At 71.2% G+C, this 46670-nt stretch carries 45 protein-coding genes and 3 pseudogenes; 22 read left to right on the top strand and 26 right to left on the bottom strand.

The annotated features are described in order from the left end of the window. From AC069T_RS03920 to AC069T_RS03890, 7 genes and pseudogenes are all read right to left on the bottom strand, one after another. Positions 1–220, bottom strand: a pseudogene (locus AC069T_RS03920) (hypothetical protein); the annotation flags it as partial. A 212-nt stretch (positions 221–432) separates the two neighbouring features. Continuing rightward, complete coding sequence (locus tag AC069T_RS03915; RefSeq protein ID WP_478781191.1) at positions 433–1269, bottom strand: DUF1295 domain-containing protein; 837 nt, start codon at positions 1267–1269, stop codon at positions 433–435. Then, the gene (locus AC069T_RS03910; protein ID WP_478781190.1) at positions 1266–2576 is read right to left on the bottom strand and encodes a class I SAM-dependent methyltransferase; all 1311 of its coding nucleotides are present in this window, start codon (positions 2574–2576) and stop codon (positions 1266–1268) included. The genes AC069T_RS03915 and AC069T_RS03910 overlap by 4 nt, the downstream gene beginning before the upstream one ends. Further along, positions 2573–3853 (bottom strand): class I SAM-dependent methyltransferase, encoded by a 1281-nt coding sequence (locus tag AC069T_RS03905; RefSeq protein WP_478781189.1) that lies wholly within the window; start codon positions 3851–3853, stop codon positions 2573–2575. Before AC069T_RS03905 ends, AC069T_RS03910 begins: the two co-directional genes overlap by 4 nt. Next, complete coding sequence (locus AC069T_RS03900; RefSeq protein ID WP_478781188.1) at positions 3850–4581, bottom strand: DUF1365 domain-containing protein; 732 nt, start codon at positions 4579–4581, stop codon at positions 3850–3852. Before AC069T_RS03900 ends, AC069T_RS03905 begins: the two co-directional genes overlap by 4 nt. Then, entirely contained in the window at positions 4578–5900 is a 1323-nt protein-coding gene (locus AC069T_RS03895) for an NAD(P)/FAD-dependent oxidoreductase (RefSeq protein ID WP_478781187.1), read from the bottom strand. Before AC069T_RS03895 ends, AC069T_RS03900 begins: the two co-directional genes overlap by 4 nt. Before the next feature lie 309 nt (positions 5901–6209). After that, on the bottom strand, positions 6210–6410 hold the full coding sequence (locus AC069T_RS03890) for a hypothetical protein (protein WP_478781186.1): 201 nt from the start codon (positions 6408–6410) through the stop codon (positions 6210–6212). Between the two features lie 293 nt (positions 6411–6703). Between AC069T_RS03890 and AC069T_RS03885 the strand changes: the two genes are divergently transcribed. The 3 genes from AC069T_RS03885 (at position 6704) to AC069T_RS03875 (ending at position 10410) form a co-directional block, all read left to right on the top strand. Next, the gene (locus tag AC069T_RS03885) at positions 6704–7627 is read left to right on the top strand and encodes a helix-turn-helix domain-containing protein (protein ID WP_478781185.1); all 924 of its coding nucleotides are present in this window, start codon (positions 6704–6706) and stop codon (positions 7625–7627) included. A 159-nt stretch (positions 7628–7786) separates the two neighbouring features. After that, a complete protein-coding gene (locus AC069T_RS03880) occupies positions 7787–9328 on the top strand; it encodes a serine/threonine-protein kinase (protein ID WP_478781184.1) in 1542 nt (513 codons plus the stop codon). A gap of 143 nt (positions 9329–9471) precedes the next feature. Continuing rightward, entirely contained in the window at positions 9472–10410 is a 939-nt protein-coding gene (locus tag AC069T_RS03875) for an expansin EXLX1 family cellulose-binding protein (RefSeq protein ID WP_478781183.1), read from the top strand. Position 10411: 1 nt separating this feature from the next. Here AC069T_RS03875 and AC069T_RS03870 read toward each other — a convergent pair whose 3' ends face one another. Next, positions 10412–11614, bottom strand: coding sequence for a PP2C family protein-serine/threonine phosphatase (locus AC069T_RS03870; RefSeq protein ID WP_478781182.1), 1203 nt, complete (start codon positions 11612–11614; stop codon positions 10412–10414). Between the two features lie 134 nt (positions 11615–11748). Further along, positions 11749–12195: an ATP-binding protein gene (locus AC069T_RS03865; protein WP_478781181.1), complete on the bottom strand. Its 447-nt coding sequence runs from the start codon at positions 12193–12195 to the stop codon at positions 11749–11751. 210 nt (positions 12196–12405) lie between these two features. Here AC069T_RS03865 and AC069T_RS03860 point away from each other — a divergent pair, with 210 nt between their 5' ends. Further along, complete coding sequence (locus tag AC069T_RS03860) at positions 12406–12771, top strand: STAS domain-containing protein (RefSeq protein WP_478781180.1); 366 nt, start codon at positions 12406–12408, stop codon at positions 12769–12771. 243 nt (positions 12772–13014) lie between these two features. Then, positions 13015–13476 carry an ATP-binding protein gene (locus AC069T_RS03855; RefSeq protein ID WP_478781179.1) on the top strand — a complete coding sequence of 154 codons (462 nt, stop codon included), beginning with the start codon at positions 13015–13017 and terminating at the stop codon, positions 13474–13476. 26 nt (positions 13477–13502) lie between these two features. Here the strand turns inward: AC069T_RS03855 and AC069T_RS03850 are convergent, their stop codons facing one another. After that, positions 13503–13856, bottom strand: coding sequence for an ANTAR domain-containing protein (locus AC069T_RS03850; protein ID WP_478781178.1), 354 nt, complete (start codon positions 13854–13856; stop codon positions 13503–13505). 84 nt (positions 13857–13940) lie between these two features. Continuing rightward, entirely contained in the window at positions 13941–14357 is a 417-nt protein-coding gene (locus tag AC069T_RS03845; protein ID WP_478781177.1) for a hypothetical protein, read from the bottom strand. 392 nt (positions 14358–14749) lie between these two features. Here AC069T_RS03845 and ctaD point away from each other — a divergent pair, with 392 nt between their 5' ends. After that, a complete protein-coding gene (gene ctaD, locus AC069T_RS03840; protein ID WP_358850569.1) occupies positions 14750–16462 on the top strand; it encodes an aa3-type cytochrome oxidase subunit I in 1713 nt (570 codons plus the stop codon). An 8-nt stretch (positions 16463–16470) separates the two neighbouring features. Continuing rightward, positions 16471–16830 (top strand): hypothetical protein, encoded by a 360-nt coding sequence (locus tag AC069T_RS03835; RefSeq protein ID WP_478781176.1) that lies wholly within the window; start codon positions 16471–16473, stop codon positions 16828–16830. Between the two features lie 54 nt (positions 16831–16884). On the opposite strand, the gene trhA is transcribed toward AC069T_RS03835, so the two are convergent. From trhA to AC069T_RS03820, 3 genes are all read right to left on the bottom strand, one after another. Further along, on the bottom strand, positions 16885–17688 hold the full coding sequence (trhA, locus tag AC069T_RS03830) for a PAQR family membrane homeostasis protein TrhA (RefSeq protein WP_478781175.1): 804 nt from the start codon (positions 17686–17688) through the stop codon (positions 16885–16887). A 62-nt stretch (positions 17689–17750) separates the two neighbouring features. Beyond that, positions 17751–18083, bottom strand: a complete 333-nt coding sequence (locus AC069T_RS03825; RefSeq protein ID WP_478781174.1) for a MerR family transcriptional regulator — start codon at positions 18081–18083, stop codon at positions 17751–17753. Positions 18084–18907: 824 nt separating this feature from the next. Beyond that, on the bottom strand, positions 18908–19891 hold the full coding sequence (locus AC069T_RS03820) for a glycosyltransferase family 2 protein (RefSeq protein WP_478781173.1): 984 nt from the start codon (positions 19889–19891) through the stop codon (positions 18908–18910). A gap of 104 nt (positions 19892–19995) precedes the next feature. On the opposite strand from AC069T_RS03820, the gene AC069T_RS03815 reads away from it, so the two are divergent. Together AC069T_RS03815 and AC069T_RS03810 are read left to right on the top strand one after the other, a co-directional pair. Continuing rightward, positions 19996–21951, top strand: a complete 1956-nt coding sequence (locus AC069T_RS03815; protein WP_478781172.1) for a GtrA family protein — start codon at positions 19996–19998, stop codon at positions 21949–21951. Positions 21952–22133: 182 nt separating this feature from the next. Further along, complete coding sequence (locus AC069T_RS03810) at positions 22134–22949, top strand: sulfite exporter TauE/SafE family protein (protein WP_478781171.1); 816 nt, start codon at positions 22134–22136, stop codon at positions 22947–22949. A 49-nt stretch (positions 22950–22998) separates the two neighbouring features. Here AC069T_RS03810 and AC069T_RS03805 read toward each other — a convergent pair whose 3' ends face one another. Both AC069T_RS03805 and AC069T_RS03800 read right to left on the bottom strand, forming a co-directional pair. Then, positions 22999–23364 (bottom strand): STAS domain-containing protein, encoded by a 366-nt coding sequence (locus tag AC069T_RS03805; RefSeq protein ID WP_478781170.1) that lies wholly within the window; start codon positions 23362–23364, stop codon positions 22999–23001. Between the two features lie 140 nt (positions 23365–23504). Continuing rightward, on the bottom strand, positions 23505–24356 hold the full coding sequence (locus tag AC069T_RS03800; RefSeq protein ID WP_478781169.1) for an RNA polymerase sigma factor SigF: 852 nt from the start codon (positions 24354–24356) through the stop codon (positions 23505–23507). Positions 24357–24439: 83 nt separating this feature from the next. Between AC069T_RS03800 and AC069T_RS03795 the strand changes: the two genes are divergently transcribed. The 4 genes from AC069T_RS03795 to AC069T_RS03780 all read left to right on the top strand — a co-directional run bounded on the left by AC069T_RS03795 (position 24440) and on the right by AC069T_RS03780 (position 28269). Then, a complete protein-coding gene (locus tag AC069T_RS03795; protein WP_478781168.1) occupies positions 24440–24850 on the top strand; it encodes a LexA family protein in 411 nt (136 codons plus the stop codon). 141 nt (positions 24851–24991) lie between these two features. Then, positions 24992–25612 carry a hypothetical protein gene (locus AC069T_RS03790; RefSeq protein ID WP_478781167.1) on the top strand — a complete coding sequence of 207 codons (621 nt, stop codon included), beginning with the start codon at positions 24992–24994 and terminating at the stop codon, positions 25610–25612. 888 nt (positions 25613–26500) lie between these two features. Continuing rightward, positions 26501–27904 carry a PP2C family protein-serine/threonine phosphatase gene (locus AC069T_RS03785; protein ID WP_478781166.1) on the top strand — a complete coding sequence of 468 codons (1404 nt, stop codon included), beginning with the start codon at positions 26501–26503 and terminating at the stop codon, positions 27902–27904. Continuing rightward, positions 27901–28269 carry an STAS domain-containing protein gene (locus tag AC069T_RS03780; protein WP_478781165.1) on the top strand — a complete coding sequence of 123 codons (369 nt, stop codon included), beginning with the start codon at positions 27901–27903 and terminating at the stop codon, positions 28267–28269. Before AC069T_RS03785 ends, AC069T_RS03780 begins: the two co-directional genes overlap by 4 nt. A gap of 93 nt (positions 28270–28362) precedes the next feature. Here AC069T_RS03780 and AC069T_RS03775 read toward each other — a convergent pair whose 3' ends face one another. From AC069T_RS03775 to AC069T_RS03765, 3 genes are all read right to left on the bottom strand, one after another. After that, positions 28363–28602 (bottom strand): hypothetical protein, encoded by a 240-nt coding sequence (locus AC069T_RS03775; protein WP_478781164.1) that lies wholly within the window; start codon positions 28600–28602, stop codon positions 28363–28365. 134 nt (positions 28603–28736) lie between these two features. Beyond that, entirely contained in the window at positions 28737–29120 is a 384-nt protein-coding gene (locus AC069T_RS03770; RefSeq protein ID WP_478781163.1) for a winged helix-turn-helix domain-containing protein, read from the bottom strand. Further along, positions 29107–29703 (bottom strand): hypothetical protein, encoded by a 597-nt coding sequence (locus AC069T_RS03765; protein ID WP_478781162.1) that lies wholly within the window; start codon positions 29701–29703, stop codon positions 29107–29109. The genes AC069T_RS03770 and AC069T_RS03765 overlap by 14 nt, the downstream gene beginning before the upstream one ends. A 223-nt stretch (positions 29704–29926) precedes the next feature. On the opposite strand from AC069T_RS03765, the gene AC069T_RS03760 reads away from it, so the two are divergent. Continuing rightward, a complete protein-coding gene (locus AC069T_RS03760) occupies positions 29927–30115 on the top strand; it encodes a hypothetical protein (RefSeq protein WP_478781161.1) in 189 nt (62 codons plus the stop codon). Positions 30116–30137: 22 nt separating this feature from the next. Here AC069T_RS03760 and AC069T_RS03755 read toward each other — a convergent pair. Beyond that, positions 30138–30455: pseudogene (locus AC069T_RS03755) on the bottom strand (GNAT family N-acetyltransferase); the annotation flags it as partial. Between AC069T_RS03755 and AC069T_RS03750 the strand changes: the two are divergent. Together AC069T_RS03750 and AC069T_RS03745 are read left to right on the top strand one after the other, a co-directional pair. Then, a pseudogene (locus AC069T_RS03750) lies at positions 30454–30639 on the top strand (dTMP kinase); the annotation flags it as partial. The pseudogenes AC069T_RS03755 and AC069T_RS03750 overlap by 2 nt on opposite strands. After that, the gene (locus AC069T_RS03745; protein ID WP_478781388.1) at positions 30609–31157 is read left to right on the top strand and encodes an NUDIX domain-containing protein; all 549 of its coding nucleotides are present in this window, start codon (positions 30609–30611) and stop codon (positions 31155–31157) included. The pseudogene AC069T_RS03750 and the gene AC069T_RS03745, both read left to right, overlap by 31 nt. 84 nt (positions 31158–31241) lie before the next feature. Here AC069T_RS03745 and AC069T_RS03740 read toward each other — a convergent pair whose 3' ends face one another. Next, complete coding sequence (locus AC069T_RS03740) at positions 31242–32414, bottom strand: glycosyltransferase (RefSeq protein ID WP_478781160.1); 1173 nt, start codon at positions 32412–32414, stop codon at positions 31242–31244. 306 nt (positions 32415–32720) lie between these two features. On the opposite strand from AC069T_RS03740, the gene AC069T_RS03735 reads away from it, so the two are divergent. The 4 genes from AC069T_RS03735 to AC069T_RS03720 all read left to right on the top strand — a co-directional run bounded on the left by AC069T_RS03735 (position 32721) and on the right by AC069T_RS03720 (position 37706). Next, positions 32721–33956 (top strand): glycosyltransferase, encoded by a 1236-nt coding sequence (locus AC069T_RS03735; RefSeq protein WP_478781159.1) that lies wholly within the window; start codon positions 32721–32723, stop codon positions 33954–33956. Positions 33957–34215: 259 nt separating this feature from the next. Next, on the top strand, positions 34216–35958 hold the full coding sequence (locus AC069T_RS03730; RefSeq protein ID WP_478781158.1) for a bifunctional phosphatase PAP2/diacylglycerol kinase family protein: 1743 nt from the start codon (positions 34216–34218) through the stop codon (positions 35956–35958). Further along, positions 35958–36911, top strand: coding sequence for a YihY/virulence factor BrkB family protein (locus tag AC069T_RS03725; RefSeq protein WP_478781157.1), 954 nt, complete (start codon positions 35958–35960; stop codon positions 36909–36911). Before AC069T_RS03730 ends, AC069T_RS03725 begins: the two co-directional genes overlap by 1 nt. Then, on the top strand, positions 36912–37706 hold the full coding sequence (locus AC069T_RS03720; protein ID WP_478781156.1) for a phosphatase PAP2 family protein: 795 nt from the start codon (positions 36912–36914) through the stop codon (positions 37704–37706). A 120-nt stretch (positions 37707–37826) separates the two neighbouring features. Here AC069T_RS03720 and AC069T_RS03715 read toward each other — a convergent pair whose 3' ends face one another. The 5 genes from AC069T_RS03715 to AC069T_RS03695 all read right to left on the bottom strand — a co-directional run bounded on the left by AC069T_RS03715 (position 37827) and on the right by AC069T_RS03695 (position 45310). Then, entirely contained in the window at positions 37827–40115 is a 2289-nt protein-coding gene (locus AC069T_RS03715) for a lantibiotic dehydratase (RefSeq protein WP_478781155.1), read from the bottom strand. Between the two features lie 62 nt (positions 40116–40177). After that, on the bottom strand, positions 40178–40441 hold the full coding sequence (locus AC069T_RS03710) for an acyl carrier protein (protein ID WP_358850592.1): 264 nt from the start codon (positions 40439–40441) through the stop codon (positions 40178–40180). Next, entirely contained in the window at positions 40438–41502 is a 1065-nt protein-coding gene (locus AC069T_RS03705) for a threonine ammonia-lyase (protein ID WP_478781154.1), read from the bottom strand. The genes AC069T_RS03710 and AC069T_RS03705 overlap by 4 nt, the downstream gene beginning before the upstream one ends. Then, positions 41499–42986: an amino acid adenylation domain-containing protein gene (locus AC069T_RS03700; protein ID WP_478781153.1), complete on the bottom strand. Its 1488-nt coding sequence runs from the start codon at positions 42984–42986 to the stop codon at positions 41499–41501. Before AC069T_RS03700 ends, AC069T_RS03705 begins: the two co-directional genes overlap by 4 nt. After that, complete coding sequence (locus AC069T_RS03695) at positions 42986–45310, bottom strand: lantibiotic dehydratase (RefSeq protein WP_478781152.1); 2325 nt, start codon at positions 45308–45310, stop codon at positions 42986–42988. Before AC069T_RS03695 ends, AC069T_RS03700 begins: the two co-directional genes overlap by 1 nt. A gap of 256 nt (positions 45311–45566) precedes the next feature. On the opposite strand from AC069T_RS03695, the gene AC069T_RS03690 reads away from it, so the two are divergent. Both AC069T_RS03690 and AC069T_RS03685 read left to right on the top strand, forming a co-directional pair. Further along, positions 45567–45818 carry an MbtH family protein gene (locus AC069T_RS03690; protein ID WP_358850596.1) on the top strand — a complete coding sequence of 84 codons (252 nt, stop codon included), beginning with the start codon at positions 45567–45569 and terminating at the stop codon, positions 45816–45818. Between the two features lie 79 nt (positions 45819–45897). Next, the gene (locus AC069T_RS03685) at positions 45898–46593 is read left to right on the top strand and encodes a 4'-phosphopantetheinyl transferase family protein (RefSeq protein WP_478781151.1); all 696 of its coding nucleotides are present in this window, start codon (positions 45898–45900) and stop codon (positions 46591–46593) included. The last annotated feature ends 77 nt before the right edge of the window (positions 46594–46670 follow it).

Raw genomic sequence — 46670 nt, 5'->3', positions numbered from 1 at the left:
CCCCGCCGGTGTGCATGCCGCCCTTGGGCTTGTCGTGCTCGTCCTTGTTGTACTTGTCCTTGTCGTGCTCGTCGTTGTCGTACTTGTCCTCGTGGTCGCTGCTGTAGGAACGGTCGTCCTTGTCCCAGTCGCCGGTGCTGAGGGCGTAGGCACCGGGGGCCGCGATGGCGAGCGCTGCCGTGACAGTGGCCGCGGCGAGGAGAGTGCGAGCAGAACGCATGAAAAGATCCTTCCGTCGCAGCTGGCGTCAGCTGACATACTGTCGGCTGTGGTACCGCAGCGGCGATGTGGCTACTCTCAGCCAGGTACGGACCGCTCACCACTCGGGCGCGTATCCGGGTGACGACCTGTCCGGTGAACGGGCGAAGCACGGTCGTGCTTCAAGCGCTGCCGTGCCGTGAACAGGTCGCGTTCCCCACCGGACCGGGTTCCCTACAGGTGCGGTGGCCCTGTCCTGGGCGGGTCGGCGTGTTCACTTGGCGGCAGGGGGAAGAAGCCGCTGGTACGGGTCATGTATGCGGCGTATCCGGGACGGTTGGCCATGTGACTCTCGGTCAGCCGCTTTCCGCTGCCCTTGATCAGCAGCAGGCTCATCACCACCGGTGAGACGATCGTGAGTGCGGCGGTCGCACCGGAGTCACAGACCATCAGGTACAGGCCCCACCAGACGCAGAAGTCACCGAAGTAGTTGGGGTGGCGCGTGTAGCGCCACAGTCCGCGGTCCATGACCCGTCCCTTGTTGGCCGGGTCCGCCTTGAACCGGGCGAGCTGGCTGTCTCCGACCGCTTCGAAGAACAGCCCGACCGCCCACACCGCCACCCCGACCGCGGCGAGACCCGTCATGGGTGCGGAAATGTACTGGGCGGCCTGCACAGGTAGCGACACCAGCAGGACCAGCGTGCTCTGCAGCAGGTAGATCATGCGCGCGGCGTACAGGTTGCGGTTGCCGGGCGCCTTGGCCAGGAGCGCCTCATAGCGCGGGTCCTCGCCGTGCCCGCGGCCGCGTCGCGCGATGTGCCAGGCAAGCCGCAGCCCCCACAGCGCCGTCAGTGCCGTCACCAGATACCGGCGGTCGTCGTCTCCCTGCCCGGCCGAGGCCGCGCAGGTGACCCCGGCGACCGCCGCGAAGGCGACACCCCAGGCGACGTCGACCACACGATGCACCTTCCATCGGACGGCGATGAGGAAGGTCACCAGCATGACGGCGAGGACCGTGAGCGCGGCCCAAGCGAGATTGACCGTGAAGGCCCCCCAGTCGAATCCGCTCACAACCGGTCCAGTCCCTCGTACCAGTACGCCGGTGTCGCCGGCATACCGGCGTCCCCGCCGGACGCGGGCCGGACGCTGAGAATCTGGTCGACGCCCATACGCCGCTCTTCGAACGCGAGGGCACCACCGGCGAGGTACAGACGCCACACCCGGGCTGTCTCCTCCCCGACGAGCCGGACGAAGTCGTCCCAACGCACTTCGAGAGTGCGGTGCCAGGCGGCGACCGTGCGCACGTAGTGCTCACGCATCGATTCGACGGAGCGGACCTCCAGGCCGGCCTCCTCCAGCAGCGCGACGGTCTCGCCGAGCGGCCGCATGTGCATGTCCGGCGCGATATAGGCCTCGATGAATGCCCCGCCGCCGGGCGCCTTGCTGCCACGGGACATCTGCTGCACCAGCACGCGGCCCCGCGGCCGGACCAGCCGGTGCAGGGAAGCGGCGAACGCCGGATACTCGGCATCCCCCACGTGCTCGCCCATCTCGACGGTGGCGACGGCGTCATAGGCACCTTGCGTGATGTCGCGGTAGTCCTGGCACACCACCTCCACCCGGTGCTCCAAGCCGCGTTCACGCACCTGCTTGCGAACATGCGCGGCCTGTTCCCGGGCGAGGGTGACCGCCGTGACCTGTGCCTTGTACTGCTCAGCCGCATGGAGGGTGAGGGATCCCCAGCCGCAGCCGATGTCCAGGAGGCGGGCGCCGGCGGTGAGGCCGAGCTTGCGGCAGATCAGCTCCAGCTTGGCCCGCTGGGCGTCTGCCGGGGCGAAGTCGGGTTCCTCGCTCGCCCAGTAGCCACAGGAGTAGGCCATCGTGTCGTCGAGGAGAAGCTGGTAGAAGTCGTTCGACAGGTCGTAGTGATGGCTGATGGCGGCCCGGTCGCGTGCCTTGCTGTGCAGGCCGCCGCGCAGCCGTGCCTGTGAGGCGGGCGTGGCGGGACGCGGGCCCACGGCGCCCAGGCGCACGGCTGTGCCGACGGCGCGGGCCCGGTCGGCGAGGGTGAGGTGCGGAGGGTGCAGCCGCTGCTCGCGTGCCGCGGCCCACAGGGCACGCAGTCCCTGAGTGAGGTCGCCTTCGACATCGAGTTCGCCGGTGACGTACGCCTGGGCCAGGCCCAGCTCGCCGGGCTCCCACAGCAGGCGGCGCAGCGCGCGCCTGGACCGTACGACGACCACCGGTGCCTCGGGCGGGCCTGCCTCGCTCCCGTCCCAGGTGCGCAGCCGTACCGGGAGCGGACCGCCGAGCGCGGTGGCGGCGAGTGCGGCCAGCCGGTGGGCGGCGCCGGGCCGTGCGGGGGAAGCGATGGTCATCGTGCGTGATTCTCCTTGCGGAACAGGTACTGCTGTACGTCCAGGTAGCCGGAGCGGAACCCGGCTTCCGAGTAGGCGAGGTAGAACGTCCACATGCGGCGGAATGTCTCGTCGAAGCCCAGTGCGGCAGCCTCGTCGGCGCGCTCAGTGAAGCGTTCGCGCCACAGACGCAGGGTTTCGGCGTAGTGCGCTCCGTACCCGTCCCGCTGGATGAGTTCCAGGTCGGTGTGCTCGCGCACGGTCTGTTCCACCGCTTCCACGGAGGGCAGCAGGCCGCCGGGGAAGATGTACTTCTGGATCCAGGTGAAGGTGTTCCGGCTGGCCAGCATCCGCTCGTGCGGCATGGTGATCGTCTGGAGTGCGGCCCGGCCTCCGGGGACCAGGCGTTGATCGAGCGTACGGAAGTAGACCGGCCAGAATTCCGCACCCACGGCCTCGACCATCTCCACGCTCACGACGGCGTCATAGGTGCCGCAGGCCTCGCGGTAGTCGCACAGGTCGATGCTGACCCGGTCGCTCAGGCCGGCCTCCTCGACCCGTCGGCGGGCCAGATCACGCTGTTCCCGGGACAGGGTGAGGGAGGTGACACGGGCACCGCGTGCCGCCGCGCGGACCGCCAGTTCGCCCCAGCCGGTGCCGATCTCCAGCACGCTGGTGCCTGTTCCGACCCCGGCGAGGTCCAGCAGCCGGTCGATCTTGCGGTGCTGGGCTGCGTCGAGCAGATCCCAGGTGGCGGGAAACCCGCGGAAGAGGGCGGCCGAATAGGTCAGGGTGTCGTCGAGGAAGAGGGCGAAGAGGTCGTTGGACAGGTCGTAGTGGTGACTGATGTTGTCGCGGGCACCCTCGGGAGTGTTGCGCTGGCTGTGCGGCTGCCGCAGCGTCCACAGCTCACGCATTCTCTGCAGGGGCGCGGGGATCAGTTCCGCCGCGTTGTCCGCCAGCACCGTCAGGACGGCGACCAGGTCGGGTGCGTCCCACTCACCGGCCATGTACGACTCGCCGAAGCCGACCAGGCCCCGGCTGCCGATGCGGCCGTGAAACGCCGCCGGGTCGTGAATGTCCAGCGCGGGTCCGCCTCGCCCGACGGAGCCTCCGTCGGCGAACCGTATGCGCAGGGGCAGTCGGCCCAGGGCTCGGCGCAGGACGGCTGCGGTGAGGACGGTGCGTCCCCGAGAGGTGCTCGGGGGCTCGGCCACGTCCGGCCAGCGGGCCGCATCGATGGCCGTGGGACGTCCGGCCCCGGGCTCAGTCGCGGGCAGGGGCCCGGCTGTTCTCATGTGGTTCTCTCCGGAATCTGTTGTTCGGGGCGGGGCTGGACGGGCAGCCCTCGCAGGTACAGGCGGATGCCGTGCATCCGGATGGCGGCGGACACGGCGAGCGTGGACCACGGTCTGAGCAGGGCCAGCTTCAGCACGGTCCGGGTGTGTGCTGCATGGCGCACGCCCCGTACGGTCGCGGTGAAGGGGCTTCCGCTCTCACGTTCGAGGTGAACAGTGAGGTCGAGCCGGTTACCGGGTGCGGGCAGGCGCATGCGGTAGCGGCCGTCGACGGGAAAGAACGGCGAGACGTAGAACGTTTTTTCGGCGTGCGCCGTCCCCGACGCGTCCGGGTGGAGCAGGTAGGCGTGCCGTTCACCGTAGGTGTTGTGCACCTCGGCGACGACGCAGCGCGGTGTGCCGTCCGGGTCGTGGCACCAGTAGAGGGTGAGAGGGTTGAACACGTGACCAAGGACGCGTGCGTGGGTGAGCATGAGGACGGAGCCGCCGCGCAGGTGCACATCGTGAGCGGCCAGGAAGGCGTCGAGTCCCGCACGCAGGGACGGCTGGTCGCCGGTGAAGTGGTCGCGCGGATCGAACCGGGCCAACGGCCGCACGAGAAGCGGAAGCCGCGGAAGCAGGTCGATGTCGACGAGCCACATGAACGTGCGGTGCCGCAGGGTGTGCTTCAGGGGCGCGGTGCGTACGTGGCTGATCACGCAGCTGTAGAGCGCGGGCCCGGTCCTCACCAGAGCACTCCCAGCGCGGCGGCGGCCGCCACGCCGGAGCGGCAGCCGTCCTCGTGGAAGCCCCAGCCGTGGTAGGCCCCGGCGTAGGCGGTGACCGGGCTGTTGAGTTCGTGCAGCCGCCGCTGCGCGGCGACCGCTTCCGGGGTGTAGACGGGGTGTTCGTACACCATCCGCGCCAGCACCCGGTCCGGGTCCACCAGGTCCTGGCCGCCCAGGGTGACCACGAAGGTCTCCCGAGCGGAAAGACCCTGAAGCCGGTTCATGTCATAGCTGACCCGCACCTTGTCGGCGCTTGCCGCGCAGGACGGCATGAGGTAGTTCCAGGAGGCACGGGCGCCGCGGCTGCGGGGAAGCAGCCCGGTGTCGGTGTGCAGAAGCGTGGTGTTACGGGAGTAGCGGAAGGCGCCGAGCACCTCCTTCTCCTGCGGGGTCGCGTCGTTCAGCAGGCGCAGCGCCTGATCGGGATGGACGGCGAGGACGACAGCGTCGTACGACGTTGTCGTGCCGTCGCCGGCTGTGATGTCGACGCCGTCGGGGTGCCGTCGTACGCCGCGCACCGCGGTGGCGACGCGCACCTCGTGCAGCTGCCGGGCCAGGGCGTTGACGTACTCGCGCGAGCCGCCCCTGACGGTGCGCCAGGTCGGCGATCCGTTCAGGGAGAGCATCCCGTGATGGTCGAGAAAGCGGAACAGGTAGGCGGCCGGGTAGCGCTGGGCGGTGACGGCGTCGCAGGACCATACGGCCGAGACGAGCGGAGTCATGAAGTGCGTGCGGAAGTAGGCGGAAAAGCCCTCCCGGTCCAGGAACTCTCCCAGGGTGGCGGAGTTTTCCGTCCCCGGGGTGAGCAGTCGGCGGGCGGCCCGATGGAATGCAGGCACCTCGGCCAGCATGCGCAGGTAGGCACCGCGCAGCGCGTTGCGCGGCTGGGCGAGCAGTCCGGTGAGGCCGCGCGCACCGGCGTATTCGAGGCCGCATCCCTCACAGCGTACGGACATGCTCATCTCCGACTCCCGCGTGGCGACGCCGAGTTCGTCGAACAGGCGCAGCAGGTTCGGATAGGTGCGGTCGTTGTGCACGATGAAACCGGAGTCGACGCGGTGTACGGAGCCGTCGGCCGACGTCAGATCGTGGGTGTGCGCGTGACCGCCCAGCCGGTCATCGGCTTCGTAGAGGGTGACGCGATGCGCGCGGCCGAGTACGTACGCGGCGGTCAGTCCCGCCACACCACTGCCCACGACGGCCGTGTGCCGCCGTCCCGGGTGGCCGTCGGCTGTCACCTCCGCCCGGTCCGGTGACGCACTTCCTGACACGCGTGACATCGCTTCTCCTCCCAGTCGGCCGCGGAAGCCGCTCTCGGCCGTAATCCGGAGCCGAGGCGGGAGTGGATTGCCGTGGGAGGTGATGAGGACGCAAAGGGTGTTGCGCATCCGCCGTCTACACTGCGGCCGCAGGCGGTGTGACGGGTGGCAGACGGTGGCAGCCCGGCAGCACATCAGAAGCTCCGATGGTCAGGCGACGTGGTAGGTCCCCTTGACCATCGGGGCTTCGTTGGGTGTGGAGAGCTACTGTGCTGAAGGTTCGCCATACCCCTGTGAGCTGCTGGCTCTTGGAGTCGTCAGGACTACGGATCAGCCCTGGGTGTGCGGGTCAGGAGGTGCTACGAGCGCATAGGCGGTGACCAGCCCGGCCATGCCGAGTACGCAGTCCAGGTAGATCGACGTGGATTCCGAGATTCCGTTCCCTGCGATGATCAGGATGATTCCGATCACGAGAATCGCCAGGAACGCCGTGTAGTGATCGTGAAGCACGTCCCTGAAGGTGATGTGCACGCGTCCTCACCTCTTCCTGTCTTGTTCCGCCCGGGGTGGGGTTCATTCGAACAGGTCCTCTGTCGGCCGTCCACGGATTCCCGGATGTCCCGATCGACACGGAACCCGGGCGCATTCTGTGCGTACGACGCCGAACGTGGGCTCTCAGCCGCCCGCAAATACGGTGCTCTTCACCGAATTTCAACGAAGCTCCGGGAAACTCTGCGCCTTCGAGAGCTCTCGTGGGACGATCTCAGTCGCCCGGTGGGGTATGCATCCGAGGGGGCACCATCCGACACTCCGACACACCGCCCGTGCGGCGCTTCGCCGCGGAGTTGCGACGGTTGCGGATCACCGCCGGTGAACCTCAGGTCAAGACGATCGCCTCGCGGGCCCAATGCAGTCCGGCGACCGTCTCCGAGGTACTCAACGGGCACCGCCTCGCGAGCGAGACGGTCACCCGTCGTCTGGTGGCCGCGCTCGGCGGCGACTGGGCGCACTGGGGCCGGTTGTGGCGTGCGGCCAAGACGGAACTCGACGATCTGAAGCAGGACACCCTGGACGCGCGCCGGGACCCGCAGGCCTTCGGCACGGCGCCGGACCTTTCCGAAGCGTTCCGGAGCACCTCCCAGATGGAGATGGTGTGCTACCCGAACCCGCCCGCCTTCTACAAGGCCGTGGCTGATCACATTCGCGCGGCCCGGTCCGAAATCCGCCTTACCTATGTGCGGCTCCACCCTCCCACCGAATGGGGATCCACGGGACCCGCCTCTTACTACGACACGGTATTGCAGTGGGCCAGAGACAACTCGGCCGAGTGCGCGAGCGTGCGGCGCATCATCGGCGTCCCCGAGCGCAAGGGCGTACCGAAAGAAACCTACTTCGACTGGCTGAGGCAACACCAGGAAGAGGTCACTGATCTCTATACCTACGAGGCACGCGTCATGCCTTGGAGTGCTTCCTGCGCCTGGTACAACATGGGCCTCATCGACGACACGGTCACCTTCCTCTCCTTCTCCGGCGCAGGCCGCCGGCAGCTCACGGGATTCAGCGTCGACAGTCCCCAGTTCCTGGCGTACTTCGCGGACAGTTTCGATCAGGCCTGGGGTGCGTTGGAACCTCTGGACACCTACGTGTCCAGGCACTCCACACCGGCACGCTCGACCGAGGCCCCAGCATCCGAGGACCGAAGGCCCGGCACAGCCGCGGCAGCACCATCACCGCACAAGGGACGCTGAGTTCAGGGTCGTCGTCCGGGTGTTCCCCCGCGAATCTTCGGTTGACGGGGCTCGCCGGGTTCGTGGATCCAGGTGACGGGCCGGTGGCTCCGCCTCCCGCGGCTTCGAGTCCGATGGATGAGGTGTGTCCGGGGTGAACGTCCGGTGATACTGGGCGTCGTGAAGACAGGGGGACGGGGAATGCCGGTGGAGCGGTTCGGCCCGTATGTCGTCTTGGAGGAGCTGGCCAGCGGAGGCATGGGACGCGTCCTTCTCGCGCGTTCCCCCGGGGGCCGCGTCGTCGCGGTGAAGACCCTGCTGGCCGACTCGGCCGACGACCGGCGGAGGTTCGCCCGCGAGGCGCGGATCGCTCAGCGGGTGCGCGGCGTCTACACGGCGAGTGTGATCGAGGCTGCCGCCGAGGCCGTGGTGCCGTGGATGGCGACGGAGTACATTCCCGCCCCGTCGCTGCGTGACCTGGTCGAGGACTGCGGGGTACTGGGAGCAGGCGCGCTGCACTGGATAGCCGCCGGCATGGCGGAGGCCCTCCTCAGCATCCATGCGGCCGGACTGGTGCACCGGGACATCAAGCCGTCCAACGTGCTGCTGCCGATGGAGGGTCCACGCGTCATCGACTTCGGCATCTCCCAGGCCCACGACGTCACCCGCACGCAGGTGGCGCTGGGCACGGTGGCGTACGCGTCGCCCGAACAGGCACGGGGTGAGCCGACCACCGCGGCGTCCGACGTGTTCTCCCTGGGGGCGACGCTGTTCCACCTCGCCGTGGGCCGGGCGCCCTACCGTGACGGCGGAGCCGGATCGGCGCTGGAGCAGCTCGTGCGCACCGCTGCGGGTGAACTCGACGTCACGGGACTGGCCGGCGACCTGGAGGCGCTCATCCTTCCTTGCCTGCGATTCGACGCCGCCGCCCGGCCCACACCCGAGCAGATCCTGGCACGCGCCCAGGAGCGGCTGGAAGAACGGCCCGGTGCCAGAAACGGCGAGGACTGGCTGCCGGGGAACTGGGCCGAGGCCATCGAGTGCCACCGAACGCAGCGTTCGCAGGCGGTACGGCAGGCGCGACACCGGGTGGGGTCGGACGCTGAGGGCCGGCCGGTCCAGCCGCCGCGGCCGACCGCGCCCCTGACCACGGCGCAGGGCACCGCCGCGGCGACCCGGCGCCCGAGACACCTGCTGTCGGGGGTCGGCGGGGCGGCTGCCGCACTCGCCCTCGGCGCTCTGCTCGTTCTGCGTCCCTGGGCCGCGGAGGCCGGAGCCGCGGGGGAACCGGACGGTCCCGTCGGCATCCTGCCGGTACTGAGCGAGTCGCCCGGCGTGTGCCCCTCGGACTTCCCCGAGGGACGGTCCTGGACCTCGGACGACCGCCAGACCTGCGTGGTCACGGCCGCCGAACAGGGGCTCACGGTACGGCGGTTCAAGAGCGTCAGGGCCTTCTACCAGTCGGAGAACGGCCTGGACGGGTGGACCGTGGAAGTCACCCTGACCGACGGCGACCGGACCGCCTTCTCCCGCCTCACCGGGAAGGTGGCGGGACAGCCCCGGCCGCACAACGAACTGGCCCTCGTCATCCGGGACTCGAACCGGCTGCTGGCCAGCCCCGCCATTCTGGAGAAGATAACCGGCCCCAGGATCGCGGTCGCCCTGAATCTCAAGAAGAACGAGGCCCGCTTCATCGCCCAGGCCCTGGGGGCCCCGTCCTGACCCTGCCCCGCACGAACAGCACCTCCGTGCGGGACGGCGGAGCCGGTGTCCCGGCGGCGTCGTCAGGACCCGGTCGGCGGCAACCTTTGTGTCTGCGGCGGCCACTGAGGAGCGCAACACTTCGCTCTTCGGAATGGACGGACATGCAGGAAACACGGCCGGCTGCGCGGCACCGCAAGCGGAGGCGCGGGTTGTTGAGGGGCATCACGGCGGCGTTGGCCGTGGTGGGTGTGCTGGTCTGGGTGGTGGTGGCCGTGCGGTCGGGCGGCAAGGCCGATGCCGGGCGGGACACGGCGGTGTCCGCCGCCGTCTCCCGGGGCAGCCTCCCGCCGGGATCGCCGCCGCCCGAGCCGTCCGGCTCCTCGCCGAGCAGCACGCCCTCCACGACCGTCCCGAAGGCTTCCAGAACCCCGTCGAAGGCGCGGTCGTCGGCGGCCCCCCGGAGGGCTCCTGCCACGTCGGTGCCGGCCGGACGGATCCGGCCCGAGGTCACCTACCGAGGGGTCGCCACGGTCTACCGGGCCGGGACCGGGGACGGCGCCTGCTCGTACGGGCCGAGCGCCGACATGATGATCGCGGCCATGAACACCGCCGACTACGAGACGTCCAGGGCCTGCGGGGCACACGTGCTCGTCCGCGCGGCGAACGGGGCCGCTGTCACGGTCCGGATCACCAACGAGTGCCCCCTGCCCTGCGCACCCGGCCAACTCGACCTCAGCGAACAGGCCTTCGCCAAACTGGCCGTCCCCTCGACCGGCCGGATCGCGATCACCTGGAGCCTCCTGAGCCCCGGCAGTGCCGGCACGATCTCCATCCGCTACAAGACCGGCTCCAGCCCCTACTGGTGCGGCATCCAGGCAATCGGCCACCGCAACCCGCTGGCCCGGCTGGAGGTCCGCACCGGCAACGGCTGGCGCCGGCTCGCCCGCACCGACTACAACTACTTCCTCTCCCCCGACGGCAGCGGGTGCGGCAGCGCGATCCGGATCACCGACATCTACGGAGAACGACTGACCGTCGACGGGATCGCCCTGCGGCCGGAAGCCGTGCAGCCGACGCGCGTGCAGTTCGCGAGGCACTGAGTCAGCTGTCGGCTCCGGCGTTCGCGCGGCGCCCTGCGGGCTGGGGGCCGTGCCAGTCCAGGCACAGGACGGTGGCGTCGTCCTTCACATAACCGTCGCAGGCGTCGGTGACCGCGGCGACCAGAGTGCGTACGACCTCCCGCGGGTGTTCGGCCGCGGTCTTGCGCATGAGGCCGGGCAGGTCGACGGTCCGGGCCTGGCGTTCTTGCATGCCGTCGGTGTAGAGCACGAGGCGGTCACCGGGGCGCAGGTCGAGATCCTGCACCGGGTAGGGGCCCTGCCCCACGACACCGAAGGGCAGGTTCACCGTCAGGCGCAGTTCCTCGACCGCGCCGTCGCGCAGCCGCAGCGGCCAGGGATGGCCGGCGTTGACGAGCTGGGCGCTGGTCCCGTCCAGGGCGATGCGCAGCAACTGGCCGGTGGCGAAGGTGCGTCTGCCGTGGTCGAGGAGGGCCTGATGGATCTGGCGGGCCTGCTCGGCGAGGTCGGTCCCGGCGCGGCGGGCGCCGCGGGAGGCGTTGACCAGGAGGGTCGCCATGAGGGAGGCGTCGACGTCGTGCCCCATGGCGTCGGTGACGGACAGGTGCACGGCGTCCTGGTCGAGGCTGTAGTCGTAGGTGTCGCCGGCGATGTCGGAGGCCGGGACCAGGGCGCCGGCGAGAGCGAACTCGGCGGCCTCGCAGGAAGGCGCCGAGGGCAGCAGCTGGCGCTGGATCTCCGCGGCCAGGCGGACCGTGGTGGTGCGGTTGCCCCAGTGGTAGAGGTCGGTGAAGCGGCGGTCGGTGACGATGATGTACGCCAGCGCGTGCGCGGCCTCTTCCACCTGCCGCAGCACATCCGGTGTGACGTGGGTGAGGAAGAGTTCGAGGACACCGACGGCGTCGCCGCGGTTGGTGACCGGGGCGAGCACCCGCCAGCCCTCCTCCCCCTGCGGTGCCCTCATGAGTTTCTGGGTGCGCAGGACGTCGTCGTACACACTGCTGCCGGCCAGGGGGACCTGTTCGGCCTGGCGCTCCTGCCGGGTCTGTCCCATGTCGTGGACCCGCAGCAGGCGTCGGCCGACGACGTCGACGAACAGGAATGACACGTACCGTGCGCCGAACCGTTCGCGCAGGTGACGCGCCACTGCGTCGAGAGAACGTACCGGCGCGGCGTCCTCCGCCTCCGCCAGCACCTCGGCCAGTGCCATCCGATCGCGCTCCACAGTCGCCTCCCTCGGGTCACACACTCTCCTTCCCCCTGACGCGCAAGGCACGACTGCGGACGTGGTCCACCGGCCGCTCCCTCGGCAGGGAGGCACCGCCTGCGACAGCAGAGGGAGCTGCTCCCCCAGGCTCGTCAGGCCGGGCTGTGAGCGGCGGCGCCGCCGGGGGTGTCGGACAGGGCGATACGGGCCGTGATGCGCTTGCCGGCCGGCTCCTGCTCGACGCGGAGGCTCACGGCGACCGCCTTGACGATCTCCAGTCCGTGCTGGCCGATCCGGCCGGGATCCGGGGCGCGGGCAGCGGGAACCGTGGGGTCGCTGTCCCGCACCACGACGTCCACGGCGGCCGCGGTGAGGCGCAGCTCCAGCAGGACGGGACCGGGGGCGTACTTGCGGGCGTTGGTGACCAGCTCGCTGACCACCAGCTGGGTCAGGTCCACCGCGCGCGCCGACACGGTCAGGTGGTGCTCTGTGCGGGCCTGTTCGAGGAAGGCGGCGGCGTGGTGGCGGGCGTCGGCGATACAGCCGTCGTCCTCGCCCAGGGCATAGCCGGCGTCCATCAGGTAGGTGCCGGGCGTCATACGGCCGTCCCCATAGGCGTGACTCCCGCAGCCGTCGTCCTCATTTCCCGCTCATGTGCGCACCGGTACCCGCCATGCCGATGCATACACCACACAGGCCACTCGGGCATTCTCCACAGGTCTGCCCGGGGGCATCCTGCGGGTGTGGTGGGGCAGAATCATCCGCGCACGCCCGACCCCGGGCAGGCCCGGAACGCAGTCGAGGAGCCAGTGACCAACACCCCGAAAGAAAAGCGGCCGGACCGGCTGTCCGTCACGCACCGCGAGGTCGACGGCATCCAGGTCGTGGCTCTGCACGGCGAAGTGGACCACGACGTGCAGGACGTCTTCAGCCGGGCCCTGCTCGCCGGTGACGACCGGGCGCCGCTCCGGACCGTGGTGGACCTCAGCGGCGTGACCTTCATGGACTCCAGCGGCATCAACGTCATCGTCGCCGCGCACCGGCGGGCGACCGGCGCCCGGGGATGGCTGCGCATCGCCGGCGCCCACGGGTTCGTGCTGCGGGTCCTGCAGATCGTCGGCCTCGACGACCTCATCCCCTGCCACCCCACGGTCGAGCAGGCGCTGACCGCCTGACCCGCGGGCCGCCCGCTCCCGCCGGCGGCAGGCCGGCTGCCCGAACTCCGCCCGAGGGTCTGCTGACCGGGCGCGCAGCGCTCGAGCCCCTGCCGACCGCTCCCCGGTAGTCTCACCATCCGCCCACACTGTGCTGCGCCTCTGTCCCTGCGGTGAAGACTGGGACGGAGTTGCAGGGGAGGCACTCGTCCGGGGTACCCATGCGGACCCGGCACGTGACGTACATGACGCAAGGCGGACCTGATGGACCAGACCTTATACAACGGACCGCCCGCACCTTCCCCGGTGGAACCGGCTCCGCCCGCCTGCGCAGCCTACGACGGGGCCACGTCGTGCATCGGTGCCGCGCGTCGCTTCGCGACCGCCTACCTCCACCGCATCCACACCGAGCAGCGGACTCCGCTCACGCAGCGAGCGGTCGGGACGGCGCAGCTGGTGGTCAGCGAGCTGGTCACCAATGCCTGCCGGTACGCTCCCGGCCCGCTGCGCCTGGACCTGCGCCACCTCCGGCACAGCCTGGAGATCACGGTCTGGGACACCGCCTCCACCCTGCCCACGGCCCACGCGCCCGACCCCAGCCGCATAGGGCGACACGGGCTGGAGATCGTCCTGGCCGTCTGCGCGCACTACGACGTGCAGCCGACGCCCGGGGGCAAACGCACCACCGCCGTCCTGGCCCTCACCGAGCCCCCGGCCGGGCGCTGACCGCCTGATTCGCGCCCTGTCCGCGGTCAGTGGCGGTCCGGCCGCCCGGACTGCGCGTCCGGCCGGCAGGCGCGCCGCCGCACGGCTGTCTCCAGGCCCTGCTCCATCCGCCCCGGCAGGGGTTCGCCCAGCGCCCAGCGGATCACCGCCTCGGCGATCGTGTGCAGCTTGGTGTTGGTGCGCTGGGAGATTTCGCGCAGGATGTCGAACCCGGCCGACGGCCGGAACCGGTACACGGCGGTCAGGACGCCGATGGCCTGGTCGACCACCGCGTGCGAGGCGACGGCGTGCCGCAGTTGGGCGTTCTCCGCCTCCAGGCGGGCGATCGCCGTGTCACGCGTGCCGTCGGCGTGAAACTGCCGTTCGCGGGAGGTCGTCATGACGGGTCTCCATACAAGGGCGAGGTCTCCCGTACGCCTGCCCGCCCTGCGGGACGCCAAGACACTTTCTGTGCAGCACGAAGATCACATGCGGGCGCGGGAGGGAAGCCGTGTGACCGCGGCGCCCACGGCCAGCCCGAGCGTGACACCGACGGCGGTGGTGACGGTCTTCGTCCACGCCCCGTCCAGGGAGCCGGGCAGGAGGGCGTCGGCGAGGTGGCCGGTGCCCCACAGAATGGCCAGTGCGGCCAGTGCGGCCGGCCAGCGGTGCCGTACCCCCTCACTGATGTCGTCGACGACGTGGAAGAGGAGCATCAGCGCCATGAGGTCGCTGCCGCCGAACTCGTCGTCCCAGCGGAGCGCTGTGAGCCCGGCCCCGAGGGCGAGCGTCAGCAGCCAGAGCACGGCCAGTCGCCGGACGGGCGTGGGCGGCGCTTGCCGCACAGCGGGCGGGATCCGGAAGAACCGTGTGACGCGCTGGACGACCGCGTGCTTTTCCATGACTCGTGTCCCGTTCCCCCGGGGTGGCCGGCTCTTGCCGGCCCTTGGTACCAGGACGCACACGAGCGCGCCGCGGTTGTGGTGAAGCGCCGATCGGCTCGGCAACGCCAGGAGCCAGGTCGTCCGGCCGTCCGGCCGTCCGGCCGAGTGGGCCCGGACGGGTGCGGGTGAGGGATCCGTCGTCGGGGAACTGCCGGCCGGGTGCGCTCAGGTCCCGCCCCGGGATGGACGGATCAGCCGTTCGGCCCAAAAACGCCGATGTCAGGCGGTGGTGACGGTTCAACAGGAGTAATTTCCCGGGAGTTGGTTACGCACTGCCCGACCGCAGCCGGTGGGGCAGGTGCTCCACCGGCCCACCCCCACTGCACCGGTCGTGCCGATTGAAGGATCTGATGGCGACCCTCACCGAACCCGTTGCGCCCGTCCCGGCGGCCGAGCGCCGCAGCCGCGGCCGGGTGATCGTCTCCTGGCTGACCACGACCGATCACAAGAAGATCGGTCACCTCTACCTGATCACCTCGTTCGCGTTCTTCCTGATCGGCGGCGCGCTGGCGATGGTGATCAGGGCCGAACTGGCCCGGCCGGGACTGCAGATCCTGTCCTCGGAGCAGTACAACCAGTCCTTCACCATGCACGGCACGATCATGCTGCTGCTGTTCGCCACCCCGACCTTCGCCGGGTTCGCCAACGCGATCATGCCGTTGCAGATCGGTTCCCCCGATGTCGCCTTCCCGCGGCTGAACATGCTCTCCTACTGGTTCTTCGCCTTCGGCGGGCTGATCGTCATGTCCAGCTTCCTCACCCCTCAGGGTGCCGCCGACTACGGCTGGACCGCGTACACCCCGCTCAGCGGCGGAGAGCGCAGCCCCTACGTCGGCGGTGACCTGTGGGTCATGGGGCTGGCGCTGGCCGGCTTCGGCACGATCCTGGGCGCGGTCAACTTCATCACGACGATCATCTGCATGCGCGCGCCCGGCATGACCATGTTCCGCATGCCGATCTTCACCTGGAACGTGCTGCTGACCTCGGTGCTCGTCCTGTTCGCCTTCCCCGTTCTGGCGGCGGCCCTGTTCGCGCTGGAGGCGGACCGCAAGTTCGGCGCCCACGTCTTCGACCCCGAGAACGGCGGGGCCATCCTGTGGCAGCACCTGTTCTGGTTCTTCGGCCACCCCGAGGTGTACATCCTCGCGCTGCCCTTCTTCGGCGTGATCACCGAGATCATCCCCGTCTTCGCCCGCAAGCCGATCTTCGGCTACATGGGTCTGGTCGGCGCCACGATCGCCATCTCCGGGCTGTCGGTCACCGTCTGGGCCCACCACATGTTCGCCACCGGAGCGGTCCTGCTGCCGTTCTTCGCCTTCATGACCTACCTCATCGCCGTCCCCACCGGCGTGAAGTTCTTCAACTGGATCGGCACCATGTGGAAGGGCTCACTGTCCTTCGAGCCACCCATGCTGTGGGCCGCCGGGTTCCTCGTCACGTTCCTCTTCGGCGGTCTGACCGGCGTCATCCTCGGCTCGCCGCCGCTGGACTGGCATGTGACGGACTCCTACTTCGTGGTCGCCCACTTCCACTACGTCCTCTTCGGCACGATCGTCTTCGCGATGTTCGGCGGGTTCAGCTTCTGGTGGCCGAAGATGACCGGCACCATGCTCGACCACCGTCTGGAGAAGATCCACTTCTGGACCCTGTTCGTCGGCTTCCACACCACGTTCCTGGTGCAGCACTGGCTGGGCGCCGAGGGCATGCCGCGCCGGTACGCCGACTACCTGGCGGCCGACGGCTTCACCGCTCTGAACACGATCTCCTCCATCGGCGCGTTCCTGCTGGGCCTGTCCACCCTGCCGTTCCTGTACAACGTGTGGAAGACCGCCCAGTCCGGCAAGCGCATCGACGTGGACGATCCCTGGGGCTTCGGCCGTTCCCTGGAGTGGGCGACCTCCTGCCCGCCGCCGCGCCACAACTTCGTCACCCTGCCCCGGATCCGCTCCGAGTCCCCGGCCTTCGACCTGAACCACCCCGAGCTCGCCGAGATCGAACACCATGCGAACGCCGGCCAGCGTGACGCCGTCGAGCCGGACGGGCACAAGGGCGAACCGGGGTGAGACACGGCATGCGCAAGGCGCCCAAGGACGACCGAAGCGAGCTGGCGAACACGGTCGAGGGCTACCTCCTGGTCCGCAGCCACCAGGACCAGGCACGCCGCGAAGCCGAGGACCTCTGCGCGCGCCTGCCCTGGCTGACCGGCGCCCAGGCCGAGGACGTCACACGCCACTACCTCCACCAGCGCGTCGACCTCACCCGCCGGCTTCTCCAGGACACCGTCGAGCGGGCCGGCGGGCTACGGCAGGAGTACGAGGAGCGCTACGCGGCCCTGCGCCGCAGCCTCCTCAGACGCCATGCCGTATGCGCCACCGCCGTCGTGGCCTGCACCAGCGGGATCGGCGTCCTGGCGCCGCTCTTCAGCCGCTGACACACCGCCGGCACGACGCGCCGCGCCCGGGGGGCCGGTGCGTGCCTGTCGCGGTCACGCGGCTGCCAGGACGATGGCGGTGTAGTGCGCGGCGAAGGCGGTGATGGTCAGGGCGTGGAAGACCTCGTGGAAGCCGAACCAGGCCGGTGAGGGGTCGGGGCGCTTGAGTCCGTAGACGACGGCGCCCGCGGTGTAGAGCAGGCCGCCGATGATGACGAGGACGACGACCGCGGTGCCGCCGGTGCGCGCGAAGTCGGGCAGGTTGAAGACGGCCACCCAGCCCAGGGCGATGTAGCAAGGGGTGTACAGCCACCGGGGAGCGCCGATCCACAGGATGCGGAAGGCGATGCCCGCCAGGGCGCCCGCCCACACCACGGTCAGCAGCACCAGCTGCCGGCCCGCGGGCAGCAGCAGTACCGCCAGCGGGGTGTAGGTACCGGCGATGATCAGGAAGATGTTCGCGTGGTCCATCCGTCGCAGGACCGCTTCCCCGCGCGAACCCCATGTTCCGCGGTGGTAGACCGCGCTGGTGCCGAACAGCAGGCAGGCCGACACCGCGTACACCGAGCAGGCCGCCACTGCCGCGGCCGAACGTGAGACGGCGATCAGGACGATGCCGCCGACCAGCGCGAGGGGGAACACCCCGGCGTGCAGCCAGCCGCGCATCCTCGGCTTCAGCGCGGCCGCCGCGCGCTCCACCCCGCCTTCCGGACGGACGGCCGGCTGCCCGGAGACAGGCCGGCCGGCTGTGCCGGAAGGCGCATCGACCGTCGGGGGGCGCAGGGTGTCGGGCGTGGTGCCGGGGCGGGAGGGGGACTCCCGTCCGTGTGCCGGCGGCTGAGTGTCTTCGGCGATCATGCGCTCTTATTCTGAAATGTCGGCGGACGAGAGCGGCCCGGCGCGTTGCCGCGGGCCGCGGGTCAGAGGGCGGCCGTGTGCCGGGATGCGGTGCGGCGGTGTTCGGCGTTGAGGCGCTGGGCTTCCTCGAGCTGGTCCTCGAGGATGACGATGCGGCAGGCGGCCTCGATGGGAGTCCCCTGGTCGACGAGTTCCCGGGCGCGGGCGGCGACGCGCAGTTGGTAGCGGGAGTAGCGGCGGTGGCCGCCTTCGGAGCGGAGCGGGGTGATGAGGCGGGCTTCGCCGATGGCGCGCAGGAAGTTGGGGGTGGTGCCGAGTATCTCGGCGGCCCGGCCCATGGTGTAGGCGGGGTAGTCGTCGTCGTCAAGACGGCTGAATGAATCGTCTGCTGTCATCTCGCCTCTCTGGGGCGCACGTTGAGGGGCCTTGGTGCCGTACTGGCACCAAGGCCCCGAAGGAACTGCTACACCATCTGCCGGCCTCAGTGCTGCGCCGGCCTACTGAGTCCGCGGCCGCCCTGTACGGGACGGGGATGCGGGGATCGCGAATGCGTGACCGGAGACCACCTCACTGTCGATGTCCTGCGGCACCCGGGCCCACGTCTTGCGCCCGGGCGATCCGATGGTGCTCAACTCCTCCGTTCTTCCCTCTGAATCAATCACTTGCCAAACCGGTACTGCGAACTGCTGGTACTGCTGGTACTGCGAACCACTGGCACTGCGTACTGCTTGTCCTGCCAACTACTGGTACTGCGAACTGCTTGTACTGCGAACTGCCGGTGGCCTGGGAGAAGCGCCACTCTCCGGCAGCCAGCCCCGTCGCCCGTCCTGCGTCTGCTCTGGCTTGGAACCCCACTGCCGGACCTCCCGGTACGCGCGCCCGCAGCCGACGCCTTTACCGAGGTGCTGCACCAACTTCACTGCTGGATACCGCGAACTGCACTTGCGGGTACTGCCACCGCATCAACTGCGGTCCTGCTCATGGCGGCCCCTTACCACTGCGGGCCACCCGGTCCAGCCGTCAGTCCCGTCACCGTCCAGCGAAAACCCTGGCTCCGGAACTCCACCGCCGCACCGAACTGCGAACTACCTACTGCTTCCCGGCAGTTCATCCCTGCCGGGCTTCCTCGATCTCGACTACGAGAGAAACCATACCCATGCCGCCACCCAATGTCTACTCCGGCCAGCATAGATTTTCGTTGGTCACGGAGGCCGCGGATTCAGGGCCGGGTGAGCCGGCTCGGCGCGGTGTCCGCGAGAGTCACCGGCACGAAGTCCGCGCTGCGCAGGGGTGCGGAGTAGCCGAGGTGGGCGAGGCTGGCCTGCTCCTGGCGCATGTGCATGAACGATTCCAGGATGTAGCCGACGAGCAGGACCAGAACCGCGATGATCATGATCGATGCGGCGAGCACGGCGGTGGGCAGGCGCGGCACGGTGCCGGTGCGGGTGAACTCGAGGACGACGGGCAGGCCCAGGGCGAGCGCGGCGACGGTGAGCAGGCCGGCGATGGCGGCGTGGAACTGGGAGGGGCGCTGCCTGCGGGCCAGCCCCAGGATGAGCCTGAGGATGCGCCAGCCGTCGCGGTAGGTGCGGAGCTTGCTGACGCTGCCCGCGGGCCGGTCCTTGAAGCCCACTTCCATCTCGGCGGTGGGGAGCCGCAGGCTGAGCGCGTGGACCGTCATCTCGGTCTCGGTCTCGAACTCGCGGGACAGGGCGGGGAAGGACTTGACGTAGCGGCGGGAGAAGACGCGGTAGCCGCTGAGCATGTCGCTGACGTCGTTGCCGAAGAGGGTGCGGACGGCGCCGGTGAGCATCTTGTTGCCGACGGCGTGACCCGCGCGGTACGCGGTCTCCACGCTCTCGCGGCGGGCGCCGACGACCTGGTCGTAGGGGCCCTCGAAGAGGAGGTCGACCATTTCGCGGGCCCGGGAGGCGTCGTAGGTGTCGTCGCCGTCGATGATGAGCAGCGCGTCGGCGTCGACGTCGGCGAAGGCGCGGCGGATGACGTTGCCCTTGCCCTTGCGGGGTTCGTGCCGCACGACCGCGCCGGCCGCGCGGGCCTCGGCGACGGTGTTGTCGGTGGAGGCGTTGTCGTAGACGTAGACGGTGGCCTCGGGGAGGGCGGCGCGCAGGTCGCGCACGACCTTCCCGACGGCGGCCTCCTCGTTGTAACAGGGAACGACGCACGCGACGGTGGGGTTCATGGTCTTTCCTCGGCCTCTGTGCCGCCCTGGTGCCGGTCGATGCGCTCCTCCACGAACGGCAGTCTGATTTGGTTGCTTTTGCGGCATACGTTACCTTCGGCGTCATGCTGCGGCCGACGGCTTGGATGCGACGTTCACCCGCGTGGATGCGGACCGTCCGGCGCGAGGTCGCGGCCTTCGGCACCGTGGGCGCGCTCGCGTTCGTGGTCGAGACGGCGAGTTTCAACCTTCTCGCCTTCGGCCCACCGGGTGAGGGGCCGCTGCACGCCGTCCCGGCCGGCGCCTCGGCCCTCGCCACCGTGCTGGCCATGCTGGTCGGCTGGTTCGGAAACCGTCACTGGACCTACCGCGACCGCAAGAGGCCGGTCGATCCGCGTGAGGTGGCCTGGTTCGTCGGGGTGAACCTGGTGGGCCTCGTGATCACCGCCGCCCCCGTGTACGTGGCTCACCAGCTGTTCGGCTCTTCCTCGGCCCTGAGCGACAACGCGGCCCGCCTGACGGGATGGGCCGCGGCGACTTTCGTCCGCTTCACCGTCTACCGGGAACTCGTCTTCACTTCCCATCGAGAGGATCCCTCCGACGTGGCCGCATCGAGTCGCCGTGGTTCGGGAGTGTGGCGGGACGACCGGCTCTGGCCGGGGTTCCTGGCCCTGACGGCCGCGGTGTGCGGTTACCTCGTCTCCACCGTCTTCCATCCCGGCTTCCTCACCGCCGACAGCGTCGAACAGCTTCTCCAGGCGGAGGGCACGCGGCCGGTGACCGACTGGCATCCGCCGGTCATGGCACTGCTCTGGCGCGTCCTCATCCACACCACCGGCGCGCTCTCGGCGATGGCCGCCCTCCAGACGGCCGTGCTGTGGGGAACCGTGTGGGTGCTGGCCGTCGCCCTGTGGAAGCGGACAGGAAGCCGCCCCCTGTCGCTGCTGATGCTCGGGTTCGGGCTCGCACCGCACATCGCCAACTTCACCGGAGTGGTGTGGAAGGACGTCCACCTGGCCTACGCCCTGCTGGCCGTGTGCGCGATCGCCCTCCTCGCGCGTGAGCTGCCGCCGGGGCACGACCTGGCACGCTGGGCCCTGCTCGTGCTGGGTCTGCTCTTCACGGCCTACGCGATCCTGGTCCGGAAGAACGCGTTGCCCGCCGCCCTGCCCGTCCTCCCGATGCTCGTGCTCGCCCTCTGGCCGGCACCCGGCAGGCGCCGGTGGCTCGTCACCGCCGGTTGCCTGCTGGCCTTCACCGCGGCCGGCAGCGTGGCTGTCTCCTCGCTCACCCACCCGATGGCCGTCCGCCAGTACGCGCAGATCCCGCTGGACGACCTGACCCACGTCCTGACCCCACGAGAGGTACGGTCGGCCGCCGGGCAGGCGGGTGCCACCCCCTCGTTCCGCGACGACCTCGTGGAGACCGCGCGGACCTGCCGGACGAAGGGGATCCTGTGGGACGCGTACTTCACGTGCTACCCGCACCGCCCCGGCTACCGGGACACCGTCGGCCCGCACTTCACCGCCGACGAGGCGGACGTGCTGGTGAGGATGTGGGTGCAGCAGATGCCCCGCCGTGCCTCCGGTTACGCGGAGTACCGCACCCGGACCTTCGCCCGGCTGCTGTTCGAGGGCAATCTGCGCTACGCCGGCGGCACGTTCGGCGGCACCCCGAAGAACGTCAGGGTGGATCCGGCCCGCGACGCCCTCATGAGGTCCTACGTGACGGGCCTGGCCCGCGACGTTCCCTGGCTCTTCCAGGCATGGTTCTGGCTCGCCGTCGCGCTGGTCCTGACGTTGCGCCGGAGGTGGCCGGGACCCTGGTCCAGGGAACTGCGCCTCCTCGGACTGAGTTCCGTGCTCTACATCGCCTGCTACCTGCCGACCGCCCCGCAGGCCAACTACCGCTACGTGTACTGGCCCGCGTCGGCCGGCACGCTCGCCCTGATCCTGATCGCCGCGGCAGCGCTCACCCGCCGCCGCGCCCCGCGCGCCGCGGAGCAGTCCCCGGACGGGGCCGCCGCGGACGCGTCGCCCACCCCGTCCGACTCCCCCAGCACGGCGGGGGTGCGCAACTGAGAGCCCGCAGCGACCGCACATGTCTCGGAGCCTAAGGACAGCCGGGGGCCAGTTGAGGCCTTGCGGGCGAGGCGTGACATGTGTTGATCCCGATGGGACCTCACGGGCAGGTCGCGGTCCGTGTCTCTGAGCGCGGGGTCGAACGTAGCGGGTGGGGGCCGCTACCAGCGAGGATGCTCGTCATGACTGCTGACCAGGATGTCGTTCCGCTCCGTCCGACGCACTCGATGCCGGCGGCTTTCGGTGCCGGGGCGGCCATCGGCGTTCTGGGCGGGATGATCGGTCTGGGCGGTGCGGAGTTCCGCCTGCCGCTACTGATTGGCCTGTTCGGGTTCGCCGCCCTGTCCGCGGTCATCCTGAACAAGGCGATGAGCCTGGTCGTGGTCCTGGTCGCGCTGCCCGCCCGCCTGGCGACAGTGTCCGCCTCCGAGTTGGCCGCGCACTGGACGGTCGCCGCCAACCTGCTCTCCGGCAGCCTCCTGGGCGCATGGGCCGGGGCGACGTGGGCAGTTCGGATGCGCAGTTCCACCCTCTACAAGGTGCTGGCCGCCCTGATGGTCCTCATGGCCGCAGCCCTCCTGGCCACCCACCTCACCACCGTGGGGACACTCGCGCTGCCGCTGGGCGTGCAGGTGCCGATCGGAGTGGTGGCCGGCCTCGGTATCGGAGTGGTCGCGGCGATCATGGGCGTGGCCGGGGGCGAGCTGCTGATTCCGACGATCGTGCTGCTGTTCGGCCTGGACATCAGGACCGCGGGCAGTCTCTCGCTGCTGGTGTCGCTGCCGACGATGCTGGTGGCTTTCGCCCGCTACAGCCGTGACGGCAGCTTCGCCGTGCTGGGTGCCAGCCGCCGCTTCACCCTGGTCATGATCACGGGCTCGGTCACCGGAGCCGCCCTGGGCGGGCTCCTGCTCGGGGTCTTCCCGGAGCTGGTGCTCATCCCCGTACTGGCCGTGATCCTGCTCGTGTCAGCGGTCAAACTCGCCCGGCACGACTGACGGCGGGTGCATGCACGGGGCCGCATTCGGTCTCAACGGTCCGGTCGCGTCAATCGGGTTGGGGTGATCTTGCGCAGGCGTCGGCGACCAGGTCATACACAGGCAGCAGCACGTCGGCGCCGGTCAGGGCCAGTAGTTCCCGCACCCTTGGCGGAGCCCCGGCCAGCACGAGACTCCCTCCGTTCGCGGCTGTCTGTCTGTGCAGACGCAGCAGTTCGTTCAGTCCGCAGGAATCCAGAAAGTCGATCTGTGACAGCTCGAGCACCAGCCGTCGGCCTCGCGGTGTCAGCAGGTTCTGGACGGCGGCGCAGAAGTCGTACCGGCTGACGTAGTCCACCGTCCCGCCGACGGCGGCGACTACCCACTCATCCGTTTCGCTGAGCTCTGTGACCTGCATATCTGTGCCGCTGGTCACAGGCTCCCCGTTCGTCATGTCGATGCGTGTTCCCAGTCATGCCGGATTCACCACACGACAGGGAACCAGCCACGAAACGGGGGTGGCGTGGTTGACGGTTTCACCACGGCGGCGAGGCGCCCCGTTGCGGGGTGGCGGTGTCAGTGGGTGGTGAGCATGCCCTGTCGGAGCTGGGCCAGGGTGTGTGACAGCAGCCGGGAGACGTGCATCTGGGAGACGCCGAGCCGTTCGCCGATCTGGGCCTGGGTCAGTTCCTCCACGAACCTCCAGTGCAGGATCCTGCGCGCGCGCTCGTCGAGGTCGGCGATCATCGGGGCGAGTGCGTGGAAGTCCTCCACCAGTTCCAGCGCGCCGTCCTCGTTGCCGATGAAGGCGGACAGGGCCGTCTCGCCGTCCTCACTGTTGCCGATGGCCGCGTCCAGAGAGGAGGAGCGGTAGCCGTTGGAGGCCAGGCGTGCCTCGATGACCTCCTCCTCCTCCTCCAGGTTCATCAGCTGGGCCAGCTCCGCCACGGTCGGGGTGCGGCCCAGGCGGCTGCTCAACTCCTCGGTGGCGCGTGCCAGTTGGACGCGGGCCTCCTGCAGGCGGCGCGGAACGTGCACGGCCCAGGTGGTGTCCCGGAAGAACCTCTTGATCTCTCCCATGATGTAGGGGATCGAGAAGGAGGTGAACTCCACCTCGCGGGAGAGTTCGAACCGGTCGATGGCCTTGATGAGACCGATCACGCCGACCTGGACGATGTCCTCCATCTCCTCCGGGTCCCGGCTGCGGAAACGGGAGGCCGCGTAGCGGACCAGGGAGATGTTCATCTCGATCAGCGTGTTGCGCGCGTACTGGTACTGCGGCGTGCCCTCTTCCAGGCGTCCCAGCTGCTGGAAGAACAGGCGGGTGAGTTCACGCGCGTCCTTCGGAGCGACCTTCGACGGGTCGGCCACCTCAGGCAGTCCAGCGAACTTCGCATCCGCCGTCGCCGCCGCCGTGTCCGTGATCATGTGTCCCTCCCCTTGCCGGCCATGCCGGCACCGCACCCCATCTCCACTCGCTGTTGCCGCGCCTGCCCCTTCCCCTCACCTTCATGCCTACTCCTTCCGCGACACGGGACGGCCCCGCGCCCACGGGGTGCCGAGACGGACTTGAGCGGCTGCGGCAGTGGATCCGGCCGGGCCGCAGCCTCCGATCGAAGATGCCGGTACGCCCTACGAAGCTCGTCGTCCGCCACATCCGCACGGCCATCGCCGACGATGGCGAGGCGCCGACCGTGCGCGAGATCTCAGCCGCGGTAGGCCTGGCAGTCGGCAGCGTCCACTACCAGCTGCGCGAGCTGACGGCCAAGAGCGCCATCGAGCGCGACCCGCACCGGCGGAGCACGGCCTGTACGTCGCAGGGGAGAAGGACACCCTGCGCCAGCAACTGGCCGGCTGCTGGCTGGCTGGCTCATGCGGGCATTCGATGCTGGTGGTCCGCAGCTTCGGCTCCAAAAGTGTGACTTTGCAGCCAGACTTAGATCGTTGAGTTTGTTTCAGGACATTTGATCATCTTTCAGAATACGTGGTGCGTCGTAGTTCCCTACGTTGACGGGTGTCAGGTGGAGGCTTTCTCCGCCTGCACAAACCGAAGGACGTATCCCATGCGCTTCACGCGCACCACGGCCACTGCCCGGACCTTTCTGATCGCGGCGATTGCGGCTGCAGGCCTGACCGTCACTCCCGCCCTCGCCTCTGCCCAGCCGAGTGCGGGCAGCATCCGGACCCAGACCGGCTTCGGCCTCCTCGGCTTCCCCGGCCTCAACGGCCTCAACGGAATCGGGATCAATGGCGGCCTCGGCGGCCTGGGCGGAACCGGCGGCGCTGCCGGCGCCAACGGCAATGGCGGTATCGGCGGCAACGGTGGCAACGCCGACGGCAGCGCGAGTGTCGGCGGCACGGGGGGCACCGGCGGCGCCGGGGGTGCCAACGGCAACGGCGGTGCCGGGGGGACCGGCGGCAATGCCACCCTCGGTGGCAAGGGCGGCAAGGGTGGCGTGGGCGGCGTGGGCGACGCCGGAGCCGGCATTTCCGGCGGTAAGGGCGGCAATGGCGGCGCCTCGACGGTCGGGGGCGGCCACACGGGCGGAACCGGCGGCGCCGGCGGCGCCGCGAGCCCGGTGTGTCCCGGCAAGCCCGGCGGCAACGGCACCGCCGCCACGTTCACCGCAGACGGCATCACCGGCGCCACCGGCGCTGCCGGCAAGACCACTCTCCCCTGCTGAACACCTCGGGTGAGTGGGTCGTAGCGGCAGCACAGAAGCACCGGCCCGGGACATCCCGCCGCCTGACTACCGAGATCTGACAGGCAGCAATGGAGGGCGGCACCCGGTCAAGCGCCCGGCCGAGACTTCTCCCGGCCGGGCGCTTCCCGTCGTACGCGGTCTGCCCGGTCTTGACTCCCGAACCTGCGGGGCACCGGAGGGACCGCACCGCGCTGTCCCGCCATCTGGCACCAAGCCGCTGCACCTTTCGGGCAGGGCGCGTTGGCGCGCTCCTGACTGGCCCGGCAGGCAGAGTACTTCGGCAGGGCTAGTGACGCCTTTGTCATAAGGGGGCCGCGCATGCCTGTCACGGGTGGACTCGCCTTTGCCTCGATGCCGACGGGCGCCGGGGGGATCACCACCGACGTTGGGAGTGACGGGCACCGTCCAGAACTCGTCGTTCGTGTGCTGGGGTTCCAGGCTAAGCGCGTTCCAAGCACCGCCCCCACCGAGGGTGCTGGTCTGCCTAAGGACGGTGAAGATGTCGTCCCGGGGGTGGATGGAGACCGTCCCGTGTAGTGCCGGGTCACATCTGGAACTGCTGGTTCGTGGCGTTGGGGCCGCACGGGCCAGGGTGACGACCGGTCGATGAACCGCCGGACCCCGAAAGCCGTCACGTTTAGCCTTTCCGATCACTGCCTCTGGTTGCGGTCGGTGCTTCAGCGGCCGTTCCACGAGGCTCGCTGTCGGATCGGGGTGCTGGGGGCGTTCGGTAGTGTTCCGGGGTGCTGGCTGTTCGGTCGGTGCCTTCCTGGGGGGATGAGCGAGACGAGGGACATGCCGGAACAAGCGAGCCCGCCTGCGATAGCACCGAGTGAGCTTTTGACCGCGTCGGCCGAGGTGGCGCGGATGGCGGCGGTGCGCCGTTACGACATCCTCGACACTCCGCCGGACGGCGCCTACAACCGAGTTGCGGCGCTGGCCGCGCGGCTGTTCGAGGTGCCGGTGGCGACGGTGACGATCGTGGATGAGGACCGGATCTGGTTCAAGGCCGCGCACGGGCTGGAAGGTGTCAGCGAGATCGGCCGGGATCCGGGCCTGTGCGCCTCTGCGGTGCTGCGTGATGACACCACCGTCATCCCCAACACTTTGCTGGACCCGGCCGCCTGCTCCAACCCGCTGGTCACCGGCCCGATGGGAGTGCGGTTCTACGCCGCCGCTCCGATCATCACCGCGGACGGGCACCGCCTGGGCACGGTCAACGTCCTTGACACCCGCCCTCGCCAGATCAGCGAGGCCGATTCCTCCACCCTCGAAGACCTGGCCGCGGTGGTACGTGACCAGCTGGAACTTCGTTTGTCGGCCTTGCAGGCGGTACGCGCCGAGCAGGAGCGCCGCCGGGTCGAGCAGGAACGCCGTCAGGCGGAGGAAGAGGCCCGGCAGCGTGCGGAGCGGGACAGGGTGGCCATCGCCGCGTTTGCCTCCACCCTGCAGCGCACCCTGGTGCCTCCCGCGCTGCCCGCGGTACCGGGACTTGAGCTGGCCTGCCACTACAAGACCGCCTCCCCGCAGGAGGTGGGCGGCGACTTCTACGACGTCTTCCCCACCGGCGGAGGCAGGTGGGCGTTCTTCCTCGGCGATGTGTGCGGCAAGGGCGCCGAAGCCGCCTCGGTCACCTCACTGACCCGCTACACGCTGCGGGCCGCGGCCCTCGTCGACGCGGACCCCACGGCCGCGCTCAAAGCCCTGAACACCGCGCTGCTGCTCGACCCGGCGGTCGGCACCCGCTTCTGCACCGCCGTCTTCGGCCTGCTCGACCCCGTCCAAGGCGGCGGTTTCACTGTCACGCTGGCCACCGGCGGTCACCCGCCCGCGTACCACCTCAGCCCGGCCGGGGGCGGCGGTGTACGGGTCGAGGCGGCCCGCGCCAAGGGCGGCATGCTGGTCGGCGCGTTCGCCGAGGCTGCCTTCGCCTCACGCACCCTGCGCCTGGCGCCCGGCGAGGGACTGCTGCTGTACACCGACGGGCTGACCGAGGCCCGCACCGCCGATGGCCACATGCTCGCCGATACCGGCCTTACCGACTTCCTCGCCCGACGACCGGCGCCGATCAGTGCAGGCACCCTGATTGACGACACCATCGCGCTTCTGGACACACTCCCCGACACCGAACGCGACGACGTGGCACTGCTGGCCCTGTCCGTTCCCACCGGGGACGCTGCTCCCGCCGGCATCACCACCACCGTTCACAGCGCCGCCGCCCCGACCGCACCCGCCGACGCCTCCGTCGGGCAGGAGATCCCACGCCCATGACCGACGCATTCCACATCGACGTCCCGCACACCGACGGCGCCCTGGCCGTGATCGCGCTGTCCGGTGAATTCGACATCGCCGCCGCACCCGCCGTGCGGGCCCGCGCCCTGGAACTCATTGCGGCCGGACACCCCGACCTGGTCACCGACCTGTCGGGGGTCACGTTCTGCGACTCCTCCGGGCTGGGAGCCCTCGTCGGCATCTGGCGCTGCGCCAAGGACGCCGACGGCTCTCTGACCCTGGCGGCCATCCCCGACCGGCTGAGCCGCCTGCTCAGCGTCACCGGGATGGACACCTTCCTGACCACCTACCCCAGCGCCGAGGCCGCGCTCGCCGCCCGCCAGGGCAATCGCACCACCGCCTGAAACATCCCGACCTGACTCCTCCGTGACGCCCGGGGGCTGTCTCTTCGACCCGCCTGGTGGCGCTGGTGCCGTCGCGTGAGCGGCGGGTCCGGGTCACCCGGTGGGCTTGACGGTGTGTGCGGTGACAGTGATGCCGAGCCCGATGATGAGCGGCGTCCACGAGACGAAGGCCAGGCTGGAGACCATGAACAGCACGCCGGTTCCCCACAGTCTGGGGTTGCGTACTGTTCTGGCGAGCAGTCGTCCAGGCACCCGGTTGCAGATCAGGGCGTAGCCACCGAGCCCGGCACCGGCCACTCCCAGGACTGCCATGCCGAGGAGCCAGAGCGTCAAGAGTTCACCGAAGGCCATCGTTCCCCCAAGTCCGGCTGCTGCAAAGCTACTCGCCGGGTCACGCGAAGGGGGGCGGCGGGTGCGGTCGCGGTACTTGTGAGGGGCGTGTCTCTCCGGTGGGCCGGACAGAGACCCTATTCCTGGACGGATTCCCCGGAGAAGTTCCTCAGGCGCTCCAGCTGGTCCCAGTGACGGGCGGTGCGCTCTCTCCCGACCGCCGTCAGCGTGACGTTCGTCTTCGGCTTCCTGTGCACGAAGGTCTTCTCGATCTCGACCAGGCCGGTCTCCTCGAGCTTCGACAGGTGACTGGAGAGATTCCCCTTGGTGAGCCGTGTCGCGCGCTGGAGGAAGACGAAATCGGCGGCTTTCACGGAGGACAGCACCGTCAGGATCGCCAGCCGGCCCGGTTCGTGGATCAGGCGGTCGAGGACCAACTCCTCGTTCCCGGACCCCGGCATGACGGGCCCGGAGATTTCGGACTCCGCGGGTTCGGACCCCGGCATCTCAGGCTTGGGCATTGCTGTTCCCGGCGGTCAGCCCCTCGGAGGGCCCGAAGGTGCGGTCGAGGGCGCGATGGTCGAAGATCCCCGTCACGATGGTGGCCGCCCCCGCCAGGACCAGGCCCAGATTGACCTTGCTGTCCGCTCCCGCACCACCCCAGACGGGTACGAGGCCGGCTGCCAGGAGAGCGCCGCAGATGATCGTGTTGTGGGCCCTCAGCCCTACGCCGACGGCGTAGTAGATCACCATGATCAGGGCGAAGGAGACCGCGGTGAGGCTGAGCGGCAGGTCGAGGGACCAGTCCGCCTGCACCCCTCCGGCGACCACCACCGCGCTGACGGCGGTGGCGGCGGCGCCCTTGGTCTGGGCGCTTGTGGACAGGGTGACCCGCCCGTAGTTCTCGTTGTAGTAGCGGGTGATGAACAGATACGCCGCCGCTGCCACCAGCAGGCAGCCCATGAAGACCCAGGTGTGGCGAAGCGGGCCCCAGGCCAGGTTGCCGAGCCCCGCGAAGATGATCATGGCGCCTACCGGGATCGAGAGAAGGCCTCTCAGGTAGTAGTAGACCGCCGCCGCCGACTCCAGACTCCTGCGTTCCACTTTCGCCCCTCCCAAACTAGTTTGTGACGCAAACCTTACGCCCGAGGCGGCGTCCTGTCGACTGGTCTGCACGGCAAACCTGGTTGGCGGGCCACCGCAGTTCCGTCGGGAGGCAGTCGTGGCCCGGGACACCCGGGCGGGCAGCGGCCAAGGCTGGCACGAGGGTGGAGTGTGGGGACGCGTGGACCAACGGGTGGCAGATCCCCGGGGAGCGCCAACCGACATGGCCGAGCGGGGCGTTCCGCTCGCCGAACGGAACGAGGTCGGCAGGTGGACAGACGGCAGCCACACCGCCGACACCGTCCACGACCGCCGCCACGGCGTCGGCACTCGGGACCCGCTCGATGAAGTACCGCTGTACGGCGGCCGTGCCCATGCCGCCGTAGCTGGCGCGCGAGAGACCGCGGGCTGACCTCAGCCCGGTCCCCGAAGGCTCAGGGGCCGGGCTGGAACTCGCGATCGAGGATGGCGTGCACGACGGAGTCCCGCCACTGCCCCGCCTTCAGGACGTGCTCTCGGATGGTGCCCTCTTCGACTATTCCGGCGGCGCTCATGGTCTTGGCGGATGCCTCATTGAGGGGGGATCGCGCGCCCCATATGCGGTGCAGTTGCAGGTCGTTGAAGCCGAAGGCGAGCAGGAGCCGCACCGTCTCGACGCCGTAGCCCTGTCCCCACACGTCAGGGCGCAGCGCGAAGCCGAGGGTGGCTCCGCGCTGCTGGTGAGGATCAAGGGCCAGGCGGCCGAATCCGATCCGTCCTTCGCTCACCGCCGGCGGCACGGTCATCTGTGACCGCTACATCGCCTCCACACTCGTCTTGCAGCAACTCGACGGGGTACCGCTGGACTTCCTCCTCGCCCTCAACGACGACGTGCTACCGCCCGACCTGGCCGTCATCCTGACCGCATCGCCCGGACGCATCGCAGACCGGATAGCCAAGCGCGGCGTCCGACACCGGTTCCACCTCGACCCCGCCCTGCCCGGCCGGGAAGTCGAGCTGTACGTCGAAACGGCTCGACTCCTCGAGGCGAGGAACGTACGCGTGCTGGTCCTCGACACCAGCAAAACCACTCCATCGGAGGCCGCGTCCGCAATCGCCGACGCACTGCCCGCTCCGTCGGTACCGTCAACAGCCACCCCGAAGCCAACAACCCCCCCAGGGAACATGCGGCACGCGAGCTGCTGGAGGAAACCGGCGTCACAGTCGACCCACGTGACCTGCGGTTGGTGCACGTCGTACACCAACAGCAGAACGACAACGTGGAGCGGATCGGGTTCTTCTTCGAGGCCACCCGGTGGAGCGGCGAGCCCGTCAACCGCGAGCCGGCGAAGTGCCTCGGACTGGAATGGTTCAGCGAACATGACCTGCCCGCCGACATCATCGAGTACCCGAAGGAAGGACTCCTCGGGTACCTGAAGGACGCCCACGGATTTTCAGAGCACGGCTGGGGGTAGCCCGGCCGGACAGGCGGCTCCCGGCACCTGCGGGACCGGAGCCGCCATTCGTAGGGCGCACCCGCCGGGCGCCGGTGCGCCCTACTAGCGGTACAGCAGGGCGAAAAGGTACTCCCAGCGGCTCACCACTTCGTCCGGGGAGAATCGTTGAATGCTTCTTCGCGCCTGATCCCCCATGCGGTCACGCAGGTCCTGGTCGCAGATCATCCTGTCCAGATGCTGCGCGAACACACGGGTGTTGCCTGCCGGTGCGATGAGCCCGTCCTCGCCGTCCCTGATGATCTCCCGCACTCCGGGACTCACGTCGAAGGCCACGCACGGCACGGCTGTCGCCATTGCTTCCATGAGCGCCAGGGGAAAGCCCTCCCCCCGGGACGGAAGCGCGAAGACCGAGCTTTCGCGCAGCGCCCCCAGCACGTCGCCGGTGCGGCCCTTCCATTCCACCGAGGCGGTGATTCCCAGCTGCGCCGCCTGCTTCTTCAGGGCTTCTTCCTCCGGGCCCGCGCCGTAGACCGTCAGCGTCCAGGAAGGATGGCCCGAGGCGATCTCGACCCAGGAATCGAGAAGCAGGTCCACCCCTTTCTCCTCATGGAGCCGGCCGATGCTGACCACGCGCTGTTCGCTCCGCCCGGAGGGGACTTCGGGAAAGAAAGGAAGGGGGTTCGGCATGCAGCCCGCATTGTTCATGCCCTGGCGAATCCACAGGTCGGCGTCCTCGCGGGTGAGAGCCAGCATCCGGTCCACGTCCTTGTAGAACCGCTTGACCCGGTGGAAGCGGGAGGACTTGCGGCACGTCTCGAACGACTCGTGACTCATCCCGATGACCGGCAGCCCGCACGTATCGGAGAGCGCCACCCATTCCATGGCCCAGACCTGCGTGACGACGACCACGGCCCCGGGCCGGGCCTCACGGAACAGCGAGGTGAGCTTGGCGGACTGCTCGCGCATGCCCGCCTCCCGCACGGCCCGGCGGCGCCGCTCGCGCACATCGAGCGTGGCTGCCGGTCCGCGCCGGGCCGGAGCGGCGGCCGGGTGGACGTCGTACAGCGTGACGGTGTCGTACGGCAGGTTTTCACCCAGATCAGCGCGTTGGTCCTCGGGAGCGGGAACGACGCCGATCACATGAACGGCGTGTCCCCGCTGTGAGAACAGGCGGGCCATCTGATGCACCCAGCTGGTGACGCCCCCGGTCTCGTCCACGTTGTTGGAGACGAAGAAGATTTCGCGGAGAGACGTCGGGTCATGCGCTTCGGTCATTCTTCATCCTGTCGTCACGGAAAGAGGTCCGCGAAAGAGCGTCACAGCGGGCGGATTCTTCACGGAAAGAGGATGTTCATGGTGACCTCGGATGCGGGTCCCCGCCCGTACCGCCGCCGTACGCGGCGGGTCGCAGTGTCGTGAGGACGCTGTGCGCCCCAGGGGGAACGGAAAGAAGAAAAGGCAAGGAGATGTCTCTCCTTGCCACTCTCAACTTATAGCGCACCGGGGGGCTTGCGGCAAGGCCCGGGTCGTACCGCAGAATCGGCGCCGTAAGCCATGACCTGCGGAAATCGGAGTTGCGACATGCGTGTGCTGTTGTCGACGTGGGGATCGCGGGGGGATGTCGAGCCGCTGGCGGGGCTGGCGGTGGCCCTGCGGGAACTCGGTGCGCAGGCGCGGGTGTGCGCGCCGCCGGACGAGGAGTTCGCGGCGCTGCTGGCGCGTGCAGGTGTGCCGATGGTGCCGCTGGGCCCGTCGGTGCGCTCGGTGGTCGCCGGACCGAGGCCTCCGACGGCCGAGGACGCGTTCCGGCTCGCCCCCGAGCTGGTCGCGGCCCGGTTCGAGACGCTCACCGCCGCGGCCGAGGGATGTGACGCGCTGCTGGCAACCGGCCTGATGCCGGCCGGCGCGCGGGACGTGGCCGAGAAGCTGGGCATCCCCTACGTGCTCGCGTGCTTCCACACGCTGGGCCTGCCGTCGCGGCACTTCCCTCCGGGGAGGCGGCCGGGCACGCCGTCCCCGCAGGACGAGACCGACAACCGGGCGCTGTGGGAACAGGACGCCCAGCGGGTGAACGCGCTGTACGGCGAGGCGCTCAACAGGCATCGGGCGGCGATCGGCCTGCCGCCGGTGGACAACGTCCGCGACCACGTCTTCACCGGCCGGCCGTGGCTGGCGGCGGACGCGACGCTGTGTCCGTCGCAGGGCATGACGGACCTGGACCTCGTGCAGACCGGGGCGTGGATCCTGCGCGACGACCGGCCGCTGCCGGCGGAGCTGGAGGCGTTCCTGGACGCGGGGGAACCGCCGGTGTACGTGGGCTTCGGCAGCATGGCCGCGCACGCCCCGCAGGGCATCGCCCGGGTGGCCACGGAAGCGGGCCGCGCGCAGGGCCGCCGGGTACTCCTCGCCCGCGGGTGGGCGGGCCTGGCCCCGGTCGACGACGCCGACGACTGCTTCGTCGTCGGCGAGGTCAACCAGCAGGCGCTGTTCCGCCGGGTGGCGGCCGTGGTGCACCACGGCGGCGCGGGCACCACGACGACGGCGGCCCGGGCGGGCGCGCCTCAGGTGGTGGTCCCCCGGATCGCGGACCAGCCGTACTGGGCGCGGCGGGTGGCGGAGCTGGGCATCGGCGCGGCGCACGAGGGCCTGACGCCGACCTTCGACTCCCTGTCGGCCGAGCTCACCACGGCCCTGCTGCCCGGGACCCGGGCGCGGGCACGGGACGTGGCCGGCACGATCCGCACCGACGGGGCGACGGTGGCCGCGAAGCTGCTGCTCGACGCAGCCGGCCGGGAAGGGCCGTCCGTGTCCGTGTGAGGCGCACGGACACGTCGGCGCCCCGGCACGCGCTCTGCTGCGCCTCTTTGTCTGACGGGGCGCCGGCCGGGACCGGCCCGAACGCACCGGCCCGCGTGAAGGATGTGTGGCTGATCGGCAGGTTTGCATGGCGGTATGGAGAGCCTGCGGTCGATCCTGAGGTCTGCGCGGCGACTTCGCGGGCATACGGCGGTGGATCGGGAGGGTACACCCCCCGGCCGAGAAGAACGCCGCGAGGCGCCGATCCGTGGGAGTCCTGATGCCGACCGCCGTGCCGGAGAGACCCACCGTCCTGCCCGGTGAATCACCCGGGCCCGCCAGGCCCGCCCGCACCCCCGCCCTGCCTCGCGGCACCGGCCGGACCGCCGCGCGCATCGGTGCGCTGACGCTCTGCCAGGCCGCGTTCATGGTGGGTATCGGACTGCTGATCACCGGCCCCGCGCGCGACGTGTGGCCGATGACCGCCGAGGACGACCTGAACGAGGCACTGGAGCAGCACCGCACCGGTGCCCTCACCACCCTCTCGTGGTTCGCGTCGGAGGCCGGCAACACCCTCACGATCATCGCCATCACGCTCGCGGCGTGCCTGGCGCTGATCCTGATACCCCGTCTGCCGATGTGGCGCCAGGCCGTCTTCCTCGCCGTCGGCGTCTCGCTCCAGGCGCTGGTCTTCCTCATCATCACCGAGTCGGTGGACCGTCACCGGCCCGAAGTGGACCGCCTCGACGCGTCCCCGCCCACCTCCAGCTACACCTCGGGGCACACCGGAGCGGCCACCGCGCTGTACGCCGGGCTGGCCGCGCTCGCCCTGTCCCGCATCCGTGGTCCCTGGCGCAAGGTCGTCTGCGGGCTGCTGCTGCTCGTGCCGCTGATGGTGGCCCTCTCCCGCCTCTACCGGGGCATGCACCACCCCACCGACCTCGTGGGCGGCCTCGTCAACGGAAGCCTGTCGCTGCTGATCGTCGGCCGTGCCCTGTTCACCGAGGGCACGGTGGCCGCCGTCCCCTCGGCGCGCCCCGCTCCGGCCGCCGGCACCGTCCGCCGTGAACTGGCGCCCGGCCGCACCGTCGTGGTCTACAACCCCACCGTGACCCACGAGAGCGCCTGCGCCGCCCTGCGGGACGTGCTGGCGCAACACGGGCACAGAGCACCGGAGTTCGTCCCGACCACGGCCGAGGACACCGGAGGCGGCCAGGCCGCCCGCGCGGTCCGCGACGGCGCGGCACTGGTGGTGGTGTGCGGTGGGGACGGCACCCTGCGGGCGGCGGCCGACGCCATGGCAGGCAGCGGTGTCCCCCTCGCCCTGGTGCCCAGCGGCACCGGCAACCTGCTCGCCCGCAACCTCGGCCTTCCGCTGTCGCCCACCGCCGCGCTCGACGCCGCGCTGCGCGGGAGCGTGCGCCCCATCGACCTCGGCCGCATCGAGGGCGACGCTCTTGAGGCCACCCACTTCGCCGCCATGTCCGGCGCCGGACTCGACGCCGCGATCATGGAGAACACCGACGACCGCACCAAGTCCTTCCTGGGCTGGCCCGCCTACGTACTGGCCGGCATCACCACGCTGCGCGCCCCCCGGATGCACGTGACGGTCCGGCTCGACGGCGCCCCGGCCCTGCGCCGTACCGCCCGCATGGTCCTCCTCGCCAACGTCGGCACCGTGCAGGGCGGCCTCACGCTCGTGCCCGCCGCCCGGCCCGACGACGGACGGCTCGACCTGCTGATCCTCGACCCGCGCGGACCCGGCGGCTGGATCCGTGCCCTCGGAGCGCTGCTGCGGGGCGGCGCCAGAACACCCCGGCCCACGTCCGTGGACACCCTCACCGCTCCCGACGCCGGCACCGGCGTACCGGTGGAGTTCTTCACCTTCCGGCGCGCCGAGCTCACCTTCGAGTCCGTGCAGTCCCGCGAACTCGACGGGGATCCGGTCGCGCCCGGCCGGCGCCTGACCGCCGAGGTCCGTCCGGGCGCGCTGACGATGCTGCTGCCGTCCGGGGAGAAGTGATGGGTACGGCGACCAAGGTCCCCGAGACCAGGGACATGACCGGCGAGGAACTCTCCGCCGACGAGGCGCTGGTGTCACTGCGCCGTTACGGCCGCTGGCCGCTGCTGCGCGACGCCTTCATCCGCTTCCGCTACGCCGACGGCTTCACGCACTCCCGTGCGCTCGCCCTGCAGACGGTGCTGTCGGTGATCCCGCTGGCGATCGCCTTCGTCGGGCTGTCCACCGCCCTGCACACCGAGAACATCGGCAGGCTCACCGAACTGACGATCCACCGGATCGCCCAGGGCCCCAGCGCCGAGGTGGTCGACGACGCGCTGGACCGCAGCAAGCGGACCGCGGGCGACGGTGCGCAGATCGCTCTCTGGTTCGGTCTGCTCTTCTCCCTGGTCAACACCACCACCGCGATGTGCCAGATCGAGCGCGGCGCCAACCGCATCTACGGCAACGAACGCGACCGGCCCTTCCACCTCAAGTACCTGCGCGGCCTGGTGATGTCCGTCAGCGCCGGCCTGCCGCTCGGCGTGGGCTTCATCGTGATGGTGGCCGGGGCGGACCTGGCCTCCGCGGCGGTGACGGTGTACCACCTCAAGGACAGCACGCTCACCGCGTGGAACATCCTGCGCTGGCCCCTCGGCCTGGTCCTCGTGCTCATCTCGGCCAGCGCCATCTTCCGCCGCTCGCCCCGCCGCAGGCAGCCCGGCTACACCTGGCTGGCCTTCGGCGCCGCGGTGTACCTGGTGCTGTGGACGACCCTCACCTGGCTGCTGAGTCTCTACCTCGGGATCAGCGGCTCCTTCGACACCGTCTACGGTCCGCTCAGTGCCTTCATGTCGCTGCTGCTGTGGGCCTACCTGACCTCCATCGCCCTGTTCCTCGGACTGTCCTTCTCCGCGCAGCTGGAAGCCGCGCGGGCCATGCGCCCCGGTCCGATCCACACCGACCCGGGAGTCTGAATGCCCCTCCGGTTCACCACGCGTCCCTTCCGCGAGCGTCGCCGCCGGGAGGCCGACCGCAGGTTCGGCGTCCGTCTGCTCGGCGCGGCTGTCGTGGCCGCGATCGCGGCGGTGCCGTTCGGCCTGCTGCTGGTCCTGGTCAAAGGGCAGTGGGAGCCGCTGCGCCGGGTGGACACGAGCGCGGCGCGGCGGCTGAACGAGACGGCGCTCGAGCACCCCGCCTGGACCGACACGCTGCGTTTCCTGTCGAACTGGGTCTGGGACCCGGTGACCCTGCGCATCGTGGTCGCGCTGCTCACCCTGTGGCTGCTTCACCGCAGGGCGTGGCGGCTCGCGGCCTGGTCCGCCGTGACGGCGGTGGCCGGCGGGCTGATCGGGCTGCTCGTCAAGGTGGTCGTCGAGCGGGCCAGGCCCAGCCTGGAGGACCCGGTCGCGCACGCCCCGGGCTTCTCGTTCCCCTCGGGCCACGCCATGACCGCCACCACGTCGTTCGCGATCCTGCTGCTGGTCCTGCTGCCCATGGTGCCGCGCGCCTGGCGGGTGGCGTGCTGGTGCCTGGCGGTGCTCTCGGTGCTCGGCGTCGGCTTCACCCGCGTCGCGCTGGGCGTGCACTGGTTCAGCGACGTGGTCGGCGGCTGGCTGCTCGGTCTCGCCGTCGTCGCCCTCACCGCCTGGGCCTTCGAGGCGTGGCGCGCCGACATCGGCCGCCGCACCACCGAACTGGCCGACGGCCTGGAACCCGAACTGACCGGCGCGCACCCCGAGCCCGATCCCGTCCTGCGCGCGAGGCACTGACCGGGTCAGGACCGCGCACGCGGCGACTCGTACAGGGCCAAGGAGGTACGTGCCGCACGCACGCCATTGTTTCGTGAGCCTCAACTCCTTCGCGTCAAGCGGTTGTTGCGGGTGCGTGGTTCAGGGGTTGTGTTCCGCGTCGAAGGCCACGAACCGCACCTCCGCGGTGTACCGGCGGCCCTCGTCGTCGGTGAGCCAGGTCTGTTCCGGTGTGGGCAGCATCTCGGTGATGGTGAACGTGCCCTGCGGGTCCCTGCGGGACAGGCGGCGCAGCGCCTTGGCGAGGATGGTGACGTAGACGGGGCTGTCGAAGTCGACGTAGAAGGGCCGCGGCTCGGTCGGCAGGACGACGAAGACGTGACGCGGCAGGCCGAGCCGGGTGCGCCAGTGGCGGGCGCGGACGAAGCGCCGGGCCTCGTCCTTGTCGTCGGCGAACCCCGCGTCGGTGGCGGGCAGCCGCCAGGTCTCCCGGGCGACCACCATGCGGTCGAGGGTCACCCGGGGCGTGTGGCCGGCCTGCGGCAGGAGTTGGAAGAGGTCCATCGCCAGGGTGGTCAGGACGTGGGAGAAGACGTCGACGGCCGGGAAGGCGGAGCCGTCCGGGAGCCGGACGAGGAGCCGGCCGTCGCGTTCCTCGACGGTGGCGTCGGCGCTGCGGACGGCCCGGGGGCGGGCGGGGTCCGCCGTGAAGTCGGCGAGGGCGACCTGGTGGTCCTCGGGGCGTACGAGCGTGTGACGGACCCGGACGGACAGGCGCGAGCGGTGCTCCTTGGGGATCAGGGGCATGAGGCGCGGGCCGGGGTGGTCGCGGTCGGTGAGGCGGAGCAACTCGGCGGCGTCCGGGTGCTGGTGGGTGAACAGGGAGGCGCCCAGCGTGTTGGCGGCGAGGTGCAGTTCGCCCAGGACGAGGGTGAAGTCGCCGCGGGCCACCGCCTGCGCTCCGTCGGCGGCGATCATCACGTCCGGGCTCAGATAGCGGGCTGCCGTCCAGCCGCCGCCGGTGCTCTCGAACGCCTCCCGTACCTGTGCCTCGATGTCCGCCGACGCCACGGTCACCCGGCGGGCGCCCTCGGGGACGGCCAGGATGCGCTGCCAGCGTGCGGCGAACTCCCGCTGGAGTTCGGTGGCGGTGGTGCGGGCGGCGCCGTGCAGGACCGGCAGGCACCCGAACCAGAAGGACGCCAGGTCGACCTCGCCCTCGGCGGCGAGCCGGTCGTACACGCGGCGCGTCTCGGCCGTCACCGTCGCCGCGAGCCGTGCGGTGAGCCAGGCGGCGCTGTCCATGAGCAGCCGCAGCGGGTGCAGTGCGTCGAGCACGGCGGGGCCCAGGCGGGCGGTGGCGGACCGGCGGGTGTCGGAGTACACCAGCGCCCGGCAGGGGGCCGTCGACGCGGACTTCTCCCGTACGGCGGCCGTGGCGGTCAGGGCGGTGAAGTCCCGCTCCAGTTCCGTCATGGCCTCGACCAGCGCCTCCACGTCACGGGCCGCCGCCACCTTCGCGCGGCCCCGCTCCAGCCGGTCCAGTGCGGCCAGCCCGCGGCTGCGCGGCTCTGGCGCGCCGACGGACTCGAGCCAGGCCCGCAGGGCCCGGTCGGGGTGGGTGCCGGCGGGCACCTCCAGCCGCCACGCCACCCAGCGGCGGGCGACCAGATCGGCCAGGACGGCGGGCACGTCGGTGTCCGGGAGTTCGGCGGCGATGCGCCGGGCCGGCCGGACGCCGTCGCAGCGGGCCAGGACGGCCGCCGTGTCGGCGGACACGGTCACCGGGCGGCGGCCGGGCACCCGGACGCGGTCCCCGTCCAGTGCGACGAACGGCACCCGCCGGGGTGCGATCCACTCCCGCAGGGCGGGGTCGGTGTCCAGCGTCTTCGCCAGTGCGTCGATGCCCCAACTGGCCCAGTAGACGGTGGAGCCGGCGATGAGTCCGGAGCCCGCGTCGACGGCGGCGCCGGGCGTCGCGGCGTCCCAGCGGCCCCAGCCGACGGGGCCGAAGAAGCCGATCGTGTCGTTCTTCACGCAGAACCGCTGCCAGTAGTGCGCGACCAGTTCCTCGCGCTGGCGCGGCATGCTGCTGCGGCTGTCCGTGCCCGGTGTCCAGCGCAGGAACGGGGCGATGCCGGAGGTGAGGACCGGCCGGTTCTGCCAGGCCACCGCCTCCCGGAAGGCGGGCATGCGGGCGATGTCCTGCAAGGTGTGCGCGCTCTCCACGGCGGCGTCCGCGAAGAGCCGGGCGAAGTCCGCCCAGCGGGCGCCCTCCAGAGGGTCGTCGTCGGCGAACTTGTCGGCCGCCTCCGCCAGTCCGGCCGGTGCAAGGCGCAGGACCCCGTCGGCGGGGAAACCCGGCCCCCGCAGGGCGAACTGCTCCCACAGCCGCCAGCGGCCGAGGGACGGCACGAAGTCTTCGGTCATGGCACGTTCTCCTTGGCGAGCGTGGGTGGACGGTCCTGCCCGTGCTGGTCCGGCGCAAGGGGTCAGGCGGCGCCGTAGTCGGCGTCGACGACCTCGGCCAGGTCGAGCGGTGTGGGGTAGGCGAAGACCAGGGAGACCGGGACGTCCGCGCCGATCGCCTCCTGGAGGCGGCCGGTGATCTGGAAGGCGGTGAGCGAGTCGCCGCCCGCCTCGTAGAAGTCGGTGTCCGCGGTGAGGTCGGGCAGGCCGAGCACGTCCTGGAAGATGCCGACGAGCAGGTCGACCGTGGTGAGGGACGTCGCGGCGGTGGCGGTGTTCGAGGTCATGGCGTGTGCTCCTTCGTGCGGGCAGCGGGATACGGGTCGGTGTGCTGGTCGGGATGGGTGGCGTGCAGGCGGGCGGCGGTGTTGCCGCCCGAGACGATGGCCACGGCCCGTTCGCGGCGGCCGGCGCGCAGCGCCCCGGCCAGCGCGACGGCTCCGCTGGGTTCGGCGTGGACGCCGTGCCGGTGCAGCAGGGCGGTGGCGGCGAGGATCTCGGCGTCGCCGACGGCGATCAGGTCGTCGACGCGGTCCCGGATGATGGGGAAGGGGACGTGTCCGGGGCACTGGCCGCGCAGCCCGTCCGCGACGGTGGTGCTGGGCGGCAGCCGGATGGGACGGCCGGTGGCCAGGGAGCGGGCGTAGCGCGGGGTGAGGGCGGGTTCGACGCCGACCACCCGGACCGGGCGGCCGGTGGCGGCGAGGCACACGCCGGCGAGGAGCCCGCCGCCGCCGGTGGGGACGTAGACGGTCTCGGTGCCGGGGGCGTCGGCGAGCAGTTCGCTTCCGGCCGTGCCCTGCCCGGCGACCACCAGGGGGTGGTCCGAGGAGGGGACGAGGAGGGCACCGGTTTCCTCCGCGAGCGCCCGGGCGCGTTCCTCCCGCTCGGCCACCCCGCCGCCCACTTGGAGGGTCTCGGCGCCCAGCGCCCGGACCGCGGCGGCCTTGGCGGGGGAAGCGCCCTGCGCGAGGACGACGGTCAGCCGGATGCCGAGGGTGCGGGCGAGCCTGGCGAGGGCGATGCCGTGGTTTCCGGAGGAGCCGGTGACGACCCGGTCGGCGCCCAGGGCGAGGACGGCGTTGGCGGCGCCGCGCGTCTTGAACGAGCCGCCGAGCTGGAGGTGTTCGGCCTTCAGCAGGAGCCGCGAGCCGTGCGCCGCCGTCACCGGGCCGCGCAGCAGGGGCGTACGGACGATGTGGGGGGCGATACGGGCGGCGGCGGCTTCGAGGTCCGCGGGGCCGAGGCCGGCGGGACCGGGTCCCTGGGGGCTGCGGGGGGCGAGGTGCCGGCGGGTGGTGCCGGCGCGCGTGTCGCCGGTGCCCGGGCGCAGACCGGTGGCGGTCATCGGGTGCTCCCTGCGGCCAGCCGGCGGCGGTCCGCCTTGCCGCCGCGGGTGGTGGGCAGCGTGTCCAGGCGCTGGAAGCGGCGCGGCATCAGATGGGGCGGCAGCGACCGGGCGAGGTGACCGCGCAGGGCCGCGTCCGTGATGTCGGCCAGGTCGCCGGTGACGTGGGCGAGCAGGTGGACGCGCCCCCGGTCGTCGGTGTGGGAGGTCACCACCGCGCCCGTGACCCCCGGGTGGGAGAGCAGGGCGCCCTCCACCTCGGCCGGGTCGACGCGGTAGCCGCGGATCTTGACCTGCCGGTCGGTGCGGCCTGCGTAGTGCAGTCCTTGCTCGTCCCACCAGCCGAGGTCACCGGTGCGGTAGAGGCGGGCGCCGGGCGGGCCGAAGGGGTCGGGGACGAAGCACTCGGCCGTGCGGGCCGGGCGCCCGCCGTAGCCGCGGGCCAGGCCCTCTCCCCCGATGTACACCTCGCCCACCGTGCCGTGGGCGACCGGCGCGAGATCCGCGTCCAGGATCCGCAGGACGGTGCCGGCCCGGGGCACGCCCACCAGGTCGGCGGACGGGTCGGGTTCGGCCGGCACGCTGTGGCGGGTGGTGGTCATCGTGCACTCGGTCGGGCCGTACTGGTTGACGAGCCTGCCGGGTACGAGCGGGCGCCCGCCGGCGGCGAGGAAGGGCCGCAGTGACTCGCCGCTGGAGGCGGCCAGGGCGACCCCGGCCAGCGGATCGGTGAGTCCCGGCGCCCCGGCCAGGTGCGACAGGAAGGAAGGGGTGACGCTGAGCAGGGCCGTCACCCGGTGCTCCCGGACGGTGCGGGCGAATTCCTCGGGGCGCAGCAGCCGGGCCCGGTCCACGATCACCAGTCGTGCTCCGGCCAGCAGTGGGACGAAGGTGTCGCGGATCGAGGCGTCGTAGCCCAGGGGCGCCGTCTGCAGGGCCACCGTGCCGGGGCCGAGGCCGAACGCGTGGGCGGTGTCGCGCAGGTAGGCGTCGAGGGAGCGGTGTTCGATCAGGACGGCGCTGGGTTCCCCGGTGCTGCCGGAGGTGTGGCTGACGTAGGCGAGGGCGCGGGGGTCGGCCGGGGGCGGCGGCGGGGCGTTCGGGGGTGCGGGGCGGTCCAGCAGGACGGTGGGCAGGGCCTGGCCGAGGAGGGAGGCGTGCGCGGACGTGGTCAGCAGCAGGCGGGCGCCGGCGCTGCGCACGAAGGCCGCCAGCCGGTCCCGGGGCTGTCCCACGTCCAGGGTGAGGAAGGCGGCGCCGCAGCGCAGGACCGCCGCCATGGCCGCGACCGCGTCGGTGCCGTGCTCGACGGCGACGGCGCACACCGTCTCCGGCCGGGCGCCGTGGGCCCGCAGGAGCCGGGTGAGCTCCTCGACGCGGGCGGCGAGGCGGGCGTACGTCACGTCACCGGCGGGGGTGGTCAGCGCGATGCGGTCCGGGGTCCGGGCGGCGTGCGCGGCGATGTCGTCGGCGATCGTGCGCATCAGTCCTCCCCCACGCCGGCGACGGTCTGGTCGACGGCCACGAAGCGGAGCTCGGAGGTGTAGCGGCGGCCCTCGTCGTCGGTGAGCCAGGCCTGCTCGGGGGTGGGCAGCATCTCGCTGACCTTCAGCCGTGCCGCGGGGTCCTTGCGCGCGAGTCTGCGGGCCGCCTTGGCGAGGATCGTCGTGTACACGGGGCTGTCGAAGTCGACGTAGAAGGGGCGGGGTTCGGTCGGGGAGACGACGAACACGAACCGGGGCAGCTCGTGCCGCTGCTGCCAGTGCCGCGCCCGGACGAAGCGGGCGGCCTCCGTCTTCTCGTCGGCGAAGTCCAGCTCCGCGACGGGCAGTTGCCAGGTCTCCCGGGCCACGATCATGCGGTCGATGGTGATGCGCGGGGTGTGTTCGCCCTCGGGGCGCAGGGTGAAGCGGTCCATGACGCGCTGGGTGAGGGTGTTGGCGTAGACGTCGAGGAGGTCGTGGGCGGTGCCGTCGGGCAGCACGGCGGTCAGCCGGCCGTCCCGCTCCTCCACCAGGACGTCGGCGCTCAGCACCGTGCGGGGGCGGTGCGGGTCGCCGGTCTGGTCGACCAGGGTCACGTAGTGGTCCTCGGGACGGTCCAGCGAGGGCCGGCTGCGTGTGGACCACTTCAGCGGCAGTTCCTTCGGCAGCGTGGGCAGCAGTCGCGGGCCGGGGAAGTCGCGGGTGGTCTCGGCGAGCAGCTCGTCGCGGTCCGGGTGCTGGTGCACGAACAGGGAGGCGCCCATGGTGTTGAGCGCGCAGTGCATCTCGCCGAGGACGAGCCGGACGTCGCCGCGGGCCAGGGCGGCGTCGTCCTCGGCGATGACCAGGACGTCGGGGCTGATGTACCGGGCCAGCGACCAGCCGTCGCCCGGTTCGTCGAACTCCTGCCGTACCCGTTCGGCGAGTTCGCCCGTGCTCAGCCGTACCCGGCGCGCGCCCGGCGGAAGGTGAAGGATGCGGGCCCACTTGGCGCGCAGTTCGGCCTGGGCCGCGTCGATCAGGTCGCCGGCGTCGGGGTGCGGGGAGGGCAGGGTGTGCAGCCACAGGGTGCCGAGGTCCACCGGTCCGCCGCTCGCGCGCAGGCGGTCGTACACGGTGTGCAGACGGCCCCGGACGGCTTCGGCGAAGCGGTTCGTCATCCAGCGGGCGGCGGTCAGGCACAGTTGCAGGGGCTCCAGGTGTGCCAGCAGTGCGGCGCCTGCCGTGGCCGTGGCCGACCGGCGTGCGTCGGAGTACACCAGGCCCCGGCAGGGGGCGGTGCGTTCGCCCTTGGCGCGCTGGGCCTCGCTGTCGGTGAGCGCGGCGAAGTCGGCTTCCAGGGCGGCGATCGCGGCGCTCAGCGCGCCGGCGTCGAAGCGGGCGGCGCGTACGGCGTCCCGGCCGCGTTCCAGGACGGCGAGCCTGTCCAGCGCCCGTTCCCGGGCGGCCTGGTCGGGGACGCGTTCCAGGATGCGGCGCAGGGCCCGGTCGGGGTGGGTGGCCGCGGGCACCTCCAGCCGCCAGTGCACCCAGCGCCGGGTGAGCAGCTCGCCGACCGTGTGGGCCACCTCGTCGGCGTCCAGGCCCAGCTCGGCGGCGATGGCGGCCGTGTGCCGGGTGCCGTCGCAGCGTTCCAGCACGGCGAGTTCGCGTGCGCCGACCGGCTGTGCGGGGCGTCCGGGGACCCGTACCTCGCCGTCCTCGCAGCGCACGAAGGACACCCGGCGCGGCGGGATCCAGCGCATCAGTTCGCGGTCCTCGCCGAGCACCTTGGCCAGGGCGTCGACGGCCCAGCCGGAGAAGTACACCTCCTGCGCGGCGAGGAATCCGTCGCCGGCGTCCACGGCGACGGCGTCCGGCGCGGACAGGTCCCAGCGGCCCCAGCCGACGGGGCCGAAGAAGCCGATCGTGTCGTTCTTCACGCAGAACCGCTGCCAGTAGTGCGCGACCAGTTCCTCGCGCTGGCGCGGCATGCTGCTGCGGCTGTCCGCGCCCGGCGTCCAGCGCAGGAACGGGGCGATGCCGGTCCGCAGGACGGCGGGGTTCTGCCAGGCGAGGGCCGCCTGGAAGCGGGGCTGGGCGGCCACCTCCTGGAGGTGCCGGGCGGTGTGTACGGCGGCGGCGGACAGTTCCTCGGTGAAGGCCTGCCACTCGGGCCCGGACAGGTCCGTGCCGGGGCCGAACTTGTCGGCGGCCTCGGCCAGTCCGGGCGGGGCCAGGCGCAGCACGCCGTCGGCGGGGAAGCCGGGGCCGCGCAGCGCGAACTGGTCCCACAGCCGCCAGCCTCCGCCCGGCAGCAGGACAGGTGCGTGCTCGTCCGACATCGCGTGCTCCTTCCGGAAAGGGGGGTGCGCGGGGGTCCCTCTGCCCGGCCGGGCGGGTGCCGCCGCCGGGATGCCGGGCGCCCCGGCCGGAGAGCACGGTCCCGCGCCGCGGCCGTGGCTCACCAGAGAAGATCCGGCAGCAACGCACGCCGCCGGTACGGCGCGTTCGTCCCTGACCCCGGCCGGCGGGCCCGGGCACGCTGGCAGCGTCGGCCCCTGACCTGTGGCCGGCCCCATCACCTGCGGGAGGTTCACCGTGACGCAACCCAACTCCGCGACCGGCGCGGGCGGCGAGGCACCCCGCCCCGGCACCGACGAGGTGTACCTCGTGGTGCGCAACGACGAGGAGCAGTACTCGATCTGGCGGGCGGACCGCGAGGTGCCCGCCGGCTGGTACCCGGAGGGCCGGCGCGGCAGCCGGCAGGAGTGCCTCGACCACATCGGCGTGATCTGGACGGACATGCGCCCGCTCAGTCTGCGCCGCCGGCTGGCCGGGGCAGATGTCTGAGGGCCGTCCGGGCCGGCTCCTGTCGCGGCCGGCCCATGGTCCTCCGGCGGTACCGCCACCGGAACGGCTGTGTCCGGCCGTGCTGGACCTGTCCGCGCTGCCCGACCGGACGTATCCGCCGGGCCCGCGGGCGCTGCGGGGACCGCTGGAGCTGTACCTGGCCCAGGTCGGGGCGCAGGACGAGCGGGCGCTGCGGCGCGCGCGGGAACTGCTGGACGCGGAGGAACGGGCGCGGGCGCGCGCGTTCCGGCGCGACCGGGACCGCGACGCCTATGTGGTCGCGCACGCGGCGCTGCGCAGTGTGCTGAGTGTCCTGCTGGGCATCCGCGCCGAGGCGCTGCCGCTGATGCGTGAACCGTGCGCCGGCTGCGGCGGTCCGCACGGCCGGCCGGCGCTGCGTACGGCCGGGGTGCACTTCTCCCTGTCGCACAGCGGGGACCTCGTGATGGTGGCGCTCGCCCCGGCGCCGGTCGGTGTCGACGTGGAGGGGCTGGCCACCGCGCAGGCGGTGCTCGGCGCGCAGTCCGCGCTGCATCCGGCGGAGGCGCGGGAACTGGCGCGGCTGCCCGCGCACGCGCGTCCGGCGGCCTTCACCCGGGCCTGGGTGCGCAAGGAGGCCTACCTCAAGGGCCTGGGCACCGGGCTGGTGCGGGATCCGGCGCTCGACTACGTGGGCACCGGGCCGCGGCCGGCCGCTCCGTCGCCGCAGTGGACCGTGCGGGACGTCCTGGTCCCCGCGGGGTACGGGGCGGCTGTGGCCCTGCGGGCACCGTGAGGGCACCCGCGGCAGGGGGGGGGGGGGGGGGGGGGGGGGGGGGGGGAGTCGGCAAACCAGCACCCGACAAGCCCAGT

This window comes from Streptomyces sp. NPDC043867 (genome assembly GCF_056435845.1).
Note: the sequence above shows the minus strand (reverse complement) of the source record. Positions and strands in the feature narration are given on the sequence as shown.

Coding starts and splice junctions, on each gene's coding strand:
- AC069T_RS03910 (WP_478781190.1), bottom strand. CDS start 2,576: ATGACCATCGCTTCCCCCGCACGGCCCGGCGCCGCCCACCGGCTGGCC.
- AC069T_RS03905 (WP_478781189.1), bottom strand. CDS start 3,853: ATGAGAACAGCCGGGCCCCTGCCCGCGACTGAGCCCGGGGCCGGACGT.
- AC069T_RS03895 (WP_478781187.1), bottom strand. CDS start 5,900: ATGTCACGCGTGTCAGGAAGTGCGTCACCGGACCGGGCGGAGGTGACA.
- AC069T_RS03875 (WP_478781183.1), top strand. CDS start 9,472: ATGCAGGAAACACGGCCGGCTGCGCGGCACCGCAAGCGGAGGCGCGGG.
- AC069T_RS03865 (WP_478781181.1), bottom strand. CDS start 12,195: ATGACGCCCGGCACCTACCTGATGGACGCCGGCTATGCCCTGGGCGAG.
- AC069T_RS03855 (WP_478781179.1), top strand. CDS start 13,015: ATGGACCAGACCTTATACAACGGACCGCCCGCACCTTCCCCGGTGGAA.
- AC069T_RS03850 (WP_478781178.1), bottom strand. CDS start 13,856: ATGACGACCTCCCGCGAACGGCAGTTTCACGCCGACGGCACGCGTGAC.
- AC069T_RS03845 (WP_478781177.1), bottom strand. CDS start 14,357: ATGGAAAAGCACGCGGTCGTCCAGCGCGTCACACGGTTCTTCCGGATC.
- ctaD (WP_358850569.1), top strand. CDS start 14,750: ATGGCGACCCTCACCGAACCCGTTGCGCCCGTCCCGGCGGCCGAGCGC.
- AC069T_RS03835 (WP_478781176.1), top strand. CDS start 16,471: ATGCGCAAGGCGCCCAAGGACGACCGAAGCGAGCTGGCGAACACGGTC.
- trhA (WP_478781175.1), bottom strand. CDS start 17,688: ATGATCGCCGAAGACACTCAGCCGCCGGCACACGGACGGGAGTCCCCC.
- AC069T_RS03825 (WP_478781174.1), bottom strand. CDS start 18,083: ATGACAGCAGACGATTCATTCAGCCGTCTTGACGACGACGACTACCCC.
- AC069T_RS03820 (WP_478781173.1), bottom strand. CDS start 19,891: ATGAACCCCACCGTCGCGTGCGTCGTTCCCTGTTACAACGAGGAGGCC.
- AC069T_RS03815 (WP_478781172.1), top strand. CDS start 19,996: ATGCTGCGGCCGACGGCTTGGATGCGACGTTCACCCGCGTGGATGCGG.
- AC069T_RS03810 (WP_478781171.1), top strand. CDS start 22,134: ATGACTGCTGACCAGGATGTCGTTCCGCTCCGTCCGACGCACTCGATG.
- AC069T_RS03800 (WP_478781169.1), bottom strand. CDS start 24,356: ATGATCACGGACACGGCGGCGGCGACGGCGGATGCGAAGTTCGCTGGA.
- AC069T_RS03795 (WP_478781168.1), top strand. CDS start 24,440: ATGCCTACTCCTTCCGCGACACGGGACGGCCCCGCGCCCACGGGGTGC.
- AC069T_RS03790 (WP_478781167.1), top strand. CDS start 24,992: ATGCGCTTCACGCGCACCACGGCCACTGCCCGGACCTTTCTGATCGCG.
- AC069T_RS03785 (WP_478781166.1), top strand. CDS start 26,501: ATGGCGGCGGTGCGCCGTTACGACATCCTCGACACTCCGCCGGACGGC.
- AC069T_RS03780 (WP_478781165.1), top strand. CDS start 27,901: ATGACCGACGCATTCCACATCGACGTCCCGCACACCGACGGCGCCCTG.
- AC069T_RS03770 (WP_478781163.1), bottom strand. CDS start 29,120: ATGCCCAAGCCTGAGATGCCGGGGTCCGAACCCGCGGAGTCCGAAATC.
- AC069T_RS03760 (WP_478781161.1), top strand. CDS start 29,927: ATGGCCGAGCGGGGCGTTCCGCTCGCCGAACGGAACGAGGTCGGCAGG.
- AC069T_RS03740 (WP_478781160.1), bottom strand. CDS start 32,414: ATGACCGAAGCGCATGACCCGACGTCTCTCCGCGAAATCTTCTTCGTC.
- AC069T_RS03735 (WP_478781159.1), top strand. CDS start 32,721: ATGCGTGTGCTGTTGTCGACGTGGGGATCGCGGGGGGATGTCGAGCCG.
- AC069T_RS03730 (WP_478781158.1), top strand. CDS start 34,216: ATGCCGACCGCCGTGCCGGAGAGACCCACCGTCCTGCCCGGTGAATCA.
- AC069T_RS03725 (WP_478781157.1), top strand. CDS start 35,958: ATGGGTACGGCGACCAAGGTCCCCGAGACCAGGGACATGACCGGCGAG.
- AC069T_RS03720 (WP_478781156.1), top strand. CDS start 36,912: ATGCCCCTCCGGTTCACCACGCGTCCCTTCCGCGAGCGTCGCCGCCGG.
- AC069T_RS03715 (WP_478781155.1), bottom strand. CDS start 40,115: ATGACCGAAGACTTCGTGCCGTCCCTCGGCCGCTGGCGGCTGTGGGAG.
- AC069T_RS03710 (WP_358850592.1), bottom strand. CDS start 40,441: ATGACCTCGAACACCGCCACCGCCGCGACGTCCCTCACCACGGTCGAC.
- AC069T_RS03705 (WP_478781154.1), bottom strand. CDS start 41,502: ATGACCGCCACCGGTCTGCGCCCGGGCACCGGCGACACGCGCGCCGGC.
- AC069T_RS03700 (WP_478781153.1), bottom strand. CDS start 42,986: ATGCGCACGATCGCCGACGACATCGCCGCGCACGCCGCCCGGACCCCG.
- AC069T_RS03695 (WP_478781152.1), bottom strand. CDS start 45,310: ATGTCGGACGAGCACGCACCTGTCCTGCTGCCGGGCGGAGGCTGGCGG.